53 protein-coding genes, 1 pseudogene and 3 other annotated features (1 of these 57 running past the window's edge) are annotated in these 57,671 nt (G+C 43.0%); of the genes and pseudogenes, 41 read left to right on the top strand and 13 right to left on the bottom strand.

Features of this window, described 5'->3' with window-relative positions:
- Nucleotides 1-635 carry the 3' portion of a site-specific integrase gene (locus BO225_RS06515; RefSeq protein ID WP_076341468.1) on the top strand. It extends 292 nt beyond the left edge of the window, so 635 of the gene's 927 nt are visible here — the last part of the coding sequence; its start codon lies off the left edge, out of view; its stop codon occupies nucleotides 633-635.
- A gap of 59 nt (nucleotides 636-694) precedes the next feature.
- On the opposite strand, the gene BO225_RS06510 is transcribed toward BO225_RS06515, so the two are convergent.
- Nucleotides 695-1,222 carry a DUF1643 domain-containing protein gene (locus BO225_RS06510; protein WP_076341448.1) on the bottom strand — a complete coding sequence of 176 codons (528 nt, stop codon included), beginning with the start codon at nucleotides 1,220-1,222 and terminating at the stop codon, nucleotides 695-697.
- Nucleotides 1,223-1,271: 49 nt separating this feature from the next.
- The gene (gene ispG, locus BO225_RS06505; RefSeq protein ID WP_076341447.1) at nucleotides 1,272-2,321 is read right to left on the bottom strand and encodes a flavodoxin-dependent (E)-4-hydroxy-3-methylbut-2-enyl-diphosphate synthase; all 1,050 of its coding nucleotides are present in this window, start codon (nucleotides 2,319-2,321) and stop codon (nucleotides 1,272-1,274) included.
- 149 nt (nucleotides 2,322-2,470) lie between these two features.
- On the opposite strand from ispG, the gene BO225_RS06500 reads away from it, so the two are divergent.
- Both BO225_RS06500 and BO225_RS06495 read left to right on the top strand, forming a co-directional pair.
- Nucleotides 2,471-4,522 carry a peptidoglycan D,D-transpeptidase FtsI family protein gene (locus BO225_RS06500; RefSeq protein ID WP_076341446.1) on the top strand — a complete coding sequence of 684 codons (2,052 nt, stop codon included), beginning with the start codon at nucleotides 2,471-2,473 and terminating at the stop codon, nucleotides 4,520-4,522.
- A 21-nt stretch (nucleotides 4,523-4,543) separates the two neighbouring features.
- Nucleotides 4,544-4,723, top strand: a complete 180-nt coding sequence (locus BO225_RS06495) for a hypothetical protein (RefSeq protein WP_076341445.1) — start codon at nucleotides 4,544-4,546, stop codon at nucleotides 4,721-4,723.
- A gap of 25 nt (nucleotides 4,724-4,748) precedes the next feature.
- On the opposite strand, the gene BO225_RS06490 is transcribed toward BO225_RS06495, so the two are convergent.
- Both BO225_RS06490 and BO225_RS06485 read right to left on the bottom strand, forming a co-directional pair.
- Nucleotides 4,749-5,618 (bottom strand): shikimate dehydrogenase, encoded by an 870-nt coding sequence (locus tag BO225_RS06490; protein WP_076341444.1) that lies wholly within the window; start codon nucleotides 5,616-5,618, stop codon nucleotides 4,749-4,751.
- Between the two features lie 11 nt (nucleotides 5,619-5,629).
- Nucleotides 5,630-6,133, bottom strand: a complete 504-nt coding sequence (locus BO225_RS06485) for a shikimate kinase (protein WP_076341443.1) — start codon at nucleotides 6,131-6,133, stop codon at nucleotides 5,630-5,632.
- 111 nt (nucleotides 6,134-6,244) lie between these two features.
- Between BO225_RS06485 and aroD the strand changes: the two genes are divergently transcribed.
- The 13 genes from aroD (at nucleotide 6,245) to BO225_RS06420 (ending at nucleotide 29,387) form a co-directional block, all read left to right on the top strand.
- Nucleotides 6,245-7,009, top strand: coding sequence for a type I 3-dehydroquinate dehydratase (gene aroD / locus BO225_RS06480; RefSeq protein WP_076341442.1), 765 nt, complete (start codon nucleotides 6,245-6,247; stop codon nucleotides 7,007-7,009).
- Between the two features lie 65 nt (nucleotides 7,010-7,074).
- Entirely contained in the window at nucleotides 7,075-7,224 is a 150-nt protein-coding gene (gene rpmG, locus BO225_RS06475) for a 50S ribosomal protein L33 (RefSeq protein ID WP_076341441.1), read from the top strand.
- Nucleotides 7,225-7,265: 41 nt separating this feature from the next.
- Complete coding sequence (locus BO225_RS06470; protein ID WP_076341440.1) at nucleotides 7,266-7,877, top strand: MBL fold metallo-hydrolase; 612 nt, start codon at nucleotides 7,266-7,268, stop codon at nucleotides 7,875-7,877.
- Nucleotides 7,878-7,959: 82 nt separating this feature from the next.
- Nucleotides 7,960-8,955 (top strand): ATPase, T2SS/T4P/T4SS family, encoded by a 996-nt coding sequence (locus tag BO225_RS06465; protein WP_076341439.1) that lies wholly within the window; start codon nucleotides 7,960-7,962, stop codon nucleotides 8,953-8,955.
- A complete protein-coding gene (locus BO225_RS06460; protein ID WP_158023804.1) occupies nucleotides 8,837-9,859 on the top strand; it encodes a type II secretion system F family protein in 1,023 nt (340 codons plus the stop codon). The genes BO225_RS06465 and BO225_RS06460 overlap by 119 nt, the downstream gene beginning before the upstream one ends.
- Before the next feature lie 11 nt (nucleotides 9,860-9,870).
- Nucleotides 9,871-10,188 carry a competence type IV pilus major pilin ComGC gene (comGC, locus tag BO225_RS06455; RefSeq protein ID WP_076341437.1) on the top strand — a complete coding sequence of 106 codons (318 nt, stop codon included), beginning with the start codon at nucleotides 9,871-9,873 and terminating at the stop codon, nucleotides 10,186-10,188.
- Nucleotides 10,181-10,546, top strand: a complete 366-nt coding sequence (locus tag BO225_RS06450; RefSeq protein WP_076341436.1) for a type II secretion system protein — start codon at nucleotides 10,181-10,183, stop codon at nucleotides 10,544-10,546. The genes comGC and BO225_RS06450 overlap by 8 nt, the downstream gene beginning before the upstream one ends.
- A complete protein-coding gene (locus BO225_RS12355; protein ID WP_158023803.1) occupies nucleotides 10,543-10,692 on the top strand; it encodes a hypothetical protein in 150 nt (49 codons plus the stop codon). Before BO225_RS06450 ends, BO225_RS12355 begins: the two co-directional genes overlap by 4 nt.
- Nucleotides 10,658-11,047: a ComGF family competence protein gene (locus BO225_RS06445; RefSeq protein ID WP_083632123.1), complete on the top strand. Its 390-nt coding sequence runs from the start codon at nucleotides 10,658-10,660 to the stop codon at nucleotides 11,045-11,047. Before BO225_RS12355 ends, BO225_RS06445 begins: the two co-directional genes overlap by 35 nt.
- 13 nt (nucleotides 11,048-11,060) lie before the next feature.
- Nucleotides 11,061-11,396 carry a hypothetical protein gene (locus BO225_RS06440; RefSeq protein WP_143356785.1) on the top strand — a complete coding sequence of 112 codons (336 nt, stop codon included), beginning with the start codon at nucleotides 11,061-11,063 and terminating at the stop codon, nucleotides 11,394-11,396.
- Nucleotides 11,397-11,454: 58 nt separating this feature from the next.
- Nucleotides 11,455-11,648 (top strand) — a binding site (T-box leader).
- Between the two features lie 49 nt (nucleotides 11,649-11,697).
- Nucleotides 11,698-14,094 carry a leucine--tRNA ligase gene (leuS, locus tag BO225_RS06430; protein WP_076341432.1) on the top strand — a complete coding sequence of 799 codons (2,397 nt, stop codon included), beginning with the start codon at nucleotides 11,698-11,700 and terminating at the stop codon, nucleotides 14,092-14,094.
- A gap of 190 nt (nucleotides 14,095-14,284) precedes the next feature.
- Nucleotides 14,285-27,985 (top strand): InlB B-repeat-containing protein, encoded by a 13,701-nt coding sequence (locus tag BO225_RS06425; RefSeq protein ID WP_076341431.1) that lies wholly within the window; start codon nucleotides 14,285-14,287, stop codon nucleotides 27,983-27,985.
- A gap of 112 nt (nucleotides 27,986-28,097) precedes the next feature.
- On the top strand, nucleotides 28,098-29,387 hold the full coding sequence (locus tag BO225_RS06420) for a patatin-like phospholipase family protein (RefSeq protein ID WP_076341430.1): 1,290 nt from the start codon (nucleotides 28,098-28,100) through the stop codon (nucleotides 29,385-29,387).
- 33 nt (nucleotides 29,388-29,420) lie between these two features.
- On the opposite strand, the gene BO225_RS06415 is transcribed toward BO225_RS06420, so the two are convergent.
- Nucleotides 29,421-30,350 (bottom strand): LacI family DNA-binding transcriptional regulator, encoded by a 930-nt coding sequence (locus tag BO225_RS06415; RefSeq protein WP_076341429.1) that lies wholly within the window; start codon nucleotides 30,348-30,350, stop codon nucleotides 29,421-29,423.
- Between the two features lie 91 nt (nucleotides 30,351-30,441).
- Nucleotides 30,442-30,634, top strand: a binding site (T-box leader).
- A 30-nt stretch (nucleotides 30,635-30,664) separates the two neighbouring features.
- On the opposite strand from BO225_RS06415, the gene tyrS reads away from it, so the two are divergent.
- The 3 genes from tyrS to BO225_RS06400 all read left to right on the top strand — a co-directional run bounded on the left by tyrS (nucleotide 30,665) and on the right by BO225_RS06400 (nucleotide 32,601).
- Nucleotides 30,665-31,903 carry a tyrosine--tRNA ligase gene (tyrS, locus tag BO225_RS06410; RefSeq protein WP_076341428.1) on the top strand — a complete coding sequence of 413 codons (1,239 nt, stop codon included), beginning with the start codon at nucleotides 30,665-30,667 and terminating at the stop codon, nucleotides 31,901-31,903.
- Between the two features lie 50 nt (nucleotides 31,904-31,953).
- The gene (locus BO225_RS06405) at nucleotides 31,954-32,193 is read left to right on the top strand and encodes a hypothetical protein (RefSeq protein WP_076341427.1); all 240 of its coding nucleotides are present in this window, start codon (nucleotides 31,954-31,956) and stop codon (nucleotides 32,191-32,193) included.
- Nucleotides 32,194-32,280: 87 nt separating this feature from the next.
- Complete coding sequence (locus tag BO225_RS06400; protein ID WP_076341426.1) at nucleotides 32,281-32,601, top strand: hypothetical protein; 321 nt, start codon at nucleotides 32,281-32,283, stop codon at nucleotides 32,599-32,601.
- A gap of 14 nt (nucleotides 32,602-32,615) precedes the next feature.
- Here BO225_RS06400 and BO225_RS12725 read toward each other — a convergent pair whose 3' ends face one another.
- Nucleotides 32,616-32,756 (bottom strand): hypothetical protein, encoded by a 141-nt coding sequence (locus tag BO225_RS12725; RefSeq protein WP_233120301.1) that lies wholly within the window; start codon nucleotides 32,754-32,756, stop codon nucleotides 32,616-32,618.
- 31 nt (nucleotides 32,757-32,787) lie between these two features.
- Here BO225_RS12725 and BO225_RS06395 point away from each other — a divergent pair, with 31 nt between their 5' ends.
- Nucleotides 32,788-33,261, top strand: a complete 474-nt coding sequence (locus BO225_RS06395; RefSeq protein WP_083632120.1) for an ATP-binding cassette domain-containing protein — start codon at nucleotides 32,788-32,790, stop codon at nucleotides 33,259-33,261.
- Between the two features lie 125 nt (nucleotides 33,262-33,386).
- Nucleotides 33,387-34,301, top strand: coding sequence for an alpha/beta hydrolase (locus BO225_RS06390; protein WP_158023802.1), 915 nt, complete (start codon nucleotides 33,387-33,389; stop codon nucleotides 34,299-34,301).
- On the opposite strand, the gene mnmL is transcribed toward BO225_RS06390, so the two are convergent.
- Both mnmL and aroF read right to left on the bottom strand, forming a co-directional pair.
- Entirely contained in the window at nucleotides 34,243-35,244 is a 1,002-nt protein-coding gene (gene mnmL / locus BO225_RS06385; RefSeq protein ID WP_083632119.1) for a tRNA modification radical SAM protein MnmL/YtqA, read from the bottom strand. The genes BO225_RS06390 and mnmL overlap by 59 nt on opposite strands.
- Complete coding sequence (aroF, locus tag BO225_RS06380) at nucleotides 35,244-36,260, bottom strand: 3-deoxy-7-phosphoheptulonate synthase (protein ID WP_076341423.1); 1,017 nt, start codon at nucleotides 36,258-36,260, stop codon at nucleotides 35,244-35,246. The genes mnmL and aroF overlap by 1 nt, the downstream gene beginning before the upstream one ends.
- 316 nt (nucleotides 36,261-36,576) lie before the next feature.
- On the opposite strand from aroF, the gene hpf reads away from it, so the two are divergent.
- The 10 genes from hpf to ppdK all read left to right on the top strand — a co-directional run bounded on the left by hpf (nucleotide 36,577) and on the right by ppdK (nucleotide 49,949).
- Nucleotides 36,577-37,110 carry a ribosome hibernation-promoting factor, HPF/YfiA family gene (hpf, locus tag BO225_RS06375; RefSeq protein ID WP_076341422.1) on the top strand — a complete coding sequence of 178 codons (534 nt, stop codon included), beginning with the start codon at nucleotides 36,577-36,579 and terminating at the stop codon, nucleotides 37,108-37,110.
- Nucleotides 37,111-37,347: 237 nt separating this feature from the next.
- Nucleotides 37,348-37,785 (top strand): cell division protein SepF, encoded by a 438-nt coding sequence (locus BO225_RS06370; protein WP_076341421.1) that lies wholly within the window; start codon nucleotides 37,348-37,350, stop codon nucleotides 37,783-37,785.
- Between the two features lie 75 nt (nucleotides 37,786-37,860).
- Nucleotides 37,861-38,532, top strand: coding sequence for a YlmH/Sll1252 family protein (locus BO225_RS06365; RefSeq protein WP_158023801.1), 672 nt, complete (start codon nucleotides 37,861-37,863; stop codon nucleotides 38,530-38,532).
- Nucleotides 38,527-38,733, top strand: a binding site (T-box leader). It overlaps the preceding gene by 6 nt.
- A gap of 28 nt (nucleotides 38,734-38,761) precedes the next feature.
- A complete protein-coding gene (ileS, locus tag BO225_RS06355) occupies nucleotides 38,762-41,491 on the top strand; it encodes an isoleucine--tRNA ligase (protein WP_076341418.1) in 2,730 nt (909 codons plus the stop codon).
- Nucleotides 41,492-41,509: 18 nt separating this feature from the next.
- A complete protein-coding gene (locus BO225_RS06350; RefSeq protein ID WP_076341417.1) occupies nucleotides 41,510-42,916 on the top strand; it encodes an amidophosphoribosyltransferase in 1,407 nt (468 codons plus the stop codon).
- Nucleotides 42,917-42,918: 2 nt separating this feature from the next.
- Complete coding sequence (locus BO225_RS06345) at nucleotides 42,919-43,596, top strand: FadR/GntR family transcriptional regulator (RefSeq protein ID WP_076341416.1); 678 nt, start codon at nucleotides 42,919-42,921, stop codon at nucleotides 43,594-43,596.
- A gap of 174 nt (nucleotides 43,597-43,770) precedes the next feature.
- Nucleotides 43,771-44,559 (top strand): electron transfer flavoprotein subunit beta/FixA family protein, encoded by a 789-nt coding sequence (locus BO225_RS06340; RefSeq protein ID WP_076341415.1) that lies wholly within the window; start codon nucleotides 43,771-43,773, stop codon nucleotides 44,557-44,559.
- 13 nt (nucleotides 44,560-44,572) lie between these two features.
- Nucleotides 44,573-45,775, top strand: coding sequence for an electron transfer flavoprotein subunit alpha/FixB family protein (locus BO225_RS06335; RefSeq protein WP_076341414.1), 1,203 nt, complete (start codon nucleotides 44,573-44,575; stop codon nucleotides 45,773-45,775).
- Nucleotides 45,768-47,180: an FAD-binding oxidoreductase gene (locus BO225_RS06330; protein ID WP_076341413.1), complete on the top strand. Its 1,413-nt coding sequence runs from the start codon at nucleotides 45,768-45,770 to the stop codon at nucleotides 47,178-47,180. The genes BO225_RS06335 and BO225_RS06330 overlap by 8 nt, the downstream gene beginning before the upstream one ends.
- 135 nt (nucleotides 47,181-47,315) lie before the next feature.
- A complete protein-coding gene (gene ppdK / locus BO225_RS06325) occupies nucleotides 47,316-49,949 on the top strand; it encodes a pyruvate, phosphate dikinase (protein ID WP_076341412.1) in 2,634 nt (877 codons plus the stop codon).
- 26 nt (nucleotides 49,950-49,975) lie between these two features.
- On the opposite strand, the gene BO225_RS06320 is transcribed toward ppdK, so the two are convergent.
- Nucleotides 49,976-51,259: a helix-turn-helix domain-containing protein gene (locus tag BO225_RS06320; RefSeq protein ID WP_076341411.1), complete on the bottom strand. Its 1,284-nt coding sequence runs from the start codon at nucleotides 51,257-51,259 to the stop codon at nucleotides 49,976-49,978.
- Nucleotides 51,260-51,298: 39 nt separating this feature from the next.
- On the opposite strand from BO225_RS06320, the gene BO225_RS12350 reads away from it, so the two are divergent.
- From BO225_RS12350 to BO225_RS06310, 3 genes are all read left to right on the top strand, one after another.
- Nucleotides 51,299-51,457 carry a hypothetical protein gene (locus BO225_RS12350; RefSeq protein ID WP_158023800.1) on the top strand — a complete coding sequence of 53 codons (159 nt, stop codon included), beginning with the start codon at nucleotides 51,299-51,301 and terminating at the stop codon, nucleotides 51,455-51,457.
- Between the two features lie 93 nt (nucleotides 51,458-51,550).
- Nucleotides 51,551-52,126 carry a hypothetical protein gene (locus BO225_RS06315; protein WP_076341410.1) on the top strand — a complete coding sequence of 192 codons (576 nt, stop codon included), beginning with the start codon at nucleotides 51,551-51,553 and terminating at the stop codon, nucleotides 52,124-52,126.
- An 88-nt stretch (nucleotides 52,127-52,214) separates the two neighbouring features.
- Nucleotides 52,215-52,598 (top strand): hypothetical protein, encoded by a 384-nt coding sequence (locus BO225_RS06310; RefSeq protein ID WP_076341409.1) that lies wholly within the window; start codon nucleotides 52,215-52,217, stop codon nucleotides 52,596-52,598.
- 13 nt (nucleotides 52,599-52,611) lie between these two features.
- Here BO225_RS06310 and BO225_RS06305 read toward each other — a convergent pair whose 3' ends face one another.
- Nucleotides 52,612-53,295: an alpha/beta hydrolase-fold protein gene (locus tag BO225_RS06305; protein WP_076341408.1), complete on the bottom strand. Its 684-nt coding sequence runs from the start codon at nucleotides 53,293-53,295 to the stop codon at nucleotides 52,612-52,614.
- A gap of 75 nt (nucleotides 53,296-53,370) precedes the next feature.
- Between BO225_RS06305 and BO225_RS12855 the strand changes: the two are divergent.
- The 5 genes and pseudogenes from BO225_RS12855 to BO225_RS06285 all read left to right on the top strand — a co-directional run.
- Nucleotides 53,371-53,451 (top strand): annotated as a pseudogene (locus BO225_RS12855) (histidine phosphatase family protein); the annotation flags it as partial.
- Nucleotides 53,442-53,969, top strand: coding sequence for a histidine phosphatase family protein (locus tag BO225_RS06300; protein ID WP_158023799.1), 528 nt, complete (start codon nucleotides 53,442-53,444; stop codon nucleotides 53,967-53,969). The pseudogene BO225_RS12855 and the gene BO225_RS06300, both read left to right, overlap by 10 nt.
- Nucleotides 53,962-54,552 carry a histidine phosphatase family protein gene (locus BO225_RS06295; protein ID WP_076341407.1) on the top strand — a complete coding sequence of 197 codons (591 nt, stop codon included), beginning with the start codon at nucleotides 53,962-53,964 and terminating at the stop codon, nucleotides 54,550-54,552. The genes BO225_RS06300 and BO225_RS06295 overlap by 8 nt, the downstream gene beginning before the upstream one ends.
- A gap of 47 nt (nucleotides 54,553-54,599) precedes the next feature.
- Nucleotides 54,600-54,920: a hypothetical protein gene (locus BO225_RS06290; protein WP_076341406.1), complete on the top strand. Its 321-nt coding sequence runs from the start codon at nucleotides 54,600-54,602 to the stop codon at nucleotides 54,918-54,920.
- Nucleotides 54,910-55,254 (top strand): MmcQ/YjbR family DNA-binding protein, encoded by a 345-nt coding sequence (locus BO225_RS06285; RefSeq protein ID WP_076341405.1) that lies wholly within the window; start codon nucleotides 54,910-54,912, stop codon nucleotides 55,252-55,254. The genes BO225_RS06290 and BO225_RS06285 overlap by 11 nt, the downstream gene beginning before the upstream one ends.
- A gap of 30 nt (nucleotides 55,255-55,284) precedes the next feature.
- On the opposite strand, the gene BO225_RS06280 is transcribed toward BO225_RS06285, so the two are convergent.
- Both BO225_RS06280 and BO225_RS06275 read right to left on the bottom strand, forming a co-directional pair.
- On the bottom strand, nucleotides 55,285-56,568 hold the full coding sequence (locus BO225_RS06280) for a hypothetical protein (protein WP_076341404.1): 1,284 nt from the start codon (nucleotides 56,566-56,568) through the stop codon (nucleotides 55,285-55,287).
- Between the two features lie 2 nt (nucleotides 56,569-56,570).
- Nucleotides 56,571-56,801, bottom strand: coding sequence for a DUF1653 domain-containing protein (locus BO225_RS06275; RefSeq protein ID WP_076341403.1), 231 nt, complete (start codon nucleotides 56,799-56,801; stop codon nucleotides 56,571-56,573).
- A gap of 81 nt (nucleotides 56,802-56,882) precedes the next feature.
- On the opposite strand from BO225_RS06275, the gene BO225_RS06270 reads away from it, so the two are divergent.
- Nucleotides 56,883-57,224 carry an antibiotic biosynthesis monooxygenase family protein gene (locus BO225_RS06270; protein ID WP_076341402.1) on the top strand — a complete coding sequence of 114 codons (342 nt, stop codon included), beginning with the start codon at nucleotides 56,883-56,885 and terminating at the stop codon, nucleotides 57,222-57,224.
- Nucleotides 57,225-57,239: 15 nt separating this feature from the next.
- Nucleotides 57,240-57,425, top strand: a complete 186-nt coding sequence (locus BO225_RS06265) for a DUF4177 domain-containing protein (RefSeq protein WP_076341401.1) — start codon at nucleotides 57,240-57,242, stop codon at nucleotides 57,423-57,425.
- Between the two features lie 65 nt (nucleotides 57,426-57,490).
- On the opposite strand, the gene BO225_RS12345 is transcribed toward BO225_RS06265, so the two are convergent.
- Nucleotides 57,491-57,671: hypothetical protein (locus BO225_RS12345; protein ID WP_198936078.1), on the bottom strand; the 181-nt coding region annotated here is incomplete at its 5' end.

Below are 57,671 nucleotides of genomic sequence, written 5' to 3'. Positions count from 1 at the left end.
ATCCAACTCGAAAAGCGATCATCAAAGGAAAACAACCACGACCTAAAAAGCTGAAATATTTGAATCAATACGAACTGCATACGTTATTATCAACACTTTACTTGAAAGAAGAAATCACATGGGATTGGTTTATTCTACTTGTTGCGAAAACAGGAATGCGCTTCTCAGAAGCTTTAGCGATCACTCCAGCAGATTTCGATTTCGCCCATCAAACAGTATCAGTATCAAAAACATGGGATTATAAAGGAAACGGTGGATTTTCACCCACGAAAAACCACTCTTCAGTTCGAAAGATCCAAATCGATTGGCAAACTGTCGTCCAGTTTTCATCCTTGATTCAAGGTCTTCCCGAAGATCGTCCAATATTTGTAAATAAGAAAATTTACAATTCAACAGTCAACGATGTATTGGAACGCCACTGCAAAGAAGCCAATATTCCGGTCATTACGATCCATGGACTTCGTCATACCCATGCATCCTTATTATTGTTCGCGGGTGTATCGACTGCCAGTGTAGCAAGACGATTAGGTCATGCCAGCATGACGACTACTCAAAAAACTTATTTACACATTATTCAGGAACTTGAAAATAAAGATATCGATCTCGTTATGAGAGCATTATCGACTCTGAGCTAAAAAAAAAGAAAAGCGACTTATACTGAAAAAAGATCGATCCAAGCGACCGATCTTTTTGATCAATACAAAGTTTTCTTTAAGAACGCTTCCACATCAAATGGATACCAGCCTTCGCCATTTTCTAAATACAAACAATAACGAGGCGTATCATCCTCATCTAAAGGACCATAATGCATCCAAGATTCATGGTATTCATTCGCGATCTCGACGATCTTTTTCAAACATTGCGGAAAGAAGAAGCGCGCATGATAATGCGTTCCCCACGCCGCCCAGATCTTATGATCTGGAAATTGAGACAAGATTTCTTTGATGACTTTTTCATTCTCTTCCACAAGCTGCGGATCGGCGTTTTGATCCAATTCGTTCAAATGCGTCGCCCTTTGCGGATAGAGACAAAGAATGATCCAGCTGTCGTATCCATAATCCGCCGCAATATGGCGAACCGTGCCTAAAGTTGGAGAAGTGCGAGTCGGAGAGCCGACACTTGGATTGATGCTCATGACGATCAAAGGATTTTTGCCCTTGGTCCCGATCACAAAACGAGCCGTATTATCCGCGTTTGTTTCATAAATATATTGGTCTTCCATAACAGCCTCCTTTTAGAAAAAAATAGCACACTCTTACTTTCGATTCGTATTAGAATGCATCAATTTCTTCCTTCAGGCGCTCCACCATCTTCTCTTGCGGGATCTTTTCGATGATCACACCCCGCTTGATCAACAATCCCTCGTCTTTACCGCCAGCGATCGCGATATCGGCATGTTTCGCTTCGCCAGGCCCATTGACCGCGCAACCCATGATCGCAACCGTCACCTCTTTATTCACTTTCTGTAAATACGATTCGACCCAATTGACGACAGGCTCCATGTTCCATTGCGTTCGCCCGCACGTTGGACACGCGATCAAATTTGGCACGCTTTTCAATAAACCACAATCCTTCAGAAGCTCTTTGACGATCGGGATCTCCTTTTGTGGAGCTCCATTTACGCTGATCCGGATCGTATTTCCGATCCCGTCCAACAACAAATTGCCAAGAGCCAAAGAGGACTTGATGGCGCTTGTCATCATCGTTCCAGCCTCCGTCACACCTAAATGAAGCGGATAATCGAATGTCTCGCTCGCAAGACGATACGCTTCGATACATAAGAGCGGATCGCTCGATTTGAAAGAAAGCACTGTATCGTAAAAATCCATCGACTCCAAGATCTCGACATGCCTTCTTGCGCTTTCGATCATTCCTTCCGCAGTCGGCTTGCCATATTTTTCATGAATATCTTTTTCCAAAGAACCTGAATTGATCCCGATCCGGATCGGAATGCCTTTTTCCTTGCAGGCGTTGACGACCTTTTCCACATTTTCTCTAGAACCAATATTCCCCGGATTGAGACGGATCTTATCCACCCCATTTTCGATGCAGGCAAGCGCCAGCTTATAATCAAAATGAATATCCGCCACTAAAGGAATATGGATATTTTCTTTGATCTCTTTGATGGCCGCTGCATCCTTGAGATCCATGCAAGAAACCCGGATCATTTGACATCCCATCTCTTCAAGATCGAGGATCTGCTCGATCACTTCTTTAGCGTTTTTTGTAGGAACGTTGCACATCGACTGAATGATCACCTCGTCGTTTCCACCAAGGATCAAATCACCCACGCGAACACTTCTCGTTTCATTTCGTTTCATATTTATACCTCGTTTTCCTACAGTATATACCATTTTTCTAAACAGGACGAAGGAAAGAGGAGTCGTTGATTTTTCAGACCATCACGGTATAATTAAAAGATAGAAAAAAAGGGGGGAGAATTATCGAACATAAGCTAAAACGAACGACGATGAAAAAAGTGGTCCGCCAAAAAGCGATTGACCGAGTCATCTCGAAACGGATCCGCGTGCTCTCGCTCATCATCGCCGTCGTGTTTGTAACGATCTTTATTCGTTTGATCTATCTACAAGTCTTTTCTTATCATGATTACGTCCAAAAAAAGGATGATTATACATCGATCTATCAATATACAAGCGCCCCAAGAGGAAATATCCTCGACTGTAAAGGACGCGTGCTCGCCAAAACTGTCGTCTCCCACAACATCGTCTTCACTTCGCCAAACAATATGAGCACCGAAGACTATTTGATCTACGCCAACCGCATTGCCAAAGTTTTCGACGTGCCACTTTCCGATTTTAGCGAACAAGCTAAAAAAGAAGCCTATATCGCATGGAAGAACACGCTCGACGCCGACGATCCCGAATACGCCGCCAACCATCTTCTCACCGAAAAAGAAAGAACAGCGTATTCGAGCGGAATTTGGGGAAATGAAAGAGAAAGCCGACGCTACGCACTTTTGATTTCGAGGATCGGCGAAGACGAGCTCAAAGAAATGAGCGACGAAGAAATGGTCACCTATATCTTGTATTCACGCATGATCAGCAACCTCTCGACAGGACAGGAAAGTGTGATCCTAGAAGATATTCCAGACGACGATGTCGCCTACTTGATGGAACATAAAACCGAATTCCCAGGCTTTGACGTCGATTTTGGCGGATGGAAACGCGAATACCCCTATGGAGAAACGCTCAGCGACGTGCTAGGAACCGTATCCACCAATACCGAAGGACTCCCCGCCGAATCGAAAGACTATTATCTAGCCAAAGGCTATCAGCTCAACGCGCCCGTAGGAAAATCCGGTCTAGAGTATCAATACAACGACCTTTTGTCCGGAACCAATGAAATCAACAAGATCACCTATGACTCCAATGGACTCGCCGTCAAAGAAATGATCCAAAGTGGACGAAAGGGAAACGATATCGTGATCTCGATAGACATCGACCTTCAACAAGTGATGGACGACACCGTGCGAAGCACTCTTGAAAAAAACGCGGGAACTCGAAACCGAGAAAATTTCTCGTCGCTTTTCATGTGTATGGAAAATCCGAATGATGGATCGCTCCTCGCTCTATCCGGCTATCAAATGGATCTAGAAACCCGAAAGATGACGTATTTTGCCTCGGGCAATTACGTCTCTCTTGTCAATCCTGGATCGGCCATCAAAGGCGCGACCGTCTATATGGGACTGAGCGAACATGTCGTCTCGCCAGGCGAAGTCATCCTCGACGAAGTGATGAACTTGAATGGGGAAGAGTTCGGCTCTTTTGAAAACCATGGACCCGTCAACGACATTCAGGCTCTTGAAGTATCCAGTAACGTCTACATGTTCCATATTGCTATTCGTTTAGGCGGAGGGACTTATGTTCCAGGAAAGATGCCTGCCTTCTCGGATCTTCAACGCACCTTCAACAAAATGCGGAACTACTATTCGCTCTTTGGCCTTGGCAATAAGACGAATTTGGATATTCCAGGCGAAGTCCAAGGCTATATGGGTGTCGCCTCGAGCCCGGGAATCTTGCTGAACTACTCGATCGGACAGCTCGATATGTATACGCCCGTCCAGCTTCTTTCCTACGTTTCGACGATCGCGACAAGCGGATCGCTTTATCAACCGCATTTTTTAGAATACGCGGAAGAAGTCGGCGGCGATGAAGTTCTCGATGCCTTTGGAAAGAAACTGATTTCCACGCTACCTGAACAAAATGAAGAGTATTTGAATCGAGTCCGCGAAGGATTTAGAGCTTGTGTGACAAGCGGCAACTGCGGCGATCCGCTCAAAGATATGGAAATCCCGATGGCGGCGAAGACCGGAACGGCCGAAGTCAACGAATGGACGACAGCCAACCTTGTTGGTTTTGGGCCTTACGACGATCCAAAAGTATCGTTCGCCTGCATGTCGCCAACCTCGTCTGTCAATTCTCAAAGCGTGGCGCCAAATATTTGTACGACCGAAGTGGTCGGACCTGTACTCAAAACGTATTTTGAATTGTATCCAGAATAAAAAAAGCAGAAGGAGAAAATCGTGAAAGAGAATCAAGCTCAAAAAAAAGATCTCATCACCAAAACCTTCAAGATCGAACGCGAACTTTGCGAAAAGTTCAAAATTGCTTGTATCCGAGCGAAGATCACGCAATCTCAAGCGTTTCAAGCCTATCTTGAAGACTTCATTGCTCAATATTCAGAAGAAGATCATAACGACTAAAAAAGTGGCATTTAGAGCCACTTTTTTACTTGGAAAAATATTTCTCTTTGATGATATTCACCGGCATCTCTTTTCCAGTCCATAGCTTGAACGATGCCGCCCCTTGATACAAAAGCATATACAAACCATTCGCAGTTTTACAACCCGCCACCTTGGCATCCTTTAAAAGCTTGGTCTCTTTTGGATTGTAGATGACATCGAACACAAACAAATCTGGATGAAACAAGGAAGGATCTTGAATGATCGAACGATCCGTATGTGGAGCCATGCCGACATTCGTTCCATTCACGAGCAGATCGCTATTTTTGATCGCTTCGCTCAAAATAGCTTTATCGCTAAAATCATGCAGCGTTACATGACAATTCGTCTTTTCGTTGAGCGTCTTTACGATCTGCTGGGCACGATCATAAAAAGGATCCTTGATATTGAACACATGGATCTCTTGAACACCATCCAAAGCCGCCTGCACTAAAATGGCAGTCGCCGCACCTCCAGCTCCAAGAAGCGTCATCTTTTTGCCAGGAAGCAAGAACCCTTCTTCTTTCAAAGCTTCGCGAAAACCGATCCCATCTGTCGTATAGCCAGTCAAGATCCCATCTTCATTGACAATCGTATTGCACGCTCCCGAAATCTCGGAAGCTGGCGAAAGACGATCCGCCAACACGCACATTTTATTTTTACAAGGCATCGTGATGTTCCATCCACGCACCTTCATGGCCTTAAGTCCATCGACAGCCTCCTTCAAATGCTCTTCATCGACATCGAAGGCAAGATAGGCATAATCAAGCCCAAGCTGCCTGCACGCTTCGTTATGCATAGCCGGAGAAATACTGTGGGCGACAGGCGAACCTAACAAGCAAAGAAGCCCTGTATGACCTGTAATTGAATTTGACATAATGATCCTTTCTATTCTTGGATCTTCTTGAAGATCTCTTCGCAAATCGTTGAAGCGCTTTTTCCATCCGTCACGACCACAACATCGGCCGCAGATTCATAAAATGGCTTGCGCGCCTCCATGAGTTCTTGAATGTGCTCGATCGTCTTATTGTTTTCGAGCAGCGGACGATCGTGTTCGTTTTCCACGCGCTTTAAGATCGTCTTTGGCTCAGCGCTAAGAAGAACGATCGTTCCGCTTTGTTTCATGATGTCGACATTTTCTTTTCGCATCGCCACGCCCCCGCCACACGAGACGATCACATCTTTTTTTGAACTTAGATCGTTAAGCAGTTTCGTCTCTTCTTCACGAAAATACGCCTCTCCTCGTGTTTCGAAAATTTCGGAAATCGACATTCCATTGCTTTTGGCGATGCGCTCATCCATCTCGACGACTTCTTTGCCATGCGTTTTGGCAAATTGCTTCGCGATGGTGCTCTTGCCAGCCCCCATAAAACCAATCAAAAATATATTCATATTTATTCGATGCTCCTATATATAAACGCACTCATTATACAAGAAAGATTGAAACTTAGTCTATATTTTTCAATCATTTACATTTGTTTTCACATCTTTTATACTGACAGTATGAAAACAGTAAAGATCCGCGGAATAGAAATTGGAGCGGGAAAGCCAAAAGTAATCGTTCCTCTCACTAGCTCGACGCAAGAAGAACTTCTTCAAGACGCAAAACAACTAAAAGGAATGGAATACGATATGATTGAATGGCGCGTCGATCATTTTGATGATGTGTTAGATCTTGAAAAACTCAAGCAAGCCGCCAAGCGATTGCGAGAAGTCGTTCAAGAAACACCGATCTTGATGACGTTCAGGACCAATAAAGAAGGGGGAGTAAAAGAAATCGACGATCGAACTTATAAAACGCTCAATATCGAAATGGCCAAGAGCCAACTTGTCGATATGATCGATGTCGAGATCTTTAAAGAAGAGGGACTTGTAAAAGAAATCATCGATCAAGTCCACGCAGCGCAAGTCAAAGTGATCGCTTCCAACCACGACTTCAAACAAACACCCAATCAAGAAGAAATCATTTCTCGACTATGCAAAATGCAGGATATGGGAGCCGATGTCTTGAAGATCGCGCTTATGCCCAATTCGATCCAAGATGTTTTAACACTGCTGTCGGCTACAGAACGGATGAAGCGCTACTATTCGACGTGTCCGCTAGCGACGATGGCCATGGGCAAGCTAGGGGTGATCAGCCGCCTGAGCGGGGAAGCTTTTGGTTCTTCGCTTACATTTGGAGCAGGAATTCAAGCGTCGGCTCCAGGACAAATCGATCTGAAAGCGCTCAATCAAACGCTCGAAACGATCCATCAAGCGATGAGATAAAGAAAGACTTGTCAACGATTTCGGGTTTATGGTATTATTTTCCAGTAATGTGAGGAGGTCTGACCATGAGAGATCGTATTACTTTTAAATGTTCTGTTTGTGGGGAAGAAAACTACATCGGTACTAGAAATAAGAAAAAACATCCAGATCGCATGACGGTGAAAAAATACTGCCCAAAATGCAATCAAAAAACAGATCATAAGGAGAAAAGATAAGAAAGGCCGTATTGCGGTCTTTTTTATTGAAATAGAAAAAGATGAAAATAATTACACAGCCATTAGGGCCTGGACAAGCGAACTGTTATGTGCTCGTGAAAGACCATCACGCTTTGCTCATTGATCCAGGCGATGATTATCCACAATTAGAAGACATCTTGAAACAAGAAGATGCCAAACTTGACGCGATCGTTTTGACACATGGACATTTTGATCATATCGCCGGACTCGACAAGCTTCTAAAACGCTTTGATGTCGATGTCTATATGAATCCGAAAGAATTTGATTTTCTGCACGATCTAGATCTGAACGGATCGAAATATTTTTATCAACAAATCGCGAGTCATGCCAAACCGTTGCCGCTCCATGAAGGCGAACAGAATATTGGCGCCTTCAAAGTGTTCGCGAAAACTTTGCCAGGCCACACGATCGGTTCGACGATTTTGCAAATCGGAAACGACGTGTTCACAGGCGATGTCCTCTTCCAAGGTTCGGTGGGTCGTGTCGATCTTCCGAGTGGAAGCGAGAAGGATATGATCGAGTCGATCCATTATTTGAAAACGCTCGATCCCGATCTTCGTGTTTATCCAGGTCATGGTCCGAGCACGAGTATTGGTCAAGAAATGCGTTGGAATCCATATTTTCGGTATTGAGAAGCTCTGCTTCTCATTTTTTTTTAACTTTTTGGGGCCATTTTTTGAAATTTTGTCGTATTGAATAAGAGGGGGGATATGTTTGAGACATCAACTTGAACAATTGATCGAATATGCTTTGAACAAGAAGGCGAGCGATCTGCACTTTTATAAAAACGACGAGCATCTTCAGATCCAGTTGCGAACGGCCAAAGGAATGTGTTCGCTTCATCAAGATCTATGGGATCCTAAGCTTTTTTCTTATTTGAAATTTATTGCCGGACTCGATCTGACCAATCCAAAACTTCCGCAGTCGGGTTCGTTTTCGATCGAGATCCAAGGAAAGAAGATCGACGCGCGTTTTTCGATCTTGCATAACCAGCATCTTGAAACAGGAGTGTTACGCCTATTCGCTATGAAGAGCGATCTAAAGATCGAAGAGTTGACAAGCGATCAAGAAGCGATCGATTTCATGAAGCAGCTCACGCATTTTCGACAAGGCTTGTTTTTAGCGTGCGGACCGACCAATTCAGGGAAAACGACGACGATCCACGCGATCTTGCATGAGATCGCTTTATCCAAACGGTACAAGATCGTCTCTCTTGAAGATCCGGTCGAGATCCAAGATCCGCTCTTCGTTCAGCTTCAAGTCAACGAGGAAGAAGGGTTCACATACGAAAAGGGGATTGAACAGCTCATGCGTCACGATCCAGACATTATTTATATTGGCGAGATCCGCAGCGCCTATTGCGCCAAGAAGATGGTCAATTGCGCGCTTTCTGGTCATTTAGTCGTCTCGACCATTCATGCGGGAAATGCGAAAGAGGCGCTTTTTCGACTTCTTGATTTTGGGATCGAAGCCTATGATCTAATTGGGCTTGTAAGCGGCGTATTCGCGCAACGGCTTTATCAAACGCCCTCTAGCAGAAAGGAGTGTATTTATGAAATCGTCGACCGTAAAGAAGCGGAGACGATCCTTCTTGCCAAAGAATATTCAACAAACCATGTTCGCTTGGAGCAAAGGATCCAAAGAGCTTTGGAGTCGAATAGGATCGAAGACGAGCAAGCCAAATTTGACATCCAAGCGCTTCAAGCATGAATTGTCGATTTTTCTTCTTCTTTCGCAAAGCGGGATCCCAATCAAGAAGCAGATCGAGCTTTCGTTTTCGGATTCTAAAGCGATCTTAGCTCGACTTGAGAAAGGAGAGGAGCTGTTCAATATTCTTTCGAGCATGAACGATCCATTTTGTCTTAAGTTGTGTGAACTAGCCAGGCATATGTCTTTGAAGGATGCCGCTACGCTTTTAGAACATGTGAATGCTTATTCGAAAAAACATTTTTTTTCAATGGCGCAAAAACTTCTCTATCCTGTCACGATCTTTTTCTTTTCTTTTTTAATGACTCTCTTTTTTATCGATACGATCTTGCCGCAAATGATGGCCTATATCGATCAGGAAGCTCTTTTTTTAAGGGTTCTCAAGGCGATCATGCTAATTTTGAGTGTTTTTCTTGGCGCTTTTTTTCTTCTTTTCTTCTATGTCTATGTCGAACATCCCATTCCTTGGGTTGAAAAGCAGCTTCAAAAAATCCCGTTTCTTCAAATGTATTATTCGATGCAGTTCGCCTTGTTTTTTGAAGGCGTTCTTTCTCCTCAACTTTCTTCGATGGAAACGCTTCAGCTTCTCTCTTCTCTGAATGGGCAGGCGCATGTGAGGATGACGGCTCGAAACGCCTATCAAAGGCTAGCTCATGGAGAGGCGATCGAACGGTGTTTTTGTGATCTTGAGACGGAATTTTGCGATTTTTTCCAGATCGGGATGGAATGTCAAGATCTGCATCGACTTTTAAGGCTCTACGTTCAAAAGAAAGAAAAGGAACTTCAAAAAGGGTGCGCTCATATCGTGAAATGGATCAGTGTCCTCTCGTATTTGAGCATGGGCGCGCTTGTGATCGTCGTCTACCAAGTGCTCCTTTCTCCGCTTTCGCTATTGACGACATTTTAGAGGGAATGGATATGAAACTAAGAAATAAAACTCAAAAACAAAACGCGTTTACGCTTTTAGAAATGCTCGTGGTGATGCTCATTATCGCGATCGTCTTGATCTTGACTTTGCCAAACTTGCAGCAAAAGGAGAAGATCATCCGCAATAAAGGGTGTAGCGCCTTGATCGAGGTCGTCAACTCGGCGATCTTGTTGTATGAGATCGATCAAGAAGAAACGCCGACAAGTATCGATGATCTGATCGCTCAAGGCTATTTGAAAGAAGGACAAAACGCGTGTCCAAACGGCAAGGCGATCTATATTCAAGATGGCCAGGCGAATCATGAATAATGCCTTTACGCTGAAAGAGACTTTGGTCGTGCTTTTGATCGTCATGATCCTTTCTTCTTTTTCTATTCCTAGAGCGAGCAACAAGCTTGTCATGAACAAGATCGAGGAAGCGTGCTTGAGCGCGCAGATGCTCGCTTATTCGTATCGGGAAAAACAGGATGTCGCGATTGGTGAAAAGGAAGCGGATATTGGAAGGGAGAGGATCGTTTTTCCTGCTGATTTTGTTTGCGAGCCGCTTTCGTTCCACTATAACGAGAAAGGCAATATTTCGAAGGGAGGAACATTAAGGTGCGTGGATGGAAAGAAAAGCTATCAGCTCGTGTTTCAGATCGGCATGGGGCGGATGCGTCTAGAATGAATGGTTTTTTATTGCAGGATGCTTTGTTTGGTTTTTTGATCGTGAGTTTGCTCGTTTTGATGTTTTCTTCGGCTGTATTCGTGTATCGAAAAAGCGGGGTGGGGGTCGATCATGAAATCGAGATCCAATGGCTTTACGATGATTGAGGCGTTGTTTTCGCTTTTGGTCGTTTCTTTGCTGATCGGGCTGTTGAGCGGATTCATGCAGGTTGCTAGTCAGATCGTGAAAAACCATCGCGATTCGCAAAGGGAGTTCTTGGTGCTGCAGTTGCGCAGTTTTCTAGCTCCGGCTTCTTCGATCAGAGTGGATCAAGGGGCGCTTGAGGCGACGATCTTTCATCAATCGTATCGGATCGAGCAAGATCGAGATCGGCTCATAAAAAGAGGTGGCTATGAGATCTTATTGGAGAATGTGGAAAAAGTCGTGTTTTATGAAGAGGAAGATAAAATCTATATCTCGATCGACAAAGAAGAATTCCAAGTGTTCCAACGCCTATATTAGTCAAGTGGCGATCGTGCTTTTTTTGTTTTCGATCCAGCTTGTTTCTTTTGTTTGCCTTTCGGTATCGAAAAGTCAAGCGCTGTATTTGGCGCAAAAGGAAAACCGGATCGAAATGGCGATTGTTTTCGAGGCGAAAAAGATCCTCTATCACAATGAAAGGATAAGAAAGTGTGGGTTTGACGAGGCGGATCTGATCTTATATCAAAACTACGAGACAAGGCAAGGCTCGATCGAATTCATGGATCAAACTACATTTTTGGATGTCGAGTATCGTTTTGAGGGTCTCTCTAAGAGGGTTCGGATCTATTATTCGGGTGTACAGATCGATCAGATCGAGTTTGAGGCATGATTTTGAATCATTTGTTTGAGGATAGGTTGACGGATGTTTGAAAATTTGTTACATTTTGAGACAGGTATAGAACCGAAGCAGTAGAGGCTGGAATTCGCTAGAGAGAGGATGGTTGGTGAAAATCCTTGTTGGAAGGCTTTGAACTCGTCGGGGAGCTGTTTCGTAATGGAAACCGTGATCCTTGCGTTAAAGGGAATGAGTGCTTGCCTTTTGGCAAGAAGTAAGGTGGTACCGCGTGCAAACGTCCTTATCGTTAAGGGCGTTTTTTTTATTTTATTTAGAGAGAATAGAGGTAGATACGATGTACGATCACAAGACTATTGAGAAGAAGTGGCAAAAAGTTTGGGAAGACAATAAAACGTTCAAGACCGATACGGCGGATTTTTCCAAACCAAAGTATTATGTGTTGGATATGTTTCCATATCCGAGCGGAAATGGATTACATGTAGGGCATCCGGAAGGCTATACGGCGACAGATATTATCGCGCGAAAAAAGAGAATGGAAGGTTTCAACGTTCTGCATCCGATGGGGTTTGATTCGTTTGGTCTTCCAGCTGAGCAGTTCGCGATCCAGACGGGTCATCATCCTTCGATCTTCACCCAGCAGAATATCGATCATTTTCGCGATCAGATCAAATCATTAGGGTTCAGCTACGATTGGGATCGGGAAATCGCGACAAGCGATCCGAGCTATTATAAATGGACGCAGTGGATCTTCATTCAATTGTACAATGCGGGGCTTGCCTATGTGGATGAGATCCCGGTCAATTGGTGTCCTGAATTGAAGGCGGTCCTCGCCAACGAAGAGGTCATTGATGGAAAGAGCGAGCGCGGCGGCTATCCTGTCATTCGCAAGCCGATGCGTCAATGGGTCTTGAAGATCACGGATTATGCCGAACAGCTTTTGAATGATCTTGAGCTCGTGGACTGGCCTGAGTCGACAAAGGAAATGCAGCGAAACTGGATCGGTAAATCGAAGGGCGCGAATGTCGTCTTCAAGATCGATGGACACGATAAAGAGTTTACCGTGTTCACGACGCGTTGCGACACATTGTTTGGAGCGACGTATTGTGTCATGGCTCCGGAACATCCTTTTGTGAGCGATATCACGACGCCTAAGCAAAAAGAGGCAGTCGAGGCGTATCAAAAGGAGTGCCAAAGCAAGTCGGATCTGGAGCGTACGGATCTGAACAAAGACAAGACGGGTGTATTCACGGGCGCTTATGCGATCAATCCTGTCAATGGCAAGAAGATCCCGATCTATATTTCGGATTACGTTCTTGCAAGCTATGGTACGGGTGCGATCATGGCGGTTCCTGCTCACGATACGCGGGATTATGAGTTCGCGAAAGAGTTTGGGCTTCCGATCATTCCTGTTTTGGAGGGTGGCGATATCGAAAAGGAAGCGTTCACAGAAGATGGTGTCCATATCAATTCGGAATGGCTGAATGGTCTTGGCAAGCAAGAGGCGATCGATAAAATGATCGAGTGGCTAGAAGAGAAGGGTGTTGGCGAAGCAAAGACGACATATAAGTTAAGAGACTGGCTCTTTTCTAGACAGCGCTATTGGGGCGAGCCGATCCCGATCATCCATATGGAGGATGGTACGATGCGCACGGTCGATGTTGAAGAACTTCCTTTGGAGCTTCCTGCCACGGAAAACTTCAAGCCAGCGGACACGGGAGAATCGCCTTTGGCCAATTGTCCGGACTTCTTACATGTGGAGATCGATGGTGTGAAGGGCGTACGCGAGACGAATACGATGCCGCAATGGGCTGGCAGCTGCTGGTATTATTTGCGTTATATCGATCCGCATAACGACAAGGCGATCGGGGATCCTGAGCTATTGAAACATTGGCTGCCGGTCGATTTGTATGTAGGTGGCGCGGAGCATGCGGTCTTACATTTGTTGTATAGCCGTTTCTGGCATAAAGTGTTATATGATCAAGGAATCCTTCCTACACCAGAACCTTTCCAAAAACTGTTCCATCAAGGGATGATCCTTGGAAGCAATGGCGAGAAGATGTCGAAGTCGAGAGGCAATGTCGTCAATCCGGATGAGATCGTGGAAAGTCATGGGGCGGATGCTTTGCGCGTTTACGAGATGTTCATGGGTCCTTTGGAAGCGGGTCTTCCTTGGTCGACGACGGGTCTGGACGGAACGAGAAAATGGCTGGACCGGGTGGATCGTTTGATCCATGGAGCTGTTGAAATCAGTGACGTCAACGATCATAGCTTGGATAAAGTCTATAACCAGACGGTGAAGAAGGTTTCGCATGATATCGATACACTCAACTTCAATACGGCGATTTCGCAGATGATGATTTTCGTGAATGAAGCTTACAAAAGCAAGAAGCTGTATCGTCCATATGCGGAAGGGTTCGTGAAGATGTTTTCGGCGTTCGCTCCCCATCTTGGCGAAGAGTTGTGGCAGTATTTAACGGATTCGAAGGAATCGATCGCGTATGAGCCTTGGCCTACGTATGATGAAAACGCTCTTAAAGAAGAGAATGTGACGATCGTCGTGCAGGTCAACGGCAAAGTGCGTGGCAAATTCGAAACGAAGCAAGGCTCGGATGACGAGAGCTTGAAGGAGCAGGCTCTGGGACTGGATTCGGTCAAACGCCATATCGAGGGCAAAGAGATCAAGAAGATCATCGTGGTCAAAGGCAAAGTTGTCAATATTGTCGCGAAATAAATCAATCTAGACTGCTAAGAAAATGTAGCAGTCTTTTTTTGTCGTAACATTTTTAATACAATTGAAGTAAAAAGCTTGAAAAACGCAAATTAATTTGATTGAAGTCAAAAAAATAAGTATAATTTTAAAAAAGGAATTTAAGAAAGTATTTTCAGATAAGTCATGGATAGGTTGAAAGGAGATTATGAAGATGAAGAAGAAAAAGCTTCAAAGAACTGACGAGCGGAAAGTGATCATAGCGATGGGAAGAAAACTCCTTGCCACATCACTTTGCGCACTTTTGAGCGTTACCAACACGATTCATATACCCGTTTGGGCGCAGGAAGGCGAAGAAGAGCCTGTTATCGTGGAAGAACAGTCTGTAGAGGAACCAATCGAACAAAAGGAATGGAGCGAAGGAGAAAATACGGAAGGCCTTTGTGCGCATCATCCGGAACATAACGATCAGTGCGGCACGAACCCGTGCCAGTACCGCTGTATAACATGTTTGCAAAGGAACATCGCAGACATCATCGCCATCCTCAAAGAGGAAAGCGCGGAAGATGATCCACTGCAAGCCGTCTATACGCGTATAGAACACGCATACGACACCTACGTCGCCTTGAACGAGGATGAACTCACGCAGCTAGAAGAAGACGAATACGGTTTTATGGAAGCCGTGCTCAAACAGGAAGAGGCCATAATCAGCCATCTGAACGCGCTTGATGGGCAAATCGAGGAGAGCGGACAAGCCGACGAGCAAACATTGTCCAAGCTTTATACCGTGGTGACAAACGCCTACCAGGATTTCATGGAAGCGAAAGCCTGGCAGGAGGAAGAGGAACAGCAAGAAAAAGAAGGCTTGGAAAATGAATCTCAGCAAGAGGGTAGCGCTATTGCCGATGAGAATAATCAAGGTGAAACCACTGAAAATGATTTATCAAAAAAAGAAAAGCAAAATACGCTAGCGGAAGGGAATGAAGATTCGACTTCTGTACTGGAAGCAACCTCTAAAAAAATGGCAATCAAAACGGCGGAAATTAGAGGTGGTATTGCGAATGACGTCAAACAAGATCTTTTGACTAATGACGATAACGGCAATCACAGTTTCAAGATTGACTATACCAAGCAAGTCACTTTGCACATCGAGGTGGAAAGTGAATTAAATTTGCAAAACAAAAAAGTGGAAATCGTCGTTCCTGATGGCCTAGTGGTGAAAGAATATCCAACTCCAAACTCTTCGGAAGGACAGGTGGAAGGGGTAGAACCTGCCTCCTTGTCGGGATTAAAAAGTCAAAACGATGGAAAATATGGAGATTACCATCCACGATCGGGCACGATCGTTTATTCACTTCATCATACCGCGCAGATCACGAGCTTTAATATTATTTTGGCTCCAGACACCACTTTATGGAATAAAAAGATCGATACAAGTTTAAACAACAAGCTTCAAATTAAAACGTATACTCTTAATGAAAATATGGAAAGAGTTGAAACGGATGATCAATATGACAAGATTGAAAGTACACCGATCATTACGGGGAAAGTTGTTTTGGATGCTACAAGTGGAAATACCGCAAACACAGGAACTTTAAAAACCGGTCCGATGATTTCCACGAAAGATGACAAAACACAATTTACGACGGCTTTGAACGAGGAATTTAAACTTCGAAAAATTTGGTTTCGGTCAGATAAAGAAAACTATTCTTTAGGAATGTTTTTTAAAAAATTGACGTTCGATATTTCTTTGCCATATTTCGAAAAAAGTGATGGGAAAAGGGTCTACGCTTCTTATAAAAGAACCGAATATAGTGTGAGCAATCCAAGTAACCAAAGTCAGTTGGGTTTGTACGATCCTAAACAGCCGGTTGTAAGTAAACCTAAAGATCAGAGTGGCAAAGGGGTAGTGACTTTGACCTGGGAAAATATCTATATTCCATCGGATGAATTTTTTACACCATATTTTTTCTGGGAAACTGAAGCTCCAACTGCCGGAACGACGATACATTGGGGTGAAGACCGAGGCAACACCGAAAACGTATATGATTCTTTTCATACAAAAGAGAGTGAAATAGTAAGAGGGAAACCTACGATTGTCGGGACTGTCGAACATTGGGATCAACAAAGCGATACGGACAGTAATAAACAAATCGCGAACTGGGAGTTTAAAGCGAAAAGTTTTACGGCTAACACTGGAGCAAAAATGTATGTGGGAGCTAATAATATTACACCTGGTGTTTATAAAGGAAATCAAGTTGATTCAAATATTATTTATAACTTAGGTGGATTTCAAGTTGTAAACAAAGGAACCCAGGCGAGCAGTCCAATGACGTTAACGTTTACGTATAATAATACCGATAAAATTGGTGTAGTAGCGCAACGTATTCCTGCCACAATTGGAAACACAGTGAACATAAAATATACAACAACAAAACATTCAGAAGAAAGAGATATTTCATCGTTGAGAAGCGAAAATGGATACGTATTGTTCAATGCAAAAGCAGCTGGTTTAGAAGAGGGAGAATACTTTACAAATATCATAGCAGATGTAGGCAGTTATGATACCGATTATCGAAGCTACGTGAACGGAAGACCATTGGATCCTGCGGGCTTTGCCATGACATTTGGAAAGCTATTAAATGTTTCTGAGGGCGATAATGTTGAGTTTGCTACTTTGAAAATGGCAAAGACAGACAATCAGGAAGATAAAGCGGAGTTTGATGGAAATACGACCAATGAGGCTACATCATCCATTGTTATTTATGATAATTTTAAAAACGATCAAAACGATGTTCAAAATAAAGGAGAAGGAATTCCGTTGGGAATTAAAAATGCTTTGGATGAAAGACGAGTCAGTACACCAGTTTTAAGTACTTCTTCTACGGTAGCGGGTAATAACGTCAATTTCGATTGTGAAATTGGCGCGATGGGCTATCCATATACAACGATCAATATCAGTACAAGCCCAATCATTTATATCCGATTGCCTAAAAAGATTTCTATTGAAAATCTTCAGCTGATTCAAGAAAGCGGCAGTACTGCGGATGAGATTTTCCTTACAGGAGAAGAAATCGAAACGGGCACGGTCACAGAGACTGTTCTTCAAAGAGATGTGGATTATCAAATATCGAATCCAGAAGATAAAGGAAATTTTAATCTATATAAAATTACTTTTACTAAGGGAAAAGGATGGATTGGTTGGTTTACAGAAGATTTAGGCCAGTATCGTGTCCGAATGGTGTTTACAATGCAAATCGCGAAAGATGCGGATGCGATGACGTTAGATATGCGGGATTGTGTTCGCGTAAAAGATGCCAATGTTCCGTCTTATCATGATTCGCGAAGTGCGACGATCAATTTGTACACAGAGCAAGATACTTTTGATATGGATGGGGATAATGATACTGCTGAATATTTTAGTACATTTAATATCAACTCCTCCGATACCAAGTTGTCGATTGTCGCCGGACGTCAAGGATTGACATTTGGATTTGATGCGAAATTATGTCCAGATGAAAAGGATTGCGATTGCGCTCGAACCGAAGGGCATGAAGACAGTGGTTATGTCAATTTTGACAATACAGGGGAAAAAGTTTTCTTAAAGGATAGTGACGAAAACATCGATTTGCGCTTTACGATTCGAAATAATACAGGAAGAGGATTTTCCGAGGAAGATGCGAAAAAGTTTTATTATTTTATTCCAGTTCCGAAAAAAGGAGATTTTTGGGATAGTCATGTTCAGGACAATCCATTTGATTTTGATATGGAAATGACGGGCCCGGCAAGAATTGCAGAAGACGCTCATAAAGGAGTTCGTGTTCAATACAGTACGACAGTTGATTCCAAGGCTAAGATTGGCGATACGAGCCACTACAACAACATCAATAATTATAAATCAGCCGAAGAAATCAAAGATAATGAGTGGAAAGACGTGAAGATGATTCGAATTAGCGTGGATCCTGATTATCTTGACGCTCTTACTACTCAGGAGCAGAAGGCAAATGCTATACCGAAAGATGCCTATATTAAGATTTTCCTTCACTATAAACAGGTGGACCATGACAAGTTGGTTGGCAAGGTCGTTAATTTTGGTCCTTGTGGTTATGCGCCTTATTCAGTTGGTGAAGCAACAAACGGCGGTCATATCCCACTTCCTCATATTCAAATCGAATTCCAAACAGGAATCATCGCTGGAACGACTTTTTTGGATAAAAACTACAATGGGATCTATAACGAAGGAATAGATGAAATCTACACTACTCCTGTCAAGGTGGAAGCGCCTCATGAAAGCGGAATCGCTCAAGGCGATCATGAAAGTCATGAAACGACAACCGTAAATGGAAAGTTTGAATTGACGGGCCGTCGAGCAGACAAGTATCCGGTACGTATAATCAATCCGGGATCTCCTAATGCCAACGACAATGATCCTATGCAATTCTCGCTTCCAACTTCTTCAGAATATGGAACATTCCACTCGGATGATGGAAAGAGCGCGACCGCAACAATCGAAGTTGGAAAAGATGGAAAAGCCGATACAAATCGAAACCTTTGGATTGGTTTCCAGAAACCGCATCAAGTGACTTTCAAAGCTTCAAACGCGCATATTGGTACGGATGAGACGACATCTATTTCTCGAAACGTCTGGCATGGAGAACAATTTTCACAGGATAATAAAATTCCTGCCATTTTACCAGAGGAAGGATACAAGTTTACGGGAAACTGGATCGGAACGGATCAGGATGGAGCTGAAAAGAAATATACTGCTTCTGAAGTCAAAGAAATGAAGATCGACTCGAATCAAATTTTCACAGCAGAAGTAAAAAAAATCTATAAGCTCCAATTCGATGGAAATGGAAAGAGTGGAGGAACGGTTCCTTCAACAGAACAACATTTAGAAGGCGATCAGTTCGCTTTAGGACAAGGATCGAACCTTCAAAGAGGAGAGGCCTTGTTGGTAGGATGGAGCGAAGTACCGATTTCAAATGTTTTAAATGAAAACACTAGTCAAGAAATTCAAGATATAATCCATTCTTTTGATTCTTTTACTATGCCGGCAACGGATATCACACTGTATGCGGTCTGGGCTAAAGACGCGAATAAGAACGGAAGCCCCGATTACAACGATAATTCAGTTCACGTAAAATATCATTCGAATAAACCAGACAAAGAAGATCAAGTGATTTCGTGCTTAGACCATCATGTGCCAAATGAGCCGGACGTAAGGTTAACTCCAACCGCAATAGTACAAGGTATGAATGCGGAAGGAAAACAAGTTAGTTATGATTTTAATGAAGAAAAAGATGAAGTTGTTTTCCTAGGCTGGAGCGAAACTAAACATGATCTAGTAGAAACGAATGAAACATCTCAAAGTGTTAAAACGGTTACTGAAGTAACGATGGGAGCTGACGGAAAAGATGTCTATGCTGTATGGGCACTCGATTCCAACAACAACGATACCCCAGACTATGAAGAGTGGGTTCATATTACTTATGATTTAAATGGTGGAAAAGGGAACATTGTCGATACGGATCATCATTTCCCAGAAGCCAAAGTTCAATTGAGCAGCGATAAACCAATCTATGATTCGATTGATGGAAAATCAGTCGTATTCCTTGGCTGGTCCTTGGAGAAAAAGGGAATTTATTCAAGAGCGGATTCAGATCCTTCCGCTGAATTGATCAAAGCAGCGACACTAGGAACCAAAGATCTCGTTGTTTACGCGGCTTGGGGTTATGATGAAGATGCCAATGGAAAAGCTGATGTTTTAGAAAAGTATACATTGAAGTATGACGTAAATGGCGGAAAAGGATCCGTACCTGAAGCTCAAACGAATATTTCCAAACGAACCCAGGTTTCTGTGTCGTATGAGCTAAAACCGACTCGCGACGATTTAGATGGACAAAAAGTCGTTTTCGCGGGGTGGAGCCGAACGCAAAGCAATAAAATCTTCTCCGCAAACGAAGTGGAAGAGTTGAAGAGTATTTTGATTACAAGTGAGAAAATCTGGATCGATGCTGCCGATGTGACGTTATATGCCGTCTGGGCTAAAGATACAAACGCAAACGGCATTCCTGACTACACTGAACTTGTCAAAGTATCGTATGACGGCAATGCTCAACAAAGTGGAATTGTTTCGAGTTTGCCAAACGCATCACTTCATCTTCCAGGAAGCGTGGCTGGATTGGATTTCTCTAAAACTCCAATCCACTCCGATGTGAACGGTAAAAAAGTTGTTTTCATCGGCTGGACGACAAAGAAGGACGAAAAAATCTATCAAGAAGCGGATACAACGCCTACGACCGAGAAAAAAATCACGATTCCTGAATCAACAAATGGTAAGAAACCAGCAGATCAAATTGTCTATGCCGTTTGGGGTTATGACGAAGACGCGAACGGAAAAGCTGATGTTCTCGAAACGTTCACTTTATCATATGACTTGAATGGCGGTTCTGGCACTAGACCGGAACGTGTTTCCAATTTGAAGAAAGGAACTTCTGTTAATTTAGCAGAAGGTAAAAATCTAAAGCGAAAATCTAAAGAGATTTTCGTTGGCTGGGGAATAACTCCGGTTGTAGAAGCTCTCGATGCGTCAACAAAAGAAGAAACTATCAATCAGATCCTGCAAGCCAATTCTAACTATTCCATGCCAAGACAAAACATTGTTTTATACGCCATCTGGGCAATGGATATAAATGAAAACGGAACGCCAGACTACAACGAAACAAAGTATCAAGTTCAATACAACGCGAACAATGGACAAGCCAATGAATCGGTAAATTGCTCGCATCAACATGTTGCTAAAGAAACATGCGCTCTATTGAAAAACGCTTCCAACGGCACTTTGCGCTTTACCAAAGAACATGCCGTCTTTATCGGCTGGAGCAAGACCCAACATCAAAAAAACATTCAAACGACCGCTGAAGCGAAAAAAGCCGGTATCATTACCGAACTTCAAATCACAGATGGAGAGAATAAAGTCTATGCCGTATGGGCCGAAGATAAAAACTCCAACGGATCGGCCGATTTTACTGAAACCGGCTACTCAATCCTCTACCATTCCAACAACGACAAAGGCATGGTCATTCGATGCGGACATCATCACGTTGAAAAGGAAGCTGTGACATTATTTGAACCTGACCAGCTTGTTGGAAGCGAGGATGACATTAACGCGAGCGCCCCTCATACCTTCACTCGTGATCAAGCTGTCCTGATTGGCTGGAGCAAAGAGAAAAAACAAGAACTAGTAACGAGTTTTTCTGAAAAAGAGACTGCTGGGATCATCACCCAAATCGATTCGATGCCAGCAAGCGATCAAGACGTCTATGCCGTATGGGCCATCGATCAAAACAAGAACGGGACTCCAGATTATGACGAAAGTCTTTACACACTTACGTTCGACGCGAACGGTGGAAGCATAAAAGCATCCTCATCCACGTATCTTTATGGAGAAACGATCACGCTTTCTAAAGAGCCGATACACACCGATCCACAACTCGTCTTCGCTGGCTGGAGCGAAACAAAACTCAAACCACTGAGCGCAGGAGATCAACGCCCATCGCTCATCACAAAAACATATAAAATGCCTAACCATGACACCACATTGTATGCGGTATGGACCAAAGACATCAATAGAAACGGCATTGCCGATTATTTAGAACGCTCCTTGACATTGAATTATGATGGCAATGGATCAGGCGCTACGATCAATGGACTGCCTGCTTCAAGCAAGAATCATGTAGCTGGAGAACAAGTCGAACTCAGTCAAGAAAAACCAAGCTATGGAATAGACAATGTCGTCTTCCTTGGATGGAGCGAAAAGAAGAGCGATTCGATTTACCGCGCCAACGATCCACAACCAACTTTGATCAACACGATCCGCTTTGGCGGAAAAGATCTTACCGTCTACGCGGCCTGGGGTTATGACTCCAACAAAGACGGTATCGCCGACATCGATACATCATATATCGTTTCTTACGATCCAAATGGCGGAACAGGAACGATTCCTCAACCATCGTCGCATCGCGCTCAAGAAAGCTTTACTCTGCACAATCATACCAATCTAGTTCGGCAAAATTGCCTCTTTGTCGGATGGAGCACAAAAAAGATCAACAAAGTACTTGATGAAGACGCTAGTCCAGACGATATCAATTCGATCATTGCCGCCGATGACTACACAATGCCATCACACGATGTAACTTTCTATGCCGTCTGGGCAATCGATTCCAATCATAATGGAAAACCAGACTACGCCGATCAAGCCGTTCATGTCCGCTATCACGCCAACAATGGAACGGATCAAACGTTCACTTGCTCACACCATCACGTCGTGGGAACGGAAGCGACACTATTCAGAACTGCCCCTGATGGATTTACAAAATCAAACGCCCTCTTTGTAGGCTGGAGTTTAGAAAAGCATGAAGATATCCGAACAAAAGGGCAGCTCGAAACGGTCAAATTCGTAGAGAGCCTCGAAATGAAACGAAGCCAAAACAACGTCTACGCTGTATGGGTAACCGACTCAAACGGAGATGGCGTCGCCGATTATGAAGCGCTCTATCTCGTTTCCTACTCGCCAAATGGGGCAATCGGCAATGCGCCAGCCTCCTCATCGCATCATGAAGGGGATATCGTACACATTGTTCAACAAGTCAATGAGCTAAAAAAAGATGGTGCCATCTTTGCCGGCTGGAGCGAAACACCAATCAACCAAACGTTTTCAGCCCAAGCCGATCCAACGCTCGTTAAGCAGATCATGACAAACTATACGATGAGCATGCCATCTCGTAATGTAACTCTTTACGCGGTATGGGCCGAAGATCAAAATGGCGATTCGATCCCAGATTACGGGCAAAACGCTCACCATGTCCGCTATCATGCAAACAATGGAACAAGCGATACGCTCGAGTGCGCCCATCATCACTTAGAAGGAACAAAAGCCGAACTCGTTGCGGATGCGATGAACCTTTATGGCAAGCTCAACCAAAGCGACACGAATAAGAATCATTCGTTCACGATGGAAGACGCTGTCTTTATGGGCTGGACAACGATAAAACCAGAATCATCGATCCAATCGTCCGAAGAAGAGATCAAAAAATATTCAATCGTATCATCGATCACGATCCAAAAAGAAGGAAACGACATTTACGCGCTTTGGGCAAAAGACATCAACCACAATGGAACAGCCGATTTCTTAGAACACGTCAAAGTGACCTATGAAGCCAACGCAAAAGAAAGCGATGTCCAAAATATGCCAAACGATACAGACATCCATCTTCCAGGAGATACGATCCAATTGACAGGAAAACCAACCTGTCAAAATATCGACGACACGCCAGTCGTCTTTATCGGATGGACGAAGAAACAAAATCCTTCGATCGTAAAACGAACGGACACCTTGCCACAAACGCTCGAAGAGCTTACCTTCGGCAAAAAAGATGAGACAGTCTACGCCCTATGGGGAACGGATACCAACAACGATGGAACCGCCGACGTATTCGACACATACACCTTGACCTATGATCTCAACGGAGGAAAGGGAATTGTTCCTAAGCCACAAAACAATATCGCGAAAGCATCCAACATTACGATCTCTTCCAAGAACGATTACACACGAAATCCAAAAGAAGTATTTGTTGGATGGAGCCTGCAAAAACACAAAGATCCTTTGAAAAAATCAGCCGAGGTCCTCGCTCCAAATTCACTCTATGTCATGCCTGTTAAAGATATCACGCTTTATGCGGTATGGGCGCAAGACAACAATGGAAATGGCATCGCCGATTTTTACGAAAAATCATTGACCATCCACTATGAAGGCAACGCCCAAAACCAAGGAGTGCTCAATAACGTGCCTTCCGATTCAACAAACCATATCGTTGGCGAAACGGTAACGCTCGAAAAGAAACTGCCTACCCATAGCGCTGTCGATGGAAAATCGATCGTTTGCCTAGGATGGAGTAAAGAGTTGACCGATACGATCTATAAACGAGAAGATCCGCTCCCTGACTTGATCGATCAAATCAGCTTGAGCGATCACGATGAAACTCTTTATGCAGCCTGGGGCTATGACTCCAATCACGATGGAAGAGCCGACATTCTCGACACCTATCAAGTTCAATACGACGCTAATGGCGGCCATGGCCTTGATCTTGCAACAAAGAAATATCGAGCTAACGAATCGTATACGATCCTTCATCCGCAAAAAACGTTCAAAAAAGACGATCTCGTCTTTGCGGGCTGGAGCTTGGAAAAACTCGATACGATTTTGAAAGTCGACAGCAATATCGAGATCCTCAAAAAACTTGTGACTGATGATACGCCGATCATGCCTTATCACGATGTCACCTATTATGCAGTGTGGGCGAAAGACGAAGACCATGATGGAACACCTGATTTCGCGCAAAACGCAGCCCACATATATTATCACGCCAACAATGTGGAAGAAGGCGAGCCTGAACTTGTCGTAATTTGTCCGCACCATCATCTCAATGGTATGAATGCCGAACTCGCGCAAAACGCCAACGCGCTCTATGGATCGACCGAAAAGGATGAGCACCTCAAAAACTATACGTTCCAAAAAGAGAACGCGGTCTTTATTGGCTGGAGTTCTCAACGAATCGATCTTGTCGATTCGAAAGAAAAACAACAATCTTTACATCTTCTTGATCAAGTCGTTTTATCCACAAAAGCGAAAACGACAAACGGAAGCGATGTCTATGCGGTTTGGGCGATCGACACGAACCAAAACAACATCCCAGATTATGAGGAGTGGATCCACCTAACCTATAACGCGAATGGCGGCAAGGACAATTCGATGCCAGTCGATACGAAAAACTACTTCCCGCAAGCCAATGTGCCACTCATCGAAGAAGGAAAGATGGCGCACCGTGACGAAAACGAAAGCGCAATCGTCTTTATTGGCTGGACATCCCAAAAAGAAGATCATATTTTCAAGCGAGAGGAAAAAGCGCCTACTACAATCCATACACTCACCTTGCAAGACAAAGATGCAACCGTCTACGCCGCGTGGGGCTATGATTCCAACCGGGACGGTATTGCCGATGTGCTTGAGACATATTCGCTTGCATACGATTTGAACCAAGGAAAGGGAAAACGACCTGAATCCTTGACAGGCTTAAAGAAAGGAGCGGCGATCCAGCTCGCATCCGAATCCTTGCTAACAAGAAACGAAGATGAAGTATTTGTTGGCTGGAGCGAAACTCAAGAGAAAAATGCGATCGAAGCCGACGCGACCAAATCGCAACTCGATTTGATCAAAAAGCCAGGTTCGGCTTGGGTTGTTGGTCCGGATGATCAAATCCTTTACGCCGTATGGGCCAAAGACCACAACCACAATGGCATCGCCGATTATATGGAAAAACGCTTCACGCTCTTTTATGAAGGCAACGCCCAAAACGAAGGTACAGTCACAAGTCTACCGACATCAAGCAAGAATCATATTCTAAACGACCGGGTGACTCTCGTAGCGAAGTCGCCAGAACATAGCGATGTCAATGGTGTTCCTGTGAAGTTTATTGGTTGGTCGCAGCAGAAGATCGATCACATTTTTGAACGAGAAGATCCGATGCCTTCGACGATCCAGATGATCACATTCGAAAGTCAAGATATCCACGTCTACGCTTTATGGGGATATGATCGAGATGGAAATGGCAAAGCCGATCTCTTAAAAGACTACACTCTGTCTTATGATCTCAATGGCAAAGAGGGAACGGTTCCTTCACCGCAAACCGTCAAAGCGGGATCGAAGATCATCCTCGAACATCCGCAAGGACTGAAAAAAGGCGACGCGATCTTCGCAGGATGGAGCACAGAAAAGATCGATTTGATCGTGAATGTCGATCCAGACATCGAAATATTGAAAACGATCGTGACAAACGACGAGTACATGATGCCTTCCAACGATGTGATCGTATATGCGTTATGGGCAGAAGACCTGGATCATAACGGAATTCCGGATTATGCCGAAAAGGCAGTCCATATTTCCTATCATTCGAATACAGGAGATGAGGAACAAGTCGTGATTTGTCCACACCACCATATCGTTCAGACCAAGGCGGTTCTTTCTTCGAGCGCCCAACACTTGTATGGTCGAACGAAAGAAGACGCTACGATCAAGAACCACAGTTTCAAAAAAGAAAAAGCACTCTTTGTCGGCTGGAGTAAGACGCCGCAAAATGACATCGAAACACTGGAAGATCATGCCAAGATCAGTCAGGAATTGCTGGATAGCGAGATCGTATTGGAAGATGTCAATGATGTCTATGCCGTTTGGGCAAGCGACCGTAATGAAAACGGCGTCGCCGATCATCAAGAATTTGTCCGCCTGAACTATGATGCCAATGCCAAAGAAGGGCTGGTCAAAAATTTACCAGAAAGTCGAAAACAGTGTCTGCCCGGCGCTACGATTGTTCTAGAAGGAGAACCGGTCCATGAAGCGGTTGATGGAATTCAAGTCAAGTTTATTGGCTGGAGCCAAGAAGCGCTGCCGATCCTGGAAAGAAAAGACGAAGATCCAACTTCTTTGTTGGTTCAAGAAGTCAAACTCGAAAACCACGATCTGACGGTATATGCGGTTTGGGGTTATGATACCGACCAAAACGGAATCGCCGATGTCTTGGAAACATACACATTAAGCTATCATTTGAATGGTGGTCGAGGCGAGCTGCCTACCCATGTCGATCCGATCAAAAAAGGAGAACAAGTTTCGATCTTTGATCAACAAGCCTTTGTTCGAAGCGAGGATGAAGTATTCGTGGGCTGGAGCTTGCAGCAGCATGAAGAGGCGGTGGATGGCAAATTGTATGAGAAGTTGAAATTTTCCGATAAGGATTTAACGATGCCGGCCAACAACGTGACGCTTTATGCCTTATGGGCGCAAGACGCGAACCAAAATGGCGTCGCCGATTTTAAGGAAATGGTCCAGCTGATCTATAACGCCAATACGAACTCAATCGGAAAAGCTCACGGCATGCCGTCAAGAAGCTTCCATTTGCCAGGAGATACGATCACGCTCTCTCAAAAGAAACCGACAATGAGCGTGAATGACGGTAAGTGTGTTGTATGGATCGGATGGAGCGAAAAAGCGCTGCCAATCTATTCGCGTGAAGATGAGGATCCGGAAAACCACTTGATCAAAGAAGTCGAGCTCATAGACCAAGATCAAATAGTGTACGCGGTATGGGGCTACGATTTAGATCGAAACGGGATCGCGGATGTGTTCGATACATATTCGGTATACTACGATCTCAATGGTGGAAAAGGAGGCGATCAAAAGACACAAACAAACGTGAAGAAAGGAACAAAAATCACAGTTCCAAATTCGGATGATTTGACAAGAAATGAAAACGAAGTCTTCGCTGGCTGGAGCTTATCGAAACATGAACAAGCTTTTGGTTTGGATCAAAACGAAGAGCTCGAATCGCTTCGAGTGAAGGAGCCGGTCACGATGGAAGCTAAAGATCTAACATTCTATGCGTTGTGGAAGAAAGTCGATCCTGAAAAAGAGCCAACGTTCACGATCACCTATGATCTGAATGGCGGATCTTGGAACGATCCAACCACATTCACGTATCCAAAAGGAACGCTTTTCATGGCGCACGAAGCGCCGATCCGTGACGGGTATCGTTTCATTGGATGGAAAGATGGAAAAGGCCATACGTTTGATCCAGGCGAACCATTGATGATCCAAGAAGATATGACATGGATCGCCGTATGGAAAGAAATCCCGAAACGAAGCGTTTCTTCTAGAAGGGATCCTGCTTCACGGACCGAGCGATCCAATCGCTCTTCGGCCCGCACGGCAAGTGCCACGCATCAAACGATCTGGTTCGCCTCTATGTTCGTTTCGACTTGCGTTCTTGGCATGTTGTCTAAAAAAGGCAAAAAGAAAAAATAAAGCATAAAAGAGAAGGATTCCTTCTCTTTTGTTGTGGTTTTTTTCTCAAGCGTATGATGACCTTGTTGTTTTGCAACCTCGTATAATAGTTGTATCAAGCGAGGTGTTAAATATGGAAAACAAAAGGGGACTCGTTTTAGGCGGAGGAGGTTCTCGTGGCAGTTATGAAGTCGGTGTCTGCTTGGCTTTGAAGGAGCTTGGCTATTCATTCGATGTTGTGACGGGCGTTAGTATTGGCGCGCTCATTGGCGCGATCTATGTGCAAGATGACGTCGAAGTTTTGGAAGGATGGATCCAAAGCTTCCAGCAAGAAAAGCTCTCCAACAATTTATTTGTCTATCCAAACCAATACAGGACAAAGCCGCTTCACGCGAATGGGTTTGATCAATTCATGGAGATGTTTTTAAAAGACGGTCCGAATATCACGGGTCTGCAAAATCAATATAAAGCGATCTTTCAATATGACAAATTCAAAAATTCGCCGATTGAATTTGGCACGCTTTCTTACAATTTGAATCAAAACAAACTTGTCGCTTTCACGAAAGAGCAAATGAACGCCAACAATGTGATCGATCTTTTATTTAGTAGCACGGCGTATTTTCCAGCATATCAATTCGTAAAGATCGATGGGGAATATTATGCCGATGGGGGGTATGAGCAAACATTGCCGGTGAAGTTGTGTGTCGATCTAGGCGCGAAAGATCTTGTGGTTGTTAGCTTGTTGGAACCCGATGATCCTGATCCGATGATCACTAGCGAACATTGTCTCATTCGGCCATTGCTTAAGCTGCATTCCGTTCTCGATTTTGAAGGGAAAGACTTGACACCGCAAATGCGGGAAGGATATTTAGAAACATTGAAGTATTTGAACAAGGCGCCAGGCTATTTATATACCTTTTATGATGAAGACTGGAAATACATGCTTCGACTTGAAAAAGCGTGCTTGAGCTATCTTGTTCACGATGGACAAATTGGCTTATTGACGAAGATGGATTCTATGTTGGAAGATGTCTATAAGTTTTTCTTTCATTATGTGCCATGTCCGATGAAGAATGCCTATTCGGAACAGTATATCATCGGACGATTGCTGGAGATCATAGGTTTGATTTGTCAGATCCCTCTAGATCGTCAATACCACTTTAAAGACTTTATTCGTTTGATTTTGATGCATTTGGAGCATTTCAATGAAGATCCAAACAAACAGCCGTATCCGCAAATTTATGATCAGATGGATATCAAAGGAGTTCAAGATTTTATTGTTTTTTTCCATTCGGCTTTGATTTCGTTTCATGGCAAATTGCCTCCAGAATTTGAGGGAATCAAGCAGAAGTTTTATCCGATGTATTTGATCGCGAACGTGTGGAGGATGATTTCGCATTTTCGAACGATTTTAGATCTCTAAAAGAAAAGCGTAGGTCGATTTTGACTTACGCTTTTAATCTAGGAAAAGAGGGGCGGCGATCCAATCTTCTTTGACGGCTCCTTCGATCAACTTTTGAACAAGAACAAGCGATCCGACCGCCATCTTAGAATAGGGGATCCGAATGGATCGAGTATTGGGAGCAATATAGGACAAAAGACTTTGTTCTTCATCGCATAAAACAAGCAGTTCGATTTCTTGGATCTGATATTGAGAGCAGTATTTCAGCACGCCACAACATAAATCAAAAGAAGTCACGACGAGATGGCTAACTTTTGAAAATGGAATTAGAAGACAAGCGTCATAGCCTTCTTTGGGCTCGAAAGTGACGGCAGGATAGAGAGAACAATGATACTTGGTTTTCATTTTTTCAGCGATCGCTCCTGAAAAAGGATCTTTTTTCGAATAAATGCAAGCTGTTCTATTATTCAGCGAAAAATGTGAGTGAATCAAATCCAAGACGCTTTCTTCATCGATGCAGACGCTAGAAAACGAGTCGGATTGACGATTGAATAGGACAAGAGGCACTTCGATCGGAAAAGATTCAAGAAGTGCGATCATTTTTTGATCGAAGCCAATACAAATCAAACCATCGGCTTCTAGTATCTTTCCAAGCAGCAAGGATTTGGATAAGTCTTGTGGATTTAAGCCAACGATCTGCAGATCTATATCTAGGCTTTGCTTCGAAACGCCTTTTATAAACGCCGTCAAGACCGTAAGATCCATTTCTTGATTATAAAAGAGAACGATCGTTTTTGATTGAGGCGCGCTTCTTAATCGGAGCGCGTTTTTATTTGGTTTGTAGTGGAGTTCTTCGATCGCGTTCCATACGTTTTGCACAGTTTTTTGGGAGATCTTACGTTCCTTGTCTTTGCCGTTGATGACGATCGATACTGTGCTGATCGACACACCTGCTTTTTTTGCCACATCCTTGATCGTTGCCATCTCCATCACCTCATAGACTAGTATAGCATATTACTTAAAACGTTTTAGTTTGGAACTAGGTTGTATCCGTTCTAAATATTCGTTATAATGAGAACACGCTATGAAAAGACAGAGTAAACAGAAACGGGTCTTTAGAGAGAGGCTGGGTGCTGAAAAGCCTTGATACCATCTGTTGAATACACCTTGGAGCATCGATTCGACGTATGCCTGCGTTAAAGGTTTGAGGGTCCATAGGAACGATCTATGGAAAAAAAGGTGGTACCGCGTTGACTGACGTCCTTTTAGCGGTCTTTTTTTTTGGGAGGAAAACAAAGATGAATTTATTTGAAGAACTAAAATGGAGAGGGCTGATCGATAATACGACAAGTCCAGAACTCGAAGACGCGATCAACAACGATTCGCTCACATTTTATATTGGCACCGATCCAACGGCAGATTCTTTGCATATCGGTCATTATTCGTCTCTTTTGATGGCAAAACGTTTAGAAAAGCATGGCCATCATCCGATCATGCTTGTCGGCGGGGCGACTGGCTTTATTGGCGATCCAAAAGCGAGCGGAGAAAGAAGCATGCTCACGCCAGAAGTTTTAGAAGCCAACTACAACGCGCTCCATAAGCAGATCCAGGCGCTTTGGGGCTTTCAAATGGTCAACAATTTAGATTGGATCAAAAAGCTATCAGTGATCGACTTTCTTCGCGATTATGGAAAGCTGTTCAATGTCAACTATATGATCAATAAAGAAACGGTCAAAAAAAGACTCGATTCTGGAATCAGCTATACGGAATTTTCCTATATGATCTTGCAGTCGATCGATTTTCTGCATCTTTATCAAACTTATAATTGCCGAATGCAGATCGGAGGACAAGACCAATGGGGCAATATTACATCTGGCCTTGAATTGATCCGTAAAGTGGAGGGAAGCGATGTCAAATGTTTTGGGTTGACGATGCCTCTGATCACGAAAGCGGATGGAACAAAATTTGGAAAAAGCGAGACAGGAACAGTATGGCTAGACGGGAATAAAACGTCTCCTTACGCATTGTATCAATTTTTGTTCAATACGGAAGATAGCAAAGTCATCGAGTATTTGAAGAAGCTCACATTCCTTTCTGTCGAGGAAATCGAAGAACTCGAACGTAAAACAAAAGAAGATGCCGGTCGAAGAGAAGCGCAAAGAGCGTTGGCGGAAGCTGTCGTCAAAGACTTGCATGGTGAAAAAGGTCTCGAATCGGCTTTGAAGATCACGAACGCGCTCTTTAGAGGCAATTTGCAAGATCTCAATGAAGAAGAACGCAAAGATGCGATCAAAGATATGGAAAAGATTCAGGCGAAGGCTGGCCAAAAATTAGAAGACTTGATGATCGAAACCAAAGTCGCCAAAAGTAAACGTGAAGCGAGAGAGTGGATCAAAGGCAATTCGATCGCGATCAACGGGATCAAAGTCACCGATCCAAATCAGATCATTGACAATGCAGATCTATTTGTGGAAAATGTGCTGATCCTTCGGCGCGGAAAGAAAAATTCATATTGTATCGAACTTGTTGAAGAGTAAAAGGCGGTACACGCCTTTTTTTTATTGTGTTTTTCTTTATAAAAATGATGATGAAGAAAAAGTATATATTGATCGTGACTTGTCTTCTATTTCTACCAGCTTGCTTTCAGAACGAGAAGGAAGAAATCCAAACCAACGAGAAAGCTTCTGAAAAAATGGAAACGATCAAGAACGAAAAGCCTAAAAATAACGAAGGTCAAGATCCAAAAGAACTCGAGTCAAATTCAGACAAAGCGTCCATCCGTCTTCCTTTTCCAGAAAAGATCCAAGAAATCAATCACGGGAACTGAATACGAAGATCTAGCTCGAGAAGCTTCGATTTATATTTTCGAAAAAGCACCTAAAACCGATACCGATTCAGGATATAGAGCGTCTCTTTGGACACGGAATCAAGCAGAGCCGAATGCCAAAGCTATTTTGAAGAGCGTCTAAAAACCGATTTGAAGCATGGCGATCCTGTTTTTGTTTCAATCAATGTGGCGCCTGCTTATGGCTATAAGCAAGATGCCGTTCATGAACTCGTATTGTATGACGCAGATTATGACGATTCGGGTAATACACTCATATATTACTGTATCGATTCAAGCTATCGCAGCCAAGATCCTCAGTATGGAGGAAAAAAGATGAGGTCGAACGATGCGTTGTGGAATTTCATGAATGATAATTTTTTTATTAGCCGGGATCAAGATCTATGTTGATGGACTCAATATTTTTAATACCCTAAAAACTTGATCATTTCTGCTTGATAAAAACAAAGAGATTGCCAATCTTGCACATTTTCATAATGATCGATCAACATCAGATAGACAAAAATATCCACTTCTAGATCTTTCCAATGTTGTAGCCGAGGCAAAAGTTTAGTTGCGCAAAACGATTAAAGGTTTATATTCCACAAACGCCGTCACGATCAATGGGCTAACTCACGCCGAATTTTTTTAGATGCTAGCTTTGTCGCTCAAAAAGGATCCCTTTTTCCTTGGACGATCGAAAAAAATATCGCTTTAAATCAAAATCTATCCTCTCAAAAAATCGACAGCGCCCTTTTCCAAGTGAATTTGGAGCACTTGGATCCGCACCATTTGATTCGACAAGACAATGAGACGCTGAGCGGAGGAGAAATGCAAAGGATCCAATTGGCACGTGTAATCTATCAAAAGAAATCGTGGCTCTTTTTGGACGAAGCCTTTTCAGCTCTGGATTCAAAAACCACTAAAAAAATTGAGCGTTTCTTTCTCGAGGATCCGAAAATCACGTTGATCCATATCTGTCATAAACCAGTTAAAGAAAACCTCGATTTATATGATGAAATAATTCATATGGAACAAGGCGAGGTTGTTGACGTGCAAATAAACGCTTAAGCGATAAGAAAACGACATTCTTTGATACGTATTCTATTGCGTCAATCACCTCTTTTTCTAGGTTTTGTGTTATATATGACGAGAAACTAATCAAGCGTTGTATAATAGAGCTAGAGGTGATGAAAATGTGGGGGTTTTTGATCGCACTGATCGTAATTTTCTCTTTGATCTTGATTTTGTTTTTTATTGGCCAAGTGTTCTATAGCCTAGTTCTGCATATGAAGATCGACAAAGAATTCATAACCGGGCCGCTTTATAAAATGGATGCTCGAGGACTGCGCTATGAGAACGAATTTCGTCAATATGATCCAAAAGACATTTATATCACAAACAAAGAAGGACTTCGCCTCCATGCGATCGAAGTCGATCGAGGAAGTAAAAAATGGGCCATTCTCTCGCATGGCTACATGGGAAGAAATGGAGAACTCGTCGATGTATGCAACTTCTTTATCAAAGAAGGCTACAACGTTCTTTCCATCTCGCAAAGAGCCCACAACAAAAGCGAAGGCGACACCATCAGTATGGGCTATTATGAAAGCGATGATCTGCTCGACTGGATCCAGTACATCGTAAAACGCGATCCGGACTGCTCGATCGTTCTTTATGGAGTTTCGATGGGCGCTGCGACCGTGATGATGACTCTAGGCAAAGATATTCCTCGCAATATCAAAGCGGCTATCGAAGACTGCGGCTATACAAGCGCGTGGGACGAATTCGCGTACCAATTAAAAAAGATGACAAAACTGCCATCTTTTCCGATCGTTCATGTCGCCAATCTCATCACAAAAATAAGAGGCGGATTTCAGTTCAAACAAGCCAATCCGCTCAACGCGGTCAATAAGAGCCGGATCCCGACCTTATTCATTCATGGCACCAAAGACGATTTTGTCCCGACCAATATGGTCTACAAACTTTATCATTACGCGAACTATCCAAAACAGCTGCTCCTGATCGAAAATGGGGAACACGCAGTCTCCCGCTTTAAAGATCCAGAACTTTATTTTTCGACTTTGAAGCAGTGGATCCAGCAGTTTGCGTAAGCTTGCCTTGCCAAGTGTTTCTTTCGACCATTCGTTGATCAATTTGATTGAGAACGATGGTCTTTTTTAATGTCCATTCCGGCTCGATGAGCTCTTTTTGGATCGCATCTCCCGTCAAACGCTCTACAATCATATCCATCGGAAGCGTTTCTAATTGAGAAACGATTAAATCAACATATTCATCTCGTTCCAAAAGCGGGAAGGGGGAAACAAGATATTGTTCTCCCATGATGGAGTTTTTCACAACATGCAACATATGGATCTTGATCGCGTCAGGATGGACTTCACCAACCTTTTTCACACTTTCTTTCATCATCTCGAGCGTTTCATTAGGCAATCCATTGATCAAATGAACACAAGAGCGGATCGGCGTCTTTTTTAGTTTTTCGATCCACTCAAAAACAAGAGCGGAAGAGTGTCCCCGATTGAGCGGCTTCATCGTTTCATCAAAAATCGACTGTAGACCGAGCTCGATCCAAACAGGCTTTCTTTTTGCCATTCCGGATAAATATTCAACGATTTCATCGTTCAAACAATCCGCCCTCGTCGCGATGCTGATCTCTAAAACATCCTCCCGCTCGAAAAATGGATCATACACCGCTTTTAAAGTTTCAAGATCGGCATACGTGTTCGAATACGCTTGAAAATAAGCGACACCAAGAGCGTTTGGCCATTTTCTTCGCATCCGCTCAAGGCCTTCCTCGAATTGAATGGCCAAAGAAGAACGACGAGCGAGGATCGAATCCCCAGACCCTTGCGAAGAACAAAATGTGCAACCGCCAAACCCCGTTTTGCCATCCCGATTCGGACACGTAAAACCCGCATCCAAAGGGACCTTGCATACTTTTTGTCCATACTTTTCTTTATAATAATAACTGAGCGTATAGTACCGTTTGTTCGTGTTCGAAAAAGGAAATGGATTGTCCAGGATCTGATTGGACATCATCCTAAAGAACGGCCGATCACATGCGCGATCGCTTTCCCTTTCGCGACAAGGTCATTGAATTTGCTCGGCTTCAAGCTTTGCGCGCCATCCGACCAAGCGTTTTCAGGTTCATCATGGACTTCGATGATCAAACCATCCGCGCCCGCTGCGATCGCGGCCAATGAAAGCGATTCGATCAGTTTATAATCGCCCGCCGCATGGGAAGGATCGATGATGATCGGCAAATGCGTTCTTTCTTTAATGATCGGAATCACGGCTAGATCAAGCGTATTTCTCGTATATGTTTCAAAAGTGCGGATCCCCCGCTCGCAGAAGATCACGTTTGGATTGCCTTCTGCCATGATATATTCAGCCGCCATGATCCACTCTTCGATCGTATTACACAATCCCCGCTTCAACAAGACAGGTTTTTTCGTGCGACCGACCGCCTTCAAAAGATCAAAGTTTTGCATGTTTCTTGCTCCAATTTGAATGATATCCACATTTTTGACAAATTCATCCAACTTGTCGACTGACATCAGCTCCGAAACGATTGGAAGGCCCGTAAGATCTCTTGCTTTGACAAGATCGAGAACACCTTCTGTACCTAGACCTTGAAAGGCGTAAGGCGAAGTTCTCGGTTTATAGGCGCCGCCACGAAGCATGTTTGCGCCTGCTTCCTTGACTTCTTTTGCGATCCTCACGATTTGATCTTCTCCTTCGACAGAACACGGGCCGGCGATCAAAACGATATTCTTGCCGCCAATCTTGATCCCATCGACATCAACGATCGTATCTTCTGGATGGAACATACGATTGGCAAGCTTATAAGGCTGGGCGACCCGCTGAACATTCGTCACGATCGGATTGGCAGAAATGTTCTTTTCATCCACTTTGGAAGTATCTCCCACTAAACCAAACACGTTATAGTTGGCGCCATAGATCATCGTGACTTGCAGATCCATATTTTCGAAGCGCTTGATCAGCTTCTGGACCTCTTCTTCGGGGGCAGTTTTCTTTAAAGTGATAATCATAATTTTCTCCTTTTCTAATAAAAAAGCATTTCTTTGAAAAAAGAAATGCTGAATGAACCAAAAAAAGATCCAAATCGAAATCGCTGGAATGTTTTTTTGGATTTAGTTGTAAAATCGATACACTAAATTGGAATTCATGCTTTTAGTGTAGCGAAAGAAAGATCGCAATGCAAGCGTTTTTGTCAAGAGAGAAGGCCAAAATGGGTATGATTTTGGCTAAATTGAAAGAAAAATCATCCATTTTCATTATTAGACAAAAACGTGTTACAATATAGGCAAAGATAAGATCTTTGAATATTTAAAGGAGGTATAGTGTATGAAAGTCAATATTGTTGGAAAAAACATTACCGTCACTGAAGCGATCTCGGACAAGATCAAGAAAAAGCTAGGGGGATTGAACAAATACTTCATCATTGACGAGAACGACACGGCAAATGTATTGATTCGTACATATCCGACAAAACAAAAAATCGAGATCACGATCCCAACAAAATTCGCGATCCTGCGTACAGAAGTTAGCGACGACGATCTTTATCGGGCGATCGATCGTTCGATCGATAAGCTCGAAGATCAAATCCGCCGACAGAAAACACGGATCACAAAGAAAAAGACGCATCCGCTCAGCGACGCGTTCTTGGATCTAGAACTTTTGGACGAGGCGGAAGTCAGCGATGACGAGATCGTCCGCACCAAATCGATCGTTCCAGGCTTGATGTCTTTGGATGAAGCGATCACTAAAATGGAGCTTTTGGGACACGATTTCTTCATTTACACCGATGATGAGACAAATAAAATCGCCGTTGTCTACAAACGCAACGATGGCGGATATGGCTTGATCGAAACGGAGTAAGTCAAACAGAGGAGCGCTGCTCCTCTTTTTTGAGCCTTGTTTTAAAAAAAAGAATTTTAGTTTCTATCTTTTGGATTTTGTGGTATAGTCATAAAGGCAATTCATGGAGAGTTGCTTATTCCAGTGAAGAAAATAAGCAAGCATAAATAAGGAAAGGTGCAAAGGGTTTTCATAGCGAAAGTCGTTTGATTCTATCGCGTTTATGTTATAATCATTTCATTAAGGGAGGTCTGTCACATGGGATTTATGGATAAAGTTAAAGACTTCGTAGCTCCGATCGAAGAGGATGACAATCCTGGATATGAGAGCCAAACAGTAACAAGACAAGACGTTGAGGTGGAACCGCAGAGTCAATATGAACGACCAAAGAACCGTTCCAACGCTTCAACTTTAAGCGCAAATACGAAAATGGTCCTTTTCGAACCAAGAAGTTTCGGAGAAGCTGAAGAAGTAGGTCAGCGGCTCAAAGAAGGACGCGCTGTCGTTGTCAATCTGCACAAATTGGATCGTGAATACGCACAAAGAACGATCGATTTCTTGACAGGCGTCGTTTTCGCTTTGGATGGAAAGATCCAAAAGATCGGTCAAAATGTTATTTTGTGCTCGCCGCTTCAAATCGGCGTTTCAGGATCGATCTCGCTAGGCGCGCCTGACGATATGGACGATGTCGACTAAGATTCGTCTATGTATTTGAATGTAAAAGGTCACAACGAATTTCTTCAGCAAGCAAAGCATTGGATCAAAGAGGCAATGCAAAGAAGATGCGTAGTGACCTCTTTTTTATCGATCCCGCAACAAAATATCCTTCTTTCTCTTATCCCGAAAGATCTGATCGTGAAGTGGGATGGTGGCTATGAACAAGCGGAAAGAAAGCGGGCGATTCTTTCTCTTTATGAGGAAGAAGACACAAACAACGTCTGCGCTCTCGCCTCTAAATATGATCACCGTTTTCAAAGTATCGAGCACAAAGATCTTCTTGGCGCTCTGATGGCATTGGGAATTGAAAGGGAAGTCGTTGGCGATCTATTGATCGAAGACGATCGAATCATCGTTTTTACGACCTACGAAATGGCAAGCTTTATTCAAAGCGAGCTAACATGCGCCAAAAGGACCTCGCTTTCTTTTCAGCCAAAAGAAGTAAAGATACAAACGCAAATTCGAAGAAAAGAAATGACGATCATCGCGCCTTCCTTGAGACTCGATAGCGTCGTTAGTCAATTGGCGCATTGTTCTCGCTCCAAAGCGAAAGAAATGCTCAAAGCGCAGTATGTGAAGGTCAACGATATTGTTCTTGATGAAAACACACAATTATGCGATAATGACTTTGTTTCTATCCGCAAAGTGGGTCGATTTCAATACAAAGGGATTGATGCGAAAACAAAAAAAGACCGACTCGTTTTGCGATTTGAACAATATATATAAGCAATGAAGAAGACGCGTCGAATCAAGAGAAACGAATAGAGAGCAGCTCGTTTGGTGGAAGAGCTGTACGCGGAATTGATTGGGTATCCCTTCTTGGCTGGTGGATCGAAAGCAGTAGATCAACCCGGTTTAGGCCGTTATCCTGTCAAGAGCCCGCTTTTGCGGGAAGTAAGGTGGTACCGCGTTCATAACGTCCTTTCGAGGACGTTTTTTTATTTGGAGGGAAAATATGGACTATAAGGAAACGTTACACATGCCAAAGACCGCATTTGAAATGCGCGGGAATTTGACCAAAAAAGAGCCTAAATACCAAAAACGTTGGGAAGAGGAGAGGCTTTATGACAAAATGCTTGTCAAAAGAGAAGGCGCTGAATCTTTCGTTTTACACGATGGGCCTCCATACGCCAATGGAGACATCCATTTAGGTCACGCGCTCAATAAGATCTTAAAAGATGTCATCAACCGTTCGAAGTTCATGGAAGGATACAAAGTTCCCTATATTCCAGGATGGGACACACATGGTCTTCCAATCGAGACAGCCGTTACTAAACTTGGCTTTGACCGCAAAAAGATGAATATCGCCGACTTCCGCAAGATCTGCTACGATTATGCGCTCGAACAAGTTGAAAAACAAAAAGCCGGCTTCTTGTCTTTAGGAAGCGTCGGCGATTATGACCATCCATACATCACATTGACGAAAGATTTTGAAGCCCGTCAAATCGAGATCTTCGGTAAGATGGCGATGGACGGCTTGATCTATAAAGGACTTAAACCCGTTTATTGGTCTCCTTCTAGCGAATCCGCCTTGGCAGAAGCCGAAGTCGAATACAAGGACATCAAGTCGCCAACGATCTATGTAAAATTCCAAGTGAAAGATGGCAAAGGGATCCTGGATCAAGATACTTATTTTGTCATTTGGACAACGACGCCATGGACGATTCCAGGCAATAAAGGGATCGCGCTCCATCCAAATATGGAATACGCCCTCATAAATACAAACAAAGGAAAGCTTGTCGTATTGAATGAGCTCATTGAAGAACTCATGCCAAAATTCAACATCGACGAATACTCCATCGAAAAAACATTTAAAGGAAAAGAGCTTGAAAGCATCACGACGATCCATCCGCTCTATGATGATCGGGAAAGCCTAGTCGTTCTTGCCGACTACGTTACAGCTGACGCGGGAACAGGTTGTGTCCATACGGCTCCAGCTTTTGGTGTCGATGACTTCAACACAGGCATGCGATACGGTTTAGATATGGATGTCAATGTCGATGAGCAAGGAAAATTGATGGCTTCCACAGGAAAAGAACTAGAAGGTCAATATGTAGAAGACGCCAATAAAACTGTGACCCAAATGCTTGATGCGAATGGTTCGCTTTTAAATCTGACATTTATCACGCACTCGTATCCGCACGACTGGCGGACAAAAAAACCGATCATCTTCCGCGCGACCACGCAATGGTTCGCTTCGATCGACAAGATCCGCGACCAGCTTTTAGATCAGATCCATTCGATTTCGTGGGTGCCTAGTTGGGGAGAGGGAAGAATGCATAATATGATCGCCGATCGAGGAGACTGGTGTATTTCTCGACAAAGAGCATGGGGCGTTCCGATCCCGATCTTCTATGGAGAAGATGACACACCGATCATGGACGAAGAAGTATTCAAACATGTCGCCGCCTTGTTCGCGGAACACGGAAGCAATATCTGGTTTGAAAAAGAAGCGAAAGAACTTCTTCCAGAAGGCTATACGAACGAACATTCGCCAAATGGCATCTTCCGCAAAGAAGTCGATACGATGGATGTTTGGTTCGATTCTGGCTCCTCGCATACCGGTGCGATGAAAGAAAGAGACTTAGGCTATCCTGCCGACCTCTATTTTGAAGGATCGGATCAATATCGCGGCTGGTTCAACTCTTCCTTGATCATCGGTACGGCCGTGTATGGCGAAGCTCCATATAAACAAGTGCTCTCCCATGGCTTTGTCATGGATGAAAAAGGCGTGAAGATGTCTAAATCGCAATGGAATTCGGTAGCTCCTTCTGAAATCACGAAGAAGTATGGAGCCGATATCCTGCGATTATGGGCCACTTCAGTCGACTATCAAGCCGACTGTTCGATGGGACAGAACATTTTGAAACAGGTTGCAGAAAACTACCGCAAAGTACGAAATACATTCCGGTTCTTGATGGCGAATCTCGACAATAATACGTTCACCAAAGAAAATCTAGTTCCTGTCAATGAATTGTCGAAGCTCAATCAATATATTTTAGTAAAATTGAACGAAGTCATCCGTGCTTCCATCAAGGCGTATAATGAGTATCGTTTCGCCGATGTCGTCAGCATGCTCACCAATTTCATGACCAATGAATTGAGCGCTTATTATTTAGATTACACCAAAGATATCTTATATATCGAAAATGTTGACGATCCTGAGCGCCGACAAGTGCAGACTGTTCTATACTTGTGTTTGGACGCTTTGACTCGACTGTGGGCTCCAATCCTCGTACATACGTGTGAAGAAATCAACGACTTCATGCATTTTGACGAAGAATCGATCCATTTGGCCGCGTTCAAAGAAATCGAGCTTGATATCGATGAAAGAAGCCTCCTTGATAAGATGCAGCGCATCTTGCTGATTCGAAAAGATGTTTTAAAAGCGCTAGAAATCGCGAGAAACGCAGGCGAGATCAAAAAATCGCTCGAAGCGCATCTTGTGATGTCGATGGACGAAGAAGATCAAAAGATCTTCGACGAGCTTGTTCAAAATCCAGCGCAATGGCTGATCGTTTCAAAAGTGGATTTTGTCAAGGCGGATCTTTCAGCCTATGAGAACTGTCAGATCGAAGTGAAAAAAGCGGAAGGACACGTTTGTCCTCGCTGCTGGAACTATACGACAAGCGAGCACGAAGATGGTTTGTGCGATCGCTGCGCGCGTATTTTAGAAAAAGAATAGAAAGGTTAGGGGAAGGGAATGAGTGGTTTTTTTGGAGTAGCTTCCAAAGAGAGCTGTGTTTTAGATTTATTTTTCGGGATCGATTATCATTCGCATCTAGGAACACGTAGAGCTGGAATGGCAGTATATGGACAAAATGGATTCACGAGAGCGATCCATAATATCGAAAATTCGCCATTCCGGACGAAGTTCGATAAAGATCTAGATTCTTTTGAAGGAAATCTAGGAATCGGCTGTATTTCGGATTTTGAATCACAGCCGCTCATCCTTCACTCTCATTTAGGCTCTTTCGCCTTATGTACCGTGGGAAGGATCAACAATCTTGATGGCTTGAAAGCGCATTGTTTTGAAAAGGGCATGACCCACTTTCAAGAAATGAGTATAGGGGGGATCAATCCGACCGAGCTGATCGGCGCACTGATCAACCAAAAAAATTCGATCCTAGAAGGGTTGGAGTTAGTTCAAGATATTGTTGAGGGCAGCATGAGCATTTTATTGCTGAATAAAGATGGGATCTATGCGATGCGCGATCGGGAAGGTAGGACCCCGATCATCTTGGCCAAAAAAGAAGAGGGCTTTTGCGCCACCTTCGAGAGCAGCGCCTTTTTGAATCTAGGCTATACACACTCTAAAGATATGGGGCCAGGCGAGATCGATCTGATCACACCAAATGAAGTAAAAGTCTTGAAACAGCCTAACGAGCATATGAAGATCTGTTCTTTCTTATGGGTCTATTATGGCTATCCAACTTCGACGTATGAAGGGATCAATGTCGAAAAGATGCGCAATCGTTGCGGAGAGCTTTTAGCGAAACGGGATGATGTGAAAGTCGATAATGTAGCGGGCGTGCCAGACTCTGGGATCGCGCATGCGGTTGGTTATTCCAATACGACGGGTATCCCATTCTCGCGACCTTTTATTAAATATACGCCGACTTGGCCAAGATCGTTCATGCCGACCAATCAAGCGCAACGCAATCGGATCGCGAAAATGAAGCTGATCCCGGTTGCGGAATTGATCAAAGACAAAAAGCTCCTTTTGATCGACGATTCGATCGTTCGCGGGACGCAATTAGGGGAAACGACTTCCTTCTTATACGATTCGGGCGCAAAAGAAGTGCACGTTCGTCCAGCGTGTCCGCCAATCATGTTCGGATGCAAATATTTGAATTTCTCGCGCTCGAATTCTGAAATGGAATTGATCACGAGAAAAGTGATCAAGGAAATCGAAGGCGATGAAGTCTCTTTTGAAACGCTAAAGAAATACGCTGATCCAGATTCCGAACAATACGCGCTGATGTGTGAAAAGATTCGCGAAAAGCTGGGATTTACTTCGCTTCGCTATCATCGTCTCGACGATATGATCGAATCGATCGGTTTAGATCAATGCAAATTGTGCACGTATTGCTGGAATGGCGAAGAATAAGCATGGATACAAGCAAACTACACAATAAAGTCGTTTCGTATATAAAAAATGAAATCGTTCAAGGAAGATTGTTACCTGGAAGTAAGCTTCCTACTGAACGCGAGCTTGCTAGTTCGTTGTCGATGAGCCGCAACTCGATCCGAGAAGGTCTTCGCGTCCTTGAAAATATTGGGATCATTACGCCTGTTCAAGGTTCCGGTAATTATATTTCTTTGAATTTTGATGAGACGATGTCTGAAATGCTTTCTTTTATGTATTTTCTAAAAGGGATCGATGAAGAACAAGTCATCGAGTTTCGATGGATGATCGAAGAAGAAGCGCTCAAGCTTTCGCTCCACCGTATGAAAGAAGAGGATATCAAAGCGCTCAAAACGAATCTCTCGGCTTTGATCGCTTCAAAAAACGAAGAAGAAAAGATCCAATACGACCAGATGCTGCATTCGACGATCGTCAACGCGTGCGGAAACGATTTTTTGATCGCCAACTATAACGCGTTCACGAGCTTCATGGATTCTCATATCAAATCGATGCGTCAAAGGATCGTAAGAGGCATGGAGAGCTCACATCTTTTGGAGGAGGCCCATCGAAAAATGGTCGAAGGCTTGATCCAAAGCGATCTTGATTTAAGTCTGCAAGGCTTGCATGACCATTTTGGATACATCGAACAATATAAAAAATAGTCAAGAAACCGCTTACACTTTTACGGTTAAACCCCTTGCTTTTGAAAGAAGCAAGGGGTATTTTATAGTTGTAAATTGGTAGGACCAATAAATAGAATACAAACGAGCCTTCGAGGCTCTTTATTTAGAACTTCAATGTAAGCGCTACCATAGCATAATATGAAAGGAGTAGACATGAATATTCTAGTTTGTATCAAACAAGTTCCTGAAAGCAATAAGGTGGAAGTGGATCCAGTTACTGGTGTAATCAAGCGTGACGGCGCCGCTTCAAAGATGAATCCGTACGATCTTTATGCTTTAGAGACGGCATTCCGTATCCAAGAGAAAATGGGAGGGGTCGTCGATGTGATCTCGATGGGGCCTCCACAAGCGCAAGAAGTGATCCGTGAAGCCTTCGCGATGGGAGCTGATCATGGAATCCTCGTTTCTGATCGTTCCTTTGGCGGAGCGGATGTGTTGGCGACAAGCTATACATTATCGCAAGGAATCAAGTCGAGCGGAAATTATGATTTGATCTTATGCGGTAAGCAGACCATTGATGGCGATACGGCCCAAGTTGGAGCCGAAATCGCAGAATGGCTGCAGATCCCAAGTGTGAATAATGTATTAGAGATCAAAGAAGTCCATGATGATTCGATCACGATCTCGATGGATCTACCACAAGAAGTTGAAGTGGCCAAGATTTCGCTTCCATGTCTTCTGTCGGTCGATCAAGATATCTTTATGCCTCGTCTGCCTTCGTATGTGAAAAAGAAAGCGACGAAAGATCGTGAAATCAAAGTATTGAGTTTAAAAGATATGGAAGATACAGACGCGTCCCACTATGGATTGAACGGATCTCCGACCCAAGTTCAAAGGATCTTCCCACCAACTTCTTCAAAAGAAAAAGAAATGTGGGATGGAAGTTCAGCTGTTTTAGCGGATCAATTGTTCCATAAAATCGAAGAATTAAAATTTGTCTAGAAAGGAGTTCGTTATGGCAAAACTAGTCCTTCATCCAGAAAATATAGATGACCCTCAAGTGTTGATCGATCTTTGTCCTTTCAAAGCTATGGAAATGACAGCAGATGGATTGAATATCAACGCTGGCTGCAAAATGTGCAAGTTGTGCGTTCGCAAAGGACCGAAAGGCGCTGTCGAATTCGTGGAAGATCAAGTGCAGCCACAAATCGATAAAAGTGTCTGGAACGGGATCTGTGTATATGTCGATCAAGTCGATGGCGCGATCCATCCTGTTACCTTCGAATTGCTTGGAAAAGCCAAAGATATGGCTCACGTGATCGATCAGCCAGTACAAGCCTTGCTGATCGGATCGAATGTATCGGATCTAGCCCATGAGCTCCTCCATTATGGTGCGGACGAAGTGTATGTTTATGATGATGAACGATTGGATCGTTTTAAGATCGATGCGTACACGAATGTGTTCGAAGACTTTATTCAAAAACATAAACCATCTTCGATCTTAGTGGGTGCGACAACGATCGGACGACAATTAGCGCCAAGAGTCGCCGCTCGAATGAAGACAGGTCTTACAGCGGATTGCACGATTCTCGAAATGGAAGACAATAGCGATCTTAACCAGATCCGTCCTGCTTTTGGCGGTAATATCATGGCGCACATCAAAACGCCAAATCATCGTCCGCAAATGGCGACCGTTCGTTATAAGATCATGAACGCCCCAGAAAGAAAAGACGAAGAGGAAGGGATCATCATTGATTGCGCATCCACCAATTCGATGGTCGACAGCCAGATCGAGGTCCTCGATATTTTGAAAAAAGAAGCGGAAGAATCGATCGAAAGCGCGGATGTCCTTGTGGTAGCAGGACGTGGCGTAAAAAATGAAAGCGATCTAGAAATGCTTCAAAAACTCGCCGACCTTCTGCATGGAAAACTTGCCTGCACTCGTCCTCTTGTAGAGAATGGCTTTATGAGCGCCAAACAACAAATTGGTCTTTCTGGAAGAACCGTCCGTCCTAAATTGATCATCACCTGCGGCGTATCGGGCGCGATCCAATTCACGGCAGGAATGGACCATTCGGATCAAATCGTAGCGATCGATATGGATCCTGACGCGCCGATCTTTAAAAACGCGAATTATGGATTGGTCGGCGATCTGTACGAGATCGTCCCATCTTTGATCGAGAAAATAGAAGCAAAGAAAGGAGTACAAAATGCCTAACTGGACATATCATACGATCGATGAAAACGATGTTTTAAATTTAAGAGCGTTGATTGGAGAAGAGCAGCGGATGCTTTGGAAAGAGCAGATTTCTGAAGATTACAGTCACGATGAACTTGGCGGGACATCTTCTTGGCCAGAACTTGTCATTAAGCCAGTTTCTGCGAATGAAGTTTCGGCCGTCATGAAATATGCCTACGAGCATTCGATCCCTGTCACGGCTAGAGGTTCTGGGACAGGTTTAGTTGGATCATGTGTGCCGATGGAGCATGGAATCATTCTCGACCTTTCTTTGATGAACAACATATTGGAGCTTGATGAAGAGAATTTGACGTTGACAGTCGAGCCGGGTGTTTTGTTGATGGATCTTACGGCTTTCGTAGAAGATCATGACTTGTTCTATCCACCAGATCCCGGTGAAAAATCGGCGACGATCGGTGGCAACATTTCCACCAACGCAGGTGGAATGCGGGCTGTTAAATATGGAGTTACGCGCGATTTCGTTCGTGGGCTCGAAGTCGTCCTTCCGAATGGGGATATCGTAGAGTTTGGCGGCAAAGTCGTGAAAAACTCTTCTGGATACGATTTGAAAGATCTGATCATCGGTTCAGAAGGTACGCTAGGAATCGTCACGAAGGCGATCTTGAAGCTATTACCGCTCCCTAAGAAAACGATTTCTTTGTTGATTCCGTTCCCTTCGCTTGAAAAGGCGATCCAGACCGTACCAAAGATCATAAAATCGAAGGCGATCCCGACCGCGATCGAATTTATGCAAAAAGAAGTCATCGAGGACGCGGAAGAGTATCTTGGCAAAGCGTTCCCGGACCATCAAAGCGAAGCGTATTTGTTGTTGAAATTTGATGGCAATTCGCAAGATGAGATCGAGCGGGCGTATGCAAAAGTCGCGGATCTTTGCTTGGAAGAGGGTGCTTTGGATGTCTTGATCTCGGATACCGCCGAGCGCGACGAGTCGATCTGGAAGGCTAGAGGCGCGTTTTTGGAAGCGATCAAAGGATCGACTACATATATGGACGAGGTCGATATGGTCGTGCCTAGAAGCTATGTCAATGACATGGTCGAATACCTGCATTCGATCCAGCGCGAAGTTGGATTAAGGATCAAAAGTTTTGGACATGCGGGGGACGGAAATTTGCATGCCTATATGCTGAAAGATAACTTGAGCGACGAAGAATGGGAAAAGCGTTTGAACAAAGCGATGGATCTTATTTATGCCAAAGCAAGAGAGCTCAATGGGCAAGTGTCTGGCGAGCATGGTATCGGATATGCAAAGAAGATGTATCTCAAAGAAAGTTTGGCGAAAGACAATATTGATTTGATGAATGGGATCAAGCAAGTATTTGATGCAAAAAATATTTTAAACCCTCATAAAATTGCTCAATTATAAATAAAAAAAACCGGTAAAAAACCGGCTTTTTTTGAGCATATCAATTGAAAAAAACAAAAAACGGTTTTCATTTGTGAAAAGTATGGTATAATCCTTATGATGTAAACGGTTACAATTACATAAAGGGAGGAAAACATGGAAACTAAATATGTTTACTTGTTCAACGAGGGTGATGCCAACATGCGCAATCTCCTCGGGGGAAAAGGAGCCAACTTGGCAGAAATGTCAAAATTAGGAATGCCCGTTCCAAACGGATTCACGATCACGACAGAAGCCTGCAATAAGTACTATGATGATGGGGAAGTCATCAGTGACGAGATCCAAGCCCAAATCATGGAATATCTTGAAAAACTCGAAGAAGAGACTGGGAAGAAATTCGGGGATCAAGAAAATCCGCTTTTAGTATCGGTTCGTTCTGGCGCGCGTGCGAGCATGCCAGGAATGATGGATACGATCTTGAATCTAGGGATCAACGATGTCGTGGCCAACACGATCGCCGAAAAATCGGGTAATGAGCGTTTCGCGTATGATTCGTATCGTCGTTTTATCCAAATGTTCGCGGATGTCGTAAAAGGCCTTTCGAAAAAACGGTTTGAAGAGATCATCGACGAAGTCAAAGCGGAAAGAGGCATCAAGGACGATTTGGAATTGACAGCCGACGATATGAAAACGCTCGTTGAGAAATTCAAAGAGTTTTATCGTTCTGAATTAGGAGAAGATTTCCCAACGGATCCAAAAACGCAGATGATGGAAGCGATCGAAGCGGTATTCCGTTCTTGGAACAATGAGCGCGCGATCTACTATCGCCGCATGAACGATATTCCTTCAAACTGGGGGACAGCGGTCAACGTACAAATGATGGTCTTTGGAAATATGGGCGAAGACTGTGGTACAGGTGTCGCGTTCACGAGAAACCCTGCAACGGGGGAAAATAAATTGTATGGTGAATTCTTGATGAATGCGCAAGGCGAAGATGTCGTTGCGGGTGTTCGTACTCCAAAGAAGATCGATCAGCTTAAGGAAGTTTCTCCGACTGCCTACGATCAATTTGTTGAAATTTGCTCGAAATTAGAAAATCATTATAAAAATATGCAGGATATGGAGTTTACGATCGAAAACGGTAAGCTCTTCATGCTGCAGACTCGAAATGGAAAAAGAACCGCGCAGGCGGCTTTGAAGATCGCTTGCGATATGGTGGATGAAGGTTTGATCAGCACAGATGAAGCTTTGATGATGGTCGAACCACAACAGCTTGATTCTTTGTTGCATCCTACATTTGCTAAAGAAGCTTTAGAAGCTGCCGAAGTGATCACAAGTGCACTTCCAGCATCGCCTGGTGCAGGTTGCGGTCAAATCGTATTCACAGCCGAGGAAGCGAAAGAAGAAGCGGATAAAGGCAAAAAAGTCATTCTCGTTCGTTTAGAAACTTCTCCAGAAGATATCGAAGGTATGGCGGTTTCGCAAGGAATCTTGACAGTGCGTGGCGGTATGACGAGCCATGCGGCTGTCGTTGCTCGTGGAATGGGCGCTTGCTGCGTATCGGGCGCTGGCGATATTGAAATGAACGAAGAAGAAGGATCCTTCAAAGTGAACGGAAAAACGTTCAAACGTGGCGACTGGATCTCGATCGATGGTTCGACCGGAAATGTATATGGCGAAGCGATCGAAACGGTTCCGGCTGAAATTTCTGGTGATTTTGAACGTTTCATGGAATGGGCTGACAAACGTCGTCGTTTAAAAGTGAGAACGAACGCGGATACGCCAAAAGACGCGAAACAGGCGGTCGATTTTGGTGCGGAAGGCATTGGTCTTGTTCGTACAGAACATATGTTCTTCGAAGGCGATAAGATCAAAGCGATCCGTGAAATGATCGTCGCGAAAAACGATGATCAAATGCAAGCGGCTCTCGACAAGCTCGAACCGATGCAGCAAAAAGATTTCGAAGGTATTTATGAAGCGATGGAGGGAAGACCAGTCACGATCCGTTACTTGGATCCACCTCTTCACGAATTCGTGCCAACAAATCCGGAAGACATTAAAGAACTTGCCAATGAAATGAATATTTCGGAAGCAGAGCTCAATCAAGTGATCTCGAACTTGCACGAAGTCAATCCTATGATGGGTCATCGTGGATCCCGTTTGGATGTTTCCAATCCTGGTATCGCGAAAATGCAAACAGCGGCTGTGATCAAAGCGGCTCTGAATGTGAATAAAAAACATCCAGAATGGAACATCGAACCTGAGATCATGCTTCCTCTCATTGGCGATCTCGCGGAATTGAAATATGTGAAAAAGCTCGTTACCGAGACAGCGGACGCGATCTTGAAAGAAGCAGGATCGGATATGAAATACCACGTTGGTACGATGATCGAAGTTCCTCGCGCGGCTCTTCTTGCTGACGAGATCGCGGAAGAAGCGGAATTCTTCTCCTTTGGAACGAACGACTTGACGCAGCTCACATTTGGATTCTCGCGCGATGACGCTGGTAAATTCTTGCCTCAATATTATGCGGCTAAGATTTACGAAAACGATCCATTCGCTCGTCTTGACCAAAACGGTGTTGGCAAGCTGATCGAAATGGCAGCGAATCTTGGTCGTAAGACACGTCCAGACATGAAGCTTGGTGTTTGCGGTGAACATGGCGGCGACCCAGCTTCGATCGAATTTGTCGATAAAGTCGGCTTGAACTATGTTTCTTGCTCGCCATTCCGGGTACCGATCGCTCGTTTGGCTGCAGCGCAAGCAACGATCAAAAACGAAAAAGCATAAAATCAAAAGCTCCCTGATGGGAGCTTTTATCTTGTTAAGAACGAAATGTATTCTTCTTGTAATTTGATTTGTCTTGACTCAATGCCATTTTTTTTATAAAAGGAGATCATGAAACGATATGTTAATTCTATATTTTCTTGCTTCTTGTTTTTTTGATCCAAAATCAGCAATCGTTGAGAATCTTCAAAAAAGGCATTTTCATTGTTTTCAATCGCATATTTTATAATGTTCAAAAGAAGTTGATCACTTTGATCCTTTACATAGGGTTTGATCTTTTTAATCGTATTATTCGCCTCTTCTAAATCATCTAACATATAAAAACAATATGGCGCGAACACAAAATTTGACAAACCATAAGAAAAAGTATTTCTTTCCTTCTTCATCCATTCTAAAGCTTTTTTATATTCTTTCAGAACACATAGTACCAAAATAGCATTTTGAACAACGCAAAATCTTAAATAAGGATCATCTACATATTCCATATTGTAAAGTAAGGTTTCAAATCGACGATAAGCACTTGAATAAGCTCTTAAATAAGTAATACTTACCGCTTCTAGATTATCAAGATAAAGAGCCCGAATATAATTATGTGAGTTATAAAATTTGTTCCGCACTTGACTACATTTTGTATAAACCTCGAAAGTAGAACCCGAGCGAATTTCATCCATTATTTGATAATACTCAATCAGTGCTTCCAAATCATTCATTTCTTTCTCATCTACATAATTTAGTGCTTGTTCAAAGAAGGTTTCCTTATTCTTAAATGTTGTATTCCGCCGTCCTTCCATTCCACGAATCATATATAATAGAGCTTTTTCATCATTTGATAAGCAGCTTTCACTCGAAACTAAAAGCTCAAATACGTCTTCTTGACTTTTATGATCTAACACAGATCGAATAAAATACTCAATAAGTAGACCAATTAAAAAGCCAGATGTATTTTCCCAGCTTCTATCCATACTTTCGAATTGTTCTCGAACTTTTTCTTGTTTTTTACGATTAAATCTTAAAAATGCTTCAAAAATCTGAATTAGAATCTCTCTCATTTCAACTAAGTATTTCAAATCTTCAGCAAATTCAATATTGTAGCGAGTCAAAAAACGATGAAAGATCTCAATTTTCATAATTCGGAGTCCATTCTCCATTTCGCTCAAATTTCCTTTTGAGATGGATAAGTCTTTGGAGACATTATCTAATGAGTACCCCAATTCTTTTCGCTTAATTTTTTCATAAAATCCAAAAAGGAAAGGAGAAGCCGACTTATATGGTTCTCGAATTTTAATATGTTTTAAATTTTTTTCCATAATCATATAATAGAATCATAACCTGGGAAAAGAAAGGAGATCTTAGTGAAGTCATTAAAAAGAACAGTTTTAACTGTTTCAATCCTATTCTATATGTTTGGTGGTGTTCAAGTCGAGCAAAAGCTTTGTGTTCAACATAATATTAAGGATTATTGTTGGATTACTCAACTTGCTCCACTTCATGGTTTAGAATTAGGTCAATAACTTATCTCAATGATATCAAGAGCTCTTAAATTTAGTTTATAATACTTAATATTTAAAAGTATGTCTGACGATTATAGAAAATGGAGGAGTAAAATGAAAATTAATAAACTATTGGCTTCTATACTTGTTTTTTTACTATCATTATTTAGCTTTTCTCCTATATTTGCTGAATCAAAACAAGATATAACATTTGAATCTAAAATGATCGATGCTTATACTGAACAAATCAAAGCATATGGTTATGGTGAAGAACATATCATCACGATTAATCATACAACCCATATTCTTACTATTGATGGTGAAGAAATAATCCCTACAATTATTGATTATCCTCAACCTCAAGCTACATTAGATTCAAATTCTGCAATCAACTTATCTTATGAAATACCATGGAGAGGCGCAGTAGCAATGGCAGGCGCCATTGTAGCAACTATTCCAGGTATAGGTTGGACGATTGCTGGTAGTATTGCGGCTGCAATTGCAACAGAAGGAAATCCTCTGTTTATAACAATGACCCAATATAAAAGCATAGAAAATTACTATTCTTCTTACACAGGATCCTATTATAAAAAGGCAATTAATATGAATATTCGAGCTTATAGTCCACGGAATGTGCTCATCTACGGACCAGTAAATGGAGCATGGTTTGATCCAGTTCGGCCTTCATAATTATAAGCGAAAAGATTTATAAACTTGAAAAATTATTATGCAGGTCAGCTTATTATGTTGACCTGCATTTTAGAAAGGAAAAATACGGATGAATCAATCTTGGTTTCATCTCTTGATGATTAGTAAAGATCCTCAAAAAAACTATGAACGGACGATCAAATCGATCGTTCCTTATATCCTCGTGTGCTTGCTTCTATTTGTTTTTGTTGGCTATCAAAAAAACTGGAATACAGCTTTTCTTGTCTTGCTCATTCTTGGCCTGATCGGAGCGTTCGAATTCGTTTGCGCGAAAACAATGTTGAATGTGACAAATCAAAATATAATTCAAAAAGCGTATCTCTCTGGGAGGCTTGTTTCATGGATCGTGGTAGGATTGATCAGTCTTTATTGGATCTATCTTTTCGGCTTTTTGAAAGCATTGCCTTTGATTTTGATCGTAGGGATTGGAAAGATGATTTCCTTAAAAAAGTGATTTTTTTGTTTGGTTATTTTTGATGCAACGTCCAGATCAATGCGTCGACCATTCGCCCTACAGGATCGGTAAAATGGTTTCCATTGTTCCAAACCATCGTTGTCTTGATCCCTTTCTTTTTATAATCCTCTTCCAAGCTTTCCATGATCTTGCCAGTCGTCTGTAAATATGGATTTCGTTCCTGAATTTCCTTTCTTCCTAAAGAAAAATAGACAGATTTTGGCTTTTTGATCATAGTTTCGGTGGTGGCAAAGCTCTCAAAACCAGGATACCAAACAGAACCTGACACGCAACATACGTTTGTAAACAAGCTAGAACGATACGGACAATACATTGCGAACAATCCACCCATCGAATACCCCGCGATGATCCAAGGACCCGCTTCTACAGGAAGCAAGGAATCGACCCAATCTTTGATCTTAGTTTCGATTGTTTTCAAAAATTGATTGGCTTTTCCCGCAAAATCATCGTTCGGATAAATTATAGACTTGCTTGGCCAAGGAGAAAGATCTTGATCCCAATTGAAATGAGAAAGCGAGACAAGGTGAAAGGAAGGACATTGTTGTTTGCGGGCTCGAGAAAGAACGGACTCATGTTCATCGATTCCCATGATCAAAACCACGGTTGGCGCATTTTTTTGAGAAGATTCGATCAAATCGACTTGAATTTGATCGATCGTATTGGAATACGTATTCATAGCTTCATTCTAGAACATTAAAAATTGAAAATCACCTCGAACGATTCTAATATAGAAGCGTATGGAGGAAAGAGCATGCAAAAGAAATTATATATCGTTCGTCATGGACAAACTTTATTCAATAAAAAGAATCGGATCCAAGGCTGGTGCGATTCGCCCCTCACAAAACTCGGTCATCGCCAAGCCAAAGCCACAAAGAGTATTTTGAAAAAAGAGGCGTCGTATTCGATAAAGCGTGCTGCTCAACGCTGCATCGAACCGAAGAAACACTCAAAGATATTACCGATCTCGATTATTCAAGATACGATGCGCTCAAAGAATTCAACTATGGCCTTCTAGAAGGCGAGAGCACCGATCTAGCTTGTCAAAAAAAAGACGATCTCAATACCTATTACGTTCAATTCGGAGGAGAGACGCCAAAACAAGTGGAAGACCGCGTCGAAAAAGCGATTAGAACGATCATGGAAGAAGATGACGCCAAGTCGATCTTGATCGTGATGCATGGATCCAACTCTTTTCGCTTCGCCAACCGAGTCGAGCCATCCAAAGCGAGAAAAATGCGAAAATTCAACAACTGCATCATCTACGAATACGAATATGAAGACGGACATTTCAATCTCAAACAAGTGATCGATGAACACGTCAAAGATCTCAAAGAGGAAGAGGATGCGTAAAAAATTGTTTCTTGTCCGACATGGACAAACGCTGTTCAATCAAAAACATAAGATCCAAGGCTGGTGCGATTCGCCTCTCACTCCCAAAGGAGTCGCGGAATCAAAAGCGGTCGGGCAGTATTTTAGAAACCGGCAGATCACATTTGACAAAGCGTGCTGTTCGACACTTTTAAGAACCGAGGAGACCTTAAAGCACATTAGCGACCTTCCTTATACAAGATATGAAGGATTGAAAGAATTTGGCTTCGGACGCTTAGAAGGAGCGAGCACTGATTTGATCTTATCGTTTGGACACGATCTTTTGAACACGTCGTATACGCAATTTGGTGGCGAAGACCCTCAAAAAGTTCAAGATCGTATGGAAAAGACGCTCAACGACATCGTTCATGAAGACGATGCCAAAACGATCTTGATCGTCGCCCATGGCGCCAATCTTATGAATTTACTAGAAAGGATCGATCCCGACCATGCTAAAGATGCGATCCGATTCATAAACTGCGTGATCTACGAAGTTGATTATGATGGAAAAAACTTTACGATCGTCGATTCGATCGTTTCTCATCTCGCTCAAATTAAAGAATAAGATATTTTTATATTTATTATTTCCCCTAAATGAAGAGGTGATAAAGGATGGAAACGGTAGATTTTGATGGATTCCTTTTTGAAAAAAATAAACTGAAAGAGTTTGGTTTCAAAAGATCTCCTCTAACCTATACGCAAAAGATCCAAAACGATGAGCTGCTCCTTACGATCGTGATCAAAGACCAAAAGCTACAGATCAAAGTGGAAGATGAGAAGAGTCTTGAACTGTATACTTTATATCAAACGTCCGCTAAAGGACCCTATATAGATTGTGTTCGAAACTCGATCCGAGACCTTCTAGAAAAGATACGCCAATCTTGCACGATTCCTGCTTATTTTGAAAAAAAAGCAGCCACGCATGGTTCTTGATTATATCAAAGCCAAATACGATGTCGAACCTGAATTCTTATGGGAAAAATTTCCAGACTATTGCATTTTCCGGCATCGAAATAACGAAAAATGGTTTGGATTGCTCATGGAAATCCTAGCATCCAAGCTCAAGATCCAAAGCAAAGAACCGATCCAGGTGATCGATCTGCACATTCCGAAAGAGGGAGCCGATGATTTGCTTCAAGAAAAAGGGATCTATCCTGGATGGCATATGAATAAAAAAACGTGGATCTCGCTTGTATTAGATGGAACCCTAACCGATGAAACGATTCAAAAATTGATCGAAGAAAGCTATCAAGCCACGCTGTCTTAAAAGAAAACCATGACATTCGTCATGGCTTTTTTAGTCGATCGTATCAAATAAGGTGGAAGGCACTTTGGCAGAATGCCAGCTTTTCGAAATCACACAAGAATCCGGATCTTGATACGCTTGCTCGAAATATTCGAAAAACTCGCCAGGTGAAACGATTCCTTTTGAAACCGGGATATGGAGTCCGATCTCATTGAGCATCGCGCTCGAATAATTTGAGCAATTGTTTCCAAGCAAAGAATACCAGGCCCATTGGCCTTTCGTATACATCCGAAAGATCGCGCACGTCCGATCCCATAAGCGGCTGGCATAATCTTTTTCAAAATCGGCAAGGGAAGCGTGACCTGTTTTGAAATACGCTTCCTGCATCGGACAATGCCAACGGATCGTTTGCGATAAGATCGAATCTTTCATCGCTTCGAACTTTTGTTTTTGTTCATCCGTGAGCTTGATCCCATACGCGAAGAGAGGACAATGCTCGACGATACAGCAATTGTTCGCATAGATCTGATCGTTGACAGAAAAGAAGATGCCAGGACCCATCGTTTTGAACCACTTCATTTTAGCGAGATCGTAATCACCGTACGAATACATGATCGAATCACGAGAAAAAGTCATATGACCGTAGAGTGTTGTACCATATTCACCAGTATGGATCCAAACGATCAAATCAGGCTTGTCTTCGCTTTTTTTCGCATCAAAATGTGTATTTTCATCGTGCATTTTTTTCTCAACTAAATGTCCCATCACAAAACTTGGAAATACGCTCACGAACCATGCCGGAAGCATGATCCAATCACGAAATGAATAGTAGCGCGCATTATAAGGGGAGGAAAAAAAATAAAGTTCCAATCCCATTTGACACGCTTGAATAAAGAAATACAAAGCGAGCATATGGGAGATCGTCGCCAAACGATAGGAACTAAAAACCACAAAGCAGGTATAGAAAAAGGCCAATAAAAGCTCCGCCTTCCAATCTGAAGAATGATCTTTTAGATCCAGGATCGTTTGAATATAAAAGACGGCTGCGATGATGGCGTAATATACGATGAACAATGTCCTCAATATATCAGCGTCTCTTTTCCACCATAAAAGCGCCCAGCCAAAATAAAGAAGACATACGATCGAAGCGACTAGATCGAGACTTCTTTTTTTACGAAACGCGTCGAAAAAGAAGAGAAGTCCTGAAGCGAGCCCGATCAAAGCAGTCATTCGAATGAGGACCATAGCCGTGTTGTAAGGATAAAACAAACATGCCAAGCTCAAAAACAAGAAGAGGAGAATCGAGAAAATCTCGGCTTTTCGAATCGTCGTCATACTTATTCTTCCACTTCTTCGAACCGGTATGTTTGTTTGACCTCCGGATATTTTTGATGATCGACTTCGCTTAGAAACATAGAAAGAGGGCGAGCCCATAATTTCTGCTCCCCATAAAGAGGACGATATAAAACGAGATCTTCGAGTGTTTCTGAATCTTTAGCGATCCCTTCTACGAAATACTCTTTCCCTTTAAAGTGACGATATGCGTGATGGATCTTGATTGTACGCATTCAATTCACACTCCTTTTTTTTTATTATAGTCTCTACATTGATAAAGTAGGCATGATATAATCAAAAAAAGGAGAATCCATATGAGTATAGTTGTCAATATTTATTATTCTGGACAAGGCGGGGCCGCTAGGGCATTTGCCGAAGAAATGGTAGCGACGAAGCTTGTCGATGAAATCCGCAAAGAAGAGGGGTGTTTGCGGTATGAATATTTCTTTCCTATGGATGATCGCGAAACGGTCTTGCTCATTGATGAATGGAGAGATCAAGACGCGATCAATCTGCACCATAAAACAGAATTGATGTCAAAGATCAGCGAGCTGAGAAAAAAGTACGATCTAACGATGAAAGTCGAGCGCTTCCAGCCGATCGAAGTTCCGTACGCGGATCAAGCTTATATCATTCACAATCATAAAATCAAATAGAAAATGGGGGGAAATATGTACGATTATAAAGTGATTACATTAAAAAATTCTTATTTTGAAGAGGGAATCGATTCGATCAAGGTCGAGCAAGCGATCAATAAATATGCTCGCTTAGGCTGGCGCATCAAGATGATCGAACAGATCCCGATCTCAAATAAAGAAAGCAGCGAAACGATGATCTTATTCGAGCGTGAAATCTGATCAACGAAAAAAACAGGAAAACTGATATGTGATCAGCCCCCTGTCAAGTAGACACGGGAAATAATTTACTGGAGATCCGCCTCTTTAATAGCACTTGCTATTAAAGAGGCCTTTTTTTCATCTATACCTTCCCAGTATTTTTTGATTCGTTTATTCTCTTTGATTGGATACAGTACCGGTTCATCGGTTGCTTTTGCAGCTTCTCTTACTTCAGATGCAGTAAGACCGTGAAAACGTTCCTGCGGA

Origin of the sequence: Dubosiella newyorkensis (genome assembly GCF_001945605.1) — a bacterium.
GTDB classification, from domain to species: Bacteria; Bacillota_I; Bacilli_A; order Erysipelotrichales; family Erysipelotrichaceae; genus Dubosiella; species Dubosiella newyorkensis.
Note: the sequence above shows the minus strand (reverse complement) of the source record. Positions and strands in the feature narration are given on the sequence as shown.

What these genes read in the sequence shown, in the direction of transcription:
- BO225_RS06510 (WP_076341448.1), bottom strand. Translation starts at nt 1,222, where the DNA reads ATGGAAGACCAATATATTTATGAAACAAACGCGGATAATACGGCTCGT.
- ispG (WP_076341447.1), bottom strand. Translation starts at nt 2,321, where the DNA reads ATGAAACGAAATGAAACGAGAAGTGTTCGCGTGGGTGATTTGATCCTT.
- BO225_RS06500 (WP_076341446.1), top strand. Translation starts at nt 2,471, where the DNA reads ATGAAAAAAGTGGTCCGCCAAAAAGCGATTGACCGAGTCATCTCGAAA.
- BO225_RS06490 (WP_076341444.1), bottom strand. Translation starts at nt 5,618, where the DNA reads ATGTCAAATTCAATTACAGGTCATACAGGGCTTCTTTGCTTGTTAGGT.
- BO225_RS06485 (WP_076341443.1), bottom strand. Translation starts at nt 6,133, where the DNA reads ATGAATATATTTTTGATTGGTTTTATGGGGGCTGGCAAGAGCACCATC.
- aroD (WP_076341442.1), top strand. Translation starts at nt 6,245, where the DNA reads ATGAAAACAGTAAAGATCCGCGGAATAGAAATTGGAGCGGGAAAGCCA.
- rpmG (WP_076341441.1), top strand. Translation starts at nt 7,075, where the DNA reads ATGAGAGATCGTATTACTTTTAAATGTTCTGTTTGTGGGGAAGAAAAC.
- BO225_RS06470 (WP_076341440.1), top strand. Translation starts at nt 7,266, where the DNA reads ATGAAAATAATTACACAGCCATTAGGGCCTGGACAAGCGAACTGTTAT.
- comGC (WP_076341437.1), top strand. Translation starts at nt 9,871, where the DNA reads ATGAAACTAAGAAATAAAACTCAAAAACAAAACGCGTTTACGCTTTTA.
- BO225_RS06450 (WP_076341436.1), top strand. Translation starts at nt 10,181, where the DNA reads ATGAATAATGCCTTTACGCTGAAAGAGACTTTGGTCGTGCTTTTGATC.
- BO225_RS12355 (WP_158023803.1), top strand. Translation starts at nt 10,543, where the DNA reads ATGAATGGTTTTTTATTGCAGGATGCTTTGTTTGGTTTTTTGATCGTG.
- BO225_RS06445 (WP_083632123.1), top strand. Translation starts at nt 10,658, where the DNA reads ATGAAATCGAGATCCAATGGCTTTACGATGATTGAGGCGTTGTTTTCG.
- leuS (WP_076341432.1), top strand. Translation starts at nt 11,698, where the DNA reads ATGTACGATCACAAGACTATTGAGAAGAAGTGGCAAAAAGTTTGGGAA.
- BO225_RS06425 (WP_076341431.1), top strand. Translation starts at nt 14,285, where the DNA reads ATGAAGAAGAAAAAGCTTCAAAGAACTGACGAGCGGAAAGTGATCATA.
- BO225_RS06420 (WP_076341430.1), top strand. Translation starts at nt 28,098, where the DNA reads ATGGAAAACAAAAGGGGACTCGTTTTAGGCGGAGGAGGTTCTCGTGGC.
- BO225_RS06415 (WP_076341429.1), bottom strand. Translation starts at nt 30,350, where the DNA reads ATGGCAACGATCAAGGATGTGGCAAAAAAAGCAGGTGTGTCGATCAGC.
- tyrS (WP_076341428.1), top strand. Translation starts at nt 30,665, where the DNA reads ATGAATTTATTTGAAGAACTAAAATGGAGAGGGCTGATCGATAATACG.
- BO225_RS06405 (WP_076341427.1), top strand. Translation starts at nt 31,954, where the DNA reads ATGAAGAAAAAGTATATATTGATCGTGACTTGTCTTCTATTTCTACCA.
- BO225_RS06390 (WP_158023802.1), top strand. Translation starts at nt 33,387, where the DNA reads ATGTGGGGGTTTTTGATCGCACTGATCGTAATTTTCTCTTTGATCTTG.
- mnmL (WP_083632119.1), bottom strand. Translation starts at nt 35,244, where the DNA reads ATGTCCAATCAGATCCTGGACAATCCATTTCCTTTTTCGAACACGAAC.
- aroF (WP_076341423.1), bottom strand. Translation starts at nt 36,260, where the DNA reads ATGATTATCACTTTAAAGAAAACTGCCCCCGAAGAAGAGGTCCAGAAG.
- hpf (WP_076341422.1), top strand. Translation starts at nt 36,577, where the DNA reads ATGAAAGTCAATATTGTTGGAAAAAACATTACCGTCACTGAAGCGATC.
- BO225_RS06370 (WP_076341421.1), top strand. Translation starts at nt 37,348, where the DNA reads ATGGGATTTATGGATAAAGTTAAAGACTTCGTAGCTCCGATCGAAGAG.
- BO225_RS06365 (WP_158023801.1), top strand. Translation starts at nt 37,861, where the DNA reads ATGCAAAGAAGATGCGTAGTGACCTCTTTTTTATCGATCCCGCAACAA.
- ileS (WP_076341418.1), top strand. Translation starts at nt 38,762, where the DNA reads ATGGACTATAAGGAAACGTTACACATGCCAAAGACCGCATTTGAAATG.
- BO225_RS06350 (WP_076341417.1), top strand. Translation starts at nt 41,510, where the DNA reads ATGAGTGGTTTTTTTGGAGTAGCTTCCAAAGAGAGCTGTGTTTTAGAT.
- BO225_RS06345 (WP_076341416.1), top strand. Translation starts at nt 42,919, where the DNA reads ATGGATACAAGCAAACTACACAATAAAGTCGTTTCGTATATAAAAAAT.
- BO225_RS06340 (WP_076341415.1), top strand. Translation starts at nt 43,771, where the DNA reads ATGAATATTCTAGTTTGTATCAAACAAGTTCCTGAAAGCAATAAGGTG.
- BO225_RS06335 (WP_076341414.1), top strand. Translation starts at nt 44,573, where the DNA reads ATGGCAAAACTAGTCCTTCATCCAGAAAATATAGATGACCCTCAAGTG.
- BO225_RS06330 (WP_076341413.1), top strand. Translation starts at nt 45,768, where the DNA reads ATGCCTAACTGGACATATCATACGATCGATGAAAACGATGTTTTAAAT.
- ppdK (WP_076341412.1), top strand. Translation starts at nt 47,316, where the DNA reads ATGGAAACTAAATATGTTTACTTGTTCAACGAGGGTGATGCCAACATG.
- BO225_RS06320 (WP_076341411.1), bottom strand. Translation starts at nt 51,259, where the DNA reads ATGATTATGGAAAAAAATTTAAAACATATTAAAATTCGAGAACCATAT.
- BO225_RS06315 (WP_076341410.1), top strand. Translation starts at nt 51,551, where the DNA reads ATGAAAATTAATAAACTATTGGCTTCTATACTTGTTTTTTTACTATCA.
- BO225_RS06310 (WP_076341409.1), top strand. Translation starts at nt 52,215, where the DNA reads ATGAATCAATCTTGGTTTCATCTCTTGATGATTAGTAAAGATCCTCAA.
- BO225_RS06305 (WP_076341408.1), bottom strand. Translation starts at nt 53,295, where the DNA reads ATGAATACGTATTCCAATACGATCGATCAAATTCAAGTCGATTTGATC.
- BO225_RS06295 (WP_076341407.1), top strand. Translation starts at nt 53,962, where the DNA reads ATGCGTAAAAAATTGTTTCTTGTCCGACATGGACAAACGCTGTTCAAT.
- BO225_RS06290 (WP_076341406.1), top strand. Translation starts at nt 54,600, where the DNA reads ATGGAAACGGTAGATTTTGATGGATTCCTTTTTGAAAAAAATAAACTG.
- BO225_RS06285 (WP_076341405.1), top strand. Translation starts at nt 54,910, where the DNA reads ATGGTTCTTGATTATATCAAAGCCAAATACGATGTCGAACCTGAATTC.
- BO225_RS06280 (WP_076341404.1), bottom strand. Translation starts at nt 56,568, where the DNA reads ATGACGACGATTCGAAAAGCCGAGATTTTCTCGATTCTCCTCTTCTTG.
- BO225_RS06275 (WP_076341403.1), bottom strand. Translation starts at nt 56,801, where the DNA reads ATGCGTACAATCAAGATCCATCACGCATATCGTCACTTTAAAGGGAAA.
- BO225_RS06270 (WP_076341402.1), top strand. Translation starts at nt 56,883, where the DNA reads ATGAGTATAGTTGTCAATATTTATTATTCTGGACAAGGCGGGGCCGCT.
- BO225_RS06265 (WP_076341401.1), top strand. Translation starts at nt 57,240, where the DNA reads ATGTACGATTATAAAGTGATTACATTAAAAAATTCTTATTTTGAAGAG.